The organism is Bradyrhizobium sp. AZCC 1577, assembly GCF_036924575.1.
Lineage (GTDB): Bacteria > Pseudomonadota > Alphaproteobacteria > Rhizobiales > Xanthobacteraceae > Bradyrhizobium.
Genome location: NZ_JAZHRQ010000001.1, coordinates 2911211 through 2968881, shown reverse-complemented (window position 1 = coordinate 2968881; position 57671 = coordinate 2911211). Strand labels below are relative to the sequence as shown.

Annotated in this window: 51 protein-coding genes and 6 pseudogenes (1 of these 57 cut by a window edge); 22 read left to right on the top strand and 35 right to left on the bottom strand. The window is 62.6% G+C overall.

What is annotated here, in order from left to right:
* Positions 1–3 precede the first annotated feature (3 nt).
* Complete coding sequence (locus V1278_RS13780; RefSeq protein WP_334381111.1) at positions 4–138, top strand: hypothetical protein; 135 nt, start codon at positions 4–6, stop codon at positions 136–138.
* 31 nt (positions 139–169) lie between these two features.
* Here V1278_RS13780 and V1278_RS13775 read toward each other — a convergent pair whose 3' ends face one another.
* From V1278_RS13775 to V1278_RS13755, 5 genes are all read right to left on the bottom strand, one after another.
* A complete protein-coding gene (locus V1278_RS13775; RefSeq protein WP_334381110.1) occupies positions 170–397 on the bottom strand; it encodes a hypothetical protein in 228 nt (75 codons plus the stop codon).
* An 11-nt stretch (positions 398–408) separates the two neighbouring features.
* Positions 409–1263 (bottom strand): carbohydrate ABC transporter permease, encoded by an 855-nt coding sequence (locus tag V1278_RS13770; RefSeq protein ID WP_334381109.1) that lies wholly within the window; start codon positions 1261–1263, stop codon positions 409–411.
* Entirely contained in the window at positions 1263–2198 is a 936-nt protein-coding gene (locus V1278_RS13765) for a carbohydrate ABC transporter permease (RefSeq protein ID WP_334381108.1), read from the bottom strand. The genes V1278_RS13770 and V1278_RS13765 overlap by 1 nt, the downstream gene beginning before the upstream one ends.
* Complete coding sequence (locus V1278_RS13760; protein WP_334381107.1) at positions 2195–3223, bottom strand: ABC transporter ATP-binding protein; 1029 nt, start codon at positions 3221–3223, stop codon at positions 2195–2197. Before V1278_RS13760 ends, V1278_RS13765 begins: the two co-directional genes overlap by 4 nt.
* A gap of 81 nt (positions 3224–3304) precedes the next feature.
* Positions 3305–4648, bottom strand: coding sequence for an ABC transporter substrate-binding protein (locus V1278_RS13755; protein WP_334364119.1), 1344 nt, complete (start codon positions 4646–4648; stop codon positions 3305–3307).
* Between the two features lie 855 nt (positions 4649–5503).
* On the opposite strand from V1278_RS13755, the gene V1278_RS13750 reads away from it, so the two are divergent.
* From V1278_RS13750 to V1278_RS13735, 4 genes are all read left to right on the top strand, one after another.
* The gene (locus V1278_RS13750; RefSeq protein ID WP_334381106.1) at positions 5504–7600 is read left to right on the top strand and encodes an ABC transporter ATP-binding protein; all 2097 of its coding nucleotides are present in this window, start codon (positions 5504–5506) and stop codon (positions 7598–7600) included.
* A gap of 88 nt (positions 7601–7688) precedes the next feature.
* A complete protein-coding gene (locus tag V1278_RS13745) occupies positions 7689–9302 on the top strand; it encodes an ABC transporter substrate-binding protein (protein WP_334381105.1) in 1614 nt (537 codons plus the stop codon).
* A gap of 83 nt (positions 9303–9385) precedes the next feature.
* The gene (locus V1278_RS13740) at positions 9386–10357 is read left to right on the top strand and encodes an ABC transporter permease (protein WP_334381104.1); all 972 of its coding nucleotides are present in this window, start codon (positions 9386–9388) and stop codon (positions 10355–10357) included.
* Positions 10358–10379: 22 nt separating this feature from the next.
* Positions 10380–11282, top strand: coding sequence for an ABC transporter permease (locus tag V1278_RS13735; RefSeq protein WP_334381103.1), 903 nt, complete (start codon positions 10380–10382; stop codon positions 11280–11282).
* A 176-nt stretch (positions 11283–11458) separates the two neighbouring features.
* Here V1278_RS13735 and V1278_RS13730 read toward each other — a convergent pair whose 3' ends face one another.
* The 10 genes and pseudogenes from V1278_RS13730 to V1278_RS13685 form a co-directional block, all read right to left on the bottom strand.
* Positions 11459–11884, bottom strand: a complete 426-nt coding sequence (locus V1278_RS13730) for a FixH family protein (protein ID WP_334364124.1) — start codon at positions 11882–11884, stop codon at positions 11459–11461.
* The gene (locus tag V1278_RS13725) at positions 11881–12810 is read right to left on the bottom strand and encodes a branched-chain amino acid ABC transporter permease (protein ID WP_334381102.1); all 930 of its coding nucleotides are present in this window, start codon (positions 12808–12810) and stop codon (positions 11881–11883) included. Before V1278_RS13725 ends, V1278_RS13730 begins: the two co-directional genes overlap by 4 nt.
* A gap of 3 nt (positions 12811–12813) precedes the next feature.
* Positions 12814–13704, bottom strand: coding sequence for a branched-chain amino acid ABC transporter permease (locus V1278_RS13720; RefSeq protein WP_334364126.1), 891 nt, complete (start codon positions 13702–13704; stop codon positions 12814–12816).
* A 19-nt stretch (positions 13705–13723) separates the two neighbouring features.
* Positions 13724–14444 (bottom strand): annotated as a pseudogene (locus tag V1278_RS13715) (ABC transporter ATP-binding protein).
* A gap of 9 nt (positions 14445–14453) precedes the next feature.
* On the bottom strand, positions 14454–15194 hold the full coding sequence (locus V1278_RS13710; RefSeq protein WP_334364128.1) for an ABC transporter ATP-binding protein: 741 nt from the start codon (positions 15192–15194) through the stop codon (positions 14454–14456).
* Positions 15187–16098 (bottom strand): branched-chain amino acid ABC transporter permease, encoded by a 912-nt coding sequence (locus tag V1278_RS13705; RefSeq protein ID WP_334381098.1) that lies wholly within the window; start codon positions 16096–16098, stop codon positions 15187–15189. The genes V1278_RS13710 and V1278_RS13705 overlap by 8 nt, the downstream gene beginning before the upstream one ends.
* Positions 16099–16109: 11 nt before the next feature.
* Positions 16110–17003 (bottom strand): branched-chain amino acid ABC transporter permease, encoded by an 894-nt coding sequence (locus V1278_RS13700; RefSeq protein WP_334381097.1) that lies wholly within the window; start codon positions 17001–17003, stop codon positions 16110–16112.
* A gap of 77 nt (positions 17004–17080) precedes the next feature.
* Complete coding sequence (locus V1278_RS13695) at positions 17081–18277, bottom strand: ABC transporter substrate-binding protein (protein WP_334381096.1); 1197 nt, start codon at positions 18275–18277, stop codon at positions 17081–17083.
* Positions 18278–18582: 305 nt separating this feature from the next.
* Positions 18583–19275, bottom strand: coding sequence for a nitroreductase (locus V1278_RS13690; protein WP_334384170.1), 693 nt, complete (start codon positions 19273–19275; stop codon positions 18583–18585).
* A gap of 51 nt (positions 19276–19326) precedes the next feature.
* Positions 19327–20997, bottom strand: coding sequence for an AMP-binding protein (locus V1278_RS13685; RefSeq protein ID WP_334381095.1), 1671 nt, complete (start codon positions 20995–20997; stop codon positions 19327–19329).
* A gap of 210 nt (positions 20998–21207) precedes the next feature.
* Here V1278_RS13685 and V1278_RS13680 point away from each other — a divergent pair, with 210 nt between their 5' ends.
* From V1278_RS13680 to V1278_RS13650, 7 genes are all read left to right on the top strand, one after another.
* The gene (locus tag V1278_RS13680; RefSeq protein WP_334381094.1) at positions 21208–21978 is read left to right on the top strand and encodes a TetR/AcrR family transcriptional regulator; all 771 of its coding nucleotides are present in this window, start codon (positions 21208–21210) and stop codon (positions 21976–21978) included.
* Between the two features lie 211 nt (positions 21979–22189).
* Positions 22190–23923 (top strand): acyl-CoA synthetase, encoded by a 1734-nt coding sequence (locus tag V1278_RS13675; protein ID WP_334381093.1) that lies wholly within the window; start codon positions 22190–22192, stop codon positions 23921–23923.
* A 147-nt stretch (positions 23924–24070) separates the two neighbouring features.
* Positions 24071–25345: an ABC transporter substrate-binding protein gene (locus V1278_RS13670; RefSeq protein ID WP_334381091.1), complete on the top strand. Its 1275-nt coding sequence runs from the start codon at positions 24071–24073 to the stop codon at positions 25343–25345.
* A gap of 45 nt (positions 25346–25390) precedes the next feature.
* Positions 25391–26287 (top strand): branched-chain amino acid ABC transporter permease, encoded by an 897-nt coding sequence (locus V1278_RS13665; RefSeq protein ID WP_334381090.1) that lies wholly within the window; start codon positions 25391–25393, stop codon positions 26285–26287.
* Positions 26284–27213 carry a branched-chain amino acid ABC transporter permease gene (locus V1278_RS13660; RefSeq protein WP_334381089.1) on the top strand — a complete coding sequence of 310 codons (930 nt, stop codon included), beginning with the start codon at positions 26284–26286 and terminating at the stop codon, positions 27211–27213. The genes V1278_RS13665 and V1278_RS13660 overlap by 4 nt, the downstream gene beginning before the upstream one ends.
* Complete coding sequence (locus tag V1278_RS13655) at positions 27210–27941, top strand: ABC transporter ATP-binding protein (RefSeq protein WP_334381088.1); 732 nt, start codon at positions 27210–27212, stop codon at positions 27939–27941. The genes V1278_RS13660 and V1278_RS13655 overlap by 4 nt, the downstream gene beginning before the upstream one ends.
* Entirely contained in the window at positions 27928–28575 is a 648-nt protein-coding gene (locus tag V1278_RS13650; RefSeq protein ID WP_334381087.1) for an ABC transporter ATP-binding protein, read from the top strand. Before V1278_RS13655 ends, V1278_RS13650 begins: the two co-directional genes overlap by 14 nt.
* Before the next feature lie 217 nt (positions 28576–28792).
* Here the strand turns inward: V1278_RS13650 and V1278_RS13645 are convergent, their stop codons facing one another.
* Entirely contained in the window at positions 28793–29260 is a 468-nt protein-coding gene (locus V1278_RS13645; RefSeq protein WP_334381086.1) for a metallophosphoesterase family protein, read from the bottom strand.
* A gap of 346 nt (positions 29261–29606) precedes the next feature.
* Here V1278_RS13645 and V1278_RS13640 point away from each other — a divergent pair, with 346 nt between their 5' ends.
* A complete protein-coding gene (locus tag V1278_RS13640; protein WP_334381085.1) occupies positions 29607–30467 on the top strand; it encodes an alpha/beta hydrolase in 861 nt (286 codons plus the stop codon).
* 7 nt (positions 30468–30474) lie between these two features.
* Here the strand turns inward: V1278_RS13640 and V1278_RS13635 are convergent, their stop codons facing one another.
* From V1278_RS13635 to V1278_RS13615, 5 genes and pseudogenes are all read right to left on the bottom strand, one after another.
* Entirely contained in the window at positions 30475–30846 is a 372-nt protein-coding gene (locus V1278_RS13635) for a Rieske (2Fe-2S) protein (protein WP_334381084.1), read from the bottom strand.
* On the bottom strand, positions 30836–31540 hold the full coding sequence (locus tag V1278_RS13630) for an ABC transporter ATP-binding protein (RefSeq protein ID WP_334381083.1): 705 nt from the start codon (positions 31538–31540) through the stop codon (positions 30836–30838). The genes V1278_RS13635 and V1278_RS13630 overlap by 11 nt, the downstream gene beginning before the upstream one ends.
* Positions 31533–32117, bottom strand: coding sequence for an AAA family ATPase (locus V1278_RS36945; RefSeq protein ID WP_442893766.1), 585 nt, complete (start codon positions 32115–32117; stop codon positions 31533–31535). The genes V1278_RS13630 and V1278_RS36945 overlap by 8 nt, the downstream gene beginning before the upstream one ends.
* A gap of 82 nt (positions 32118–32199) precedes the next feature.
* Positions 32200–32394 (bottom strand): annotated as a pseudogene (locus V1278_RS36940) (transporter substrate-binding domain-containing protein); the annotation flags it as partial.
* A gap of 127 nt (positions 32395–32521) precedes the next feature.
* Positions 32522–33505: an N-carbamoyl-D-amino-acid hydrolase gene (locus V1278_RS13615; RefSeq protein ID WP_334381082.1), complete on the bottom strand. Its 984-nt coding sequence runs from the start codon at positions 33503–33505 to the stop codon at positions 32522–32524.
* Positions 33506–33655: 150 nt separating this feature from the next.
* On the opposite strand from V1278_RS13615, the gene V1278_RS13610 reads away from it, so the two are divergent.
* The 6 genes and pseudogenes from V1278_RS13610 (at position 33656) to V1278_RS13585 (ending at position 40051) form a co-directional block, all read left to right on the top strand.
* Complete coding sequence (locus V1278_RS13610) at positions 33656–34555, top strand: LysR family transcriptional regulator (RefSeq protein ID WP_334364147.1); 900 nt, start codon at positions 33656–33658, stop codon at positions 34553–34555.
* A gap of 82 nt (positions 34556–34637) precedes the next feature.
* Positions 34638–35139: pseudogene (locus tag V1278_RS13605) on the top strand (nucleoside deaminase).
* 205 nt (positions 35140–35344) lie between these two features.
* A complete protein-coding gene (locus tag V1278_RS13600; protein WP_334381081.1) occupies positions 35345–36916 on the top strand; it encodes an ABC transporter ATP-binding protein in 1572 nt (523 codons plus the stop codon).
* Entirely contained in the window at positions 36900–37991 is a 1092-nt protein-coding gene (locus V1278_RS13595) for an ABC transporter permease (RefSeq protein WP_334381080.1), read from the top strand. The genes V1278_RS13600 and V1278_RS13595 overlap by 17 nt, the downstream gene beginning before the upstream one ends.
* Positions 37978–38895, top strand: coding sequence for an ABC transporter permease (locus V1278_RS13590; RefSeq protein ID WP_334381079.1), 918 nt, complete (start codon positions 37978–37980; stop codon positions 38893–38895). The genes V1278_RS13595 and V1278_RS13590 overlap by 14 nt, the downstream gene beginning before the upstream one ends.
* A 76-nt stretch (positions 38896–38971) precedes the next feature.
* Positions 38972–40051: a BMP family ABC transporter substrate-binding protein gene (locus tag V1278_RS13585; protein ID WP_334364152.1), complete on the top strand. Its 1080-nt coding sequence runs from the start codon at positions 38972–38974 to the stop codon at positions 40049–40051.
* A 49-nt stretch (positions 40052–40100) separates the two neighbouring features.
* Here the strand turns inward: V1278_RS13585 and V1278_RS13580 are convergent, their stop codons facing one another.
* Positions 40101–41450: an 8-oxoguanine deaminase gene (locus tag V1278_RS13580; RefSeq protein ID WP_334381078.1), complete on the bottom strand. Its 1350-nt coding sequence runs from the start codon at positions 41448–41450 to the stop codon at positions 40101–40103.
* 143 nt (positions 41451–41593) lie between these two features.
* Here V1278_RS13580 and V1278_RS13575 point away from each other — a divergent pair, with 143 nt between their 5' ends.
* The gene (locus V1278_RS13575; protein ID WP_334381077.1) at positions 41594–42415 is read left to right on the top strand and encodes an FAD binding domain-containing protein; all 822 of its coding nucleotides are present in this window, start codon (positions 41594–41596) and stop codon (positions 42413–42415) included.
* Positions 42412–45135 (top strand): molybdopterin-dependent oxidoreductase, encoded by a 2724-nt coding sequence (locus V1278_RS13570; RefSeq protein WP_334381076.1) that lies wholly within the window; start codon positions 42412–42414, stop codon positions 45133–45135. Before V1278_RS13575 ends, V1278_RS13570 begins: the two co-directional genes overlap by 4 nt.
* 143 nt (positions 45136–45278) lie before the next feature.
* Here the strand turns inward: V1278_RS13570 and V1278_RS13565 are convergent.
* The 9 genes and pseudogenes from V1278_RS13565 to V1278_RS13525 form a co-directional block, all read right to left on the bottom strand.
* Positions 45279–45625: pseudogene (locus V1278_RS13565) on the bottom strand (RidA family protein).
* On the bottom strand, positions 45622–46764 hold the full coding sequence (locus tag V1278_RS13560; RefSeq protein WP_334364157.1) for an NAD(P)/FAD-dependent oxidoreductase: 1143 nt from the start codon (positions 46762–46764) through the stop codon (positions 45622–45624). Before V1278_RS13560 ends, V1278_RS13565 begins: the two are co-directional and overlap by 4 nt.
* Positions 46761–48179, bottom strand: a complete 1419-nt coding sequence (locus V1278_RS13555) for an FAD-dependent oxidoreductase (RefSeq protein WP_334381075.1) — start codon at positions 48177–48179, stop codon at positions 46761–46763. The genes V1278_RS13560 and V1278_RS13555 overlap by 4 nt, the downstream gene beginning before the upstream one ends.
* Positions 48176–48472, bottom strand: coding sequence for a (2Fe-2S)-binding protein (locus V1278_RS13550; RefSeq protein WP_065749465.1), 297 nt, complete (start codon positions 48470–48472; stop codon positions 48176–48178). The genes V1278_RS13555 and V1278_RS13550 overlap by 4 nt, the downstream gene beginning before the upstream one ends.
* A 34-nt stretch (positions 48473–48506) precedes the next feature.
* A complete protein-coding gene (locus V1278_RS13545; protein WP_334381074.1) occupies positions 48507–49646 on the bottom strand; it encodes an NAD(P)/FAD-dependent oxidoreductase in 1140 nt (379 codons plus the stop codon).
* Positions 49647–49654: 8 nt separating this feature from the next.
* Positions 49655–50462 (bottom strand): annotated as a pseudogene (locus V1278_RS13540) (ABC transporter permease).
* Positions 50459–51367: an ABC transporter permease gene (locus tag V1278_RS13535; protein WP_334381073.1), complete on the bottom strand. Its 909-nt coding sequence runs from the start codon at positions 51365–51367 to the stop codon at positions 50459–50461. Before V1278_RS13535 ends, V1278_RS13540 begins: the two are co-directional and overlap by 4 nt.
* A complete protein-coding gene (locus tag V1278_RS13530) occupies positions 51364–52407 on the bottom strand; it encodes an ABC transporter ATP-binding protein (protein ID WP_334381072.1) in 1044 nt (347 codons plus the stop codon). Before V1278_RS13530 ends, V1278_RS13535 begins: the two co-directional genes overlap by 4 nt.
* A gap of 86 nt (positions 52408–52493) precedes the next feature.
* Complete coding sequence (locus V1278_RS13525; RefSeq protein WP_334381071.1) at positions 52494–53528, bottom strand: ABC transporter substrate-binding protein; 1035 nt, start codon at positions 53526–53528, stop codon at positions 52494–52496.
* A gap of 259 nt (positions 53529–53787) precedes the next feature.
* Here V1278_RS13525 and V1278_RS13520 point away from each other — a divergent pair, with 259 nt between their 5' ends.
* Positions 53788–54717: a LysR substrate-binding domain-containing protein gene (locus V1278_RS13520; RefSeq protein WP_334381070.1), complete on the top strand. Its 930-nt coding sequence runs from the start codon at positions 53788–53790 to the stop codon at positions 54715–54717.
* On the opposite strand, the pseudogene V1278_RS13515 reads toward V1278_RS13520, so the two are convergent.
* The 4 genes and pseudogenes from V1278_RS13515 to dinB form a co-directional block, all read right to left on the bottom strand.
* Positions 54698–54784: pseudogene (locus tag V1278_RS13515) on the bottom strand (ribose-5-phosphate isomerase); the annotation flags it as partial. The gene V1278_RS13520 and the pseudogene V1278_RS13515 overlap by 20 nt on opposite strands.
* 116 nt (positions 54785–54900) lie before the next feature.
* The gene (locus tag V1278_RS13510) at positions 54901–56076 is read right to left on the bottom strand and encodes a Gfo/Idh/MocA family protein (protein WP_334381069.1); all 1176 of its coding nucleotides are present in this window, start codon (positions 56074–56076) and stop codon (positions 54901–54903) included.
* A 13-nt stretch (positions 56077–56089) separates the two neighbouring features.
* Positions 56090–57145, bottom strand: a complete 1056-nt coding sequence (locus V1278_RS13505) for a sugar phosphate isomerase/epimerase family protein (protein ID WP_334381068.1) — start codon at positions 57143–57145, stop codon at positions 56090–56092.
* Positions 57146–57229: 84 nt separating this feature from the next.
* Positions 57230–57671 carry the 3' end of a DNA polymerase IV gene (gene dinB, locus V1278_RS13500; RefSeq protein WP_334381067.1) on the bottom strand. Its footprint extends 806 nt past the window's final position, so 442 of the gene's 1248 nt are visible here — the last part of the coding sequence; its start codon lies off the right edge, out of view — the gene reads right to left on this strand; it ends in the stop codon at positions 57230–57232.

Here is a 57671-nt window from a genome sequence, read left to right as displayed (position 1 = left end):
GGAATGGCCGCCCAAACTGGAACGAGGGGAAACTTCGACTCATCTTCGATGGTTAAACATTTGAATGATCAGGTGGCGTCTTTGCTGTCCTTCTCGCGCGGCCATCAAGCCATGCTGCCGATCGTGTTTTCAGATTGAGGACGGCGGTTCACGCTCGCGGGGCGGCGCGCTACGGTCTCGTAGCCTGCTGCTCCCGCAGTTCGTCCCGACGCGTGCGGTACTCCCGTTCCAGCGCCTCGATATGACCCAGGACATTCTCCAACGCCTCGCGCGCGGAGCCGTCCCGCACCTCGCCCAGCCATTGCGCGAATTCCGAGCGCAAGGTGAAAAGAAGTTCAAGGCAGCCATTCACTTCATGCAGTTCGCGTTCCTGATCCGACACGCTCGCGCCTGACATGTGCCACCACCCTATCTCACCGCCCCCACCGTAAAGCCGGCCACGAAGCGGTCGACGAAGAGATTGTAGATGATTGCGATGGGAACGCTTACGATCAAGCAGGCGCCCATCATCGAGCCCCAGAAATAGACGTCGCCGCGCACCAGGAAGGTCGGCACGCCGACGCTGACGGTGTAGCTCGATGCGGAGGTGATGAAGGTGACGCCGTAGACGAATTCCTGTGTCACCAGCGTGAACGCGAAGATAACCGCGGTCAGCACGCCCGCGAGCGAGATCGGCATCACCACCTTGAGGAACGCACCGAGCCGCGAAAGCCCGTCGATCATCGCCGCATCCTCAAGATCGCGTGGGATCGCCTTGAAGAATCCCATAAGCAGCCAGGTGCAAAACGGCACCGTGAAGCTCGGATAGACGAGTACCAAGGACCAAAGCGAATCCTGCAGGCCAAGCGTCGCGATGATGCGCGCGAACGGGATAAACAGGATGGTTGGCGGCACGAGATAGGTGAGGAAGATAGCGATGCCGAGCGTCTGCGCCCAGGGGCCGGTCATGCGCGCCAGCGCGTAGCCCGCCGGCACCGCCAGTACAAGCGTAATAAGAACGACCGCGATCCCCACCACGCCGGTATTGATCAGCCATTGCAGATACTGGGTGTCCTGAAACAGCACGGCGAGATGCTCGAGCGTCGGCGGCTCGTTGAACAGGAACGGGTTCTTGCTGACGTCGTGCAGATCGATCGTGGTCTTGAACGTCGTCATCAGCATCCAATAGAACGGAAATGCGAGGAACGTGATGAAGAAGACCAGGATGCTGGCATGGCCGCCGGCCCTGGCGATGCGCACTAGCTTGAAAGGGCGGCGCGTCATCACGTCACCTCCGAACGCCGCGCAAGCAACAGGAACACGATCGCCACCGCCATCAATACCGGGAACAGGAACAGCGACACCGCCGCACCTCCCGCAAGATCGCCGCCCTGGATGCCTGTGAAGAAGGCCCAGGTTGCGAGCACTTGGGTCTGGTCGTAGGGGCCGCCGCGGGTGAGCAAGAACACCACGATCATGTCGGTGAAGGTGAAGATGATCCCGAACAGCACGGCGACGAGCGTGATCGGCAGCAGCAGCGGGAATGTGATCTGCAAGGTGCGGCGCCAGAAACCGGCGCCGTCGACAGCGGCGGCGTCATGAATGTCCTGGGGAATCGAGGTGAGCCCTGCAAGCAGGATCACGGTGGCGAGCGGCACGATGCGCCAGATCTGCACAACGATGATCGAGGCCATGGCGAGATTGGGCTGGCCAAGCCAGATCGGCCAATCGTTCGGTCCGAGAATGCGCAAGGCCTGCCCGGTCCAGTTGATCACCGAATAGATCGAATCGTAGATCCATAACCAGCCGATTGCACCAAGCGAAATCGGAGCGACCCAAGGCAACAGGATAAGCAGGCGCACCAGCCACTTGCCGCGGAAATCGGCACACAGCGCCATCGCAAGGATATTGGCGAAAACAAGCACGAAGAATTGCGAGACGATCGTGAAGATGAGGGTGTTCTTGAGCGCAGTCCAGAACGTGTTGGATACCACCACACGGCGGAAATTCTCGAAGCCCACGAAGTTCATGCTGCGGCTGCCGACGGTGACATCGGAGACGCTGTAGAACAGCGAGAGAAAAAACGGAAAGCCGACCAGCAATACGATGTAGAGGATCGCTGGCGCGAGCATCAGCGGCCACAACAGGCGCTCGTTGTCGGCAAGCCGCGTGCGCCAGCCCGCTTTCGCAGTGAAGGCGTTAGCGGTTGCCGTCGTCATCGCCCGATCCCGTCGATGTGCCGGCCGCTGTTCCGGTCGAAGCGATGGATCTCGCGCCTGCGCACCACGAAATCGTACCACTCGCCTGCGACGACTTCGGCGCGGATGTTGTTCGGCATCTTCGAGATCACATGCGCCTCGGCCGTCCTGCCTTCGAGCACGCCGTAGACCAGCCGATCGGCGCCCAGATATTCGACGCGGGTGACGCGGAAGGGAAAGCCGATGCTGTCGTCCGAATTGCCTACCTCGCGCGGCAGAAACGCCTCCGGCCGAAAGCCGACATAGGAGGCGCCCTCCTCCACCAGATTCATCGGCGGCGAGCCGATGAAGGTGGCGACGAAGGTGTCCATCGGCTTGCCGTAAATCTCCTGCGGCGTGCCGATCTGGATCACCTTGCCCTGGTTAAGCACTGCAATGCGATCGCCGAGCCCCATCGCTTCGGCCTGATCATGGGTGACGTAAATGGTGGTGGTGGCGAGGTCGCGCTGGAACTGCTTGAGCTCGTCGCGGGCGGAATTCCGCAACTTGGCGTCGAGATTGGACAGAGGCTCGTCGAGCAGGAACACCACCGGTTCACGCACCACCGCGCGTGCGAGCGCCACGCGCTGACGTTCGCCGCCGGAGAGCTGGCGTGGCTTGCGATCGAGGAAGCGCTCGATTCCGAACATGCGCGCGGCCCATTCCACCTTCTTGCGGATCGCGTCCCTTTGCATGCCGATCGCGCGCAGCGGAAACGAGATGTTCTTCGCGACTGTGAGATGCGGATACAGCGCGTAGCTCTGGAACACCATCGCGACATTGCGCGCGCGCGGCGGCAAGTCAGTGACGACGCGGCCGTCGATGACGATGTCGCCCGCAGTCGGCTGTTCGAGTCCGGCGATGAGCCGCATCAACGTGGTCTTGCCGCAGCCGGAGGGGCCGAGCAGGACGAGGAATTCGCCTTCGCGCGCGAGGAGGTCGATGCCGTCGACCGCGCGCACCTCGTCGAAATGCTTCGATATGTGCCGTGCTTCGACCGTCGCCATGAATGCCTCTCGGCTCTCTCGCGTCGGCGTCAAACGGGGCCGGGCCGCCGCCGGGCCCCACCGATCACAATACGCGCGCGATCAGATCATCCCGCGCTCTTTCCACTTTGCCCAGATCGCTTTCATCTTGGTATCGAGCTTCTTCAAGGCGTCTTCGGGCGTCTCCGCGCCGGTCGCCGCCTCGGCGAAGGCGGTGTTGAGCAGCCAGGTCTGGTACGTGTCGGAAATGGGCGCAGTGGAGTAGCCGGGATAGCCAATGTTGGTCGCCCAATCGAGCACGTCCTCGAGCACCGCGTACTTGTCCGGCGGCACCGCCTTCTTATCGTTGGAGATGAGCTGCTTGAGATCTGGCACGGTCTGAGGGAAGCACGGGAAGTTGTAGAACTCGCTGGCCAGGAAGGCTTCCTTGAAGTTGGCAATGTAGTCGACCAGGAATTTCTGCGCGCCTGGGATATTCTCCGCGAACTTCCAGATCACGTAGCAGTCCATCACATGCTCGAGGCCCATGCGGCGCACAGGACCCTTGGCGGCCTTGGCAACGGCGATCTTCTCGTGAATCGCCATCTTCTGATTCTCTCCGGTGCGCGTCACCGAGATGGCGTTGAGCACCAGCGAGGAGCGGCCGGCGAGCATCTGCCGGTTGTTGGAGGAAGCATCCCAAGCCAGAACTTCTGGCGTCATGCAGTCCTCAAAGAGTCCCTTAACGAAGCGCAGGGCCTCCAGCGTGTTCTTGGAATTGATGGTGAGGTTGCCAGCCTCGTCCTGCTCATGCGCGCCGAATGAATACATGATCGCGCGCATGGCCACGCCGGTGTCGATCTCGGCGGAGAGACCGATGCCGACCGGAATACGGGTCTTCTCCTTGATCTTCTTGCCGCCGACACGAATGTCGTCCCAGGTGTCCGGCTTCATGCCAATGTCACCCCAGAGATCGGTGCGGTAGTTCACCGGGTCCGGCACGTAGCTGTCGGAGAAGGCGAAGTATCTCTTGGTCTTTGGGTTGTATGTGCTCTTGATGCCGAGTTCGATCGCCTTGCCATTCGCCTTTTCGCATTCAGCATAGACGTCGTTCATGGGTACAACCTGATCCTCGAACACCGAAGGCGGCATGAGGAGCATGAAGAGGTCGTGGCCCTTCTGGGCGGATACCTCTGCTGCGGCGCGCGACTCGAGAAGAGCAAGATTAATGTTGTCGACGATCACCTCGGTGTCGTTCTTCTTGCCCCATTCCTTGGTGTAGGTGTTGTTGAACCACCGGTCGTAACCGGGGACGAAGTGGCTCCATTGCAGGATTTTCAGTGTCTTGGCGGCCCGTGCAGGCGTGACATGGAAGAACGGGCCGATAGTTGCGGCGACGCCCGCGGCAGTCGCCGTCTTGATCGCATCGCGGCGCGATAGCCCACGATGAGGCTTCTGGCGTTCCATGGATGTCCTCCCTATCGGTACGTGAGCGGACTGCCGCTCGAGACCCCTTGGCTTGGGTCATTTTCATTCCGGCGCGTCCCTCGAACGGGACGGGCCTTCAGGCAGTGCCAACCGATAATTCCGGACTTGCTCAAATTAATTACGTGTTGAGGATGCTCCTTTCGCCGGTTGCTGACAAGCAACAGCCGACCGCAGACGCACCTGCTGCGGCGCCGCAAGACACGTCTCAAGACACGTCTATTGTCTCTGATGTGGGCCGCGCCAGACTGCCCTCCACCGTGTCACGCGCCCCGCCTCGACGATCACTGTCGATCCAGATGGCGTTGCCGGTTTTGGCCGGGCCATTCGGGAATTCATTCCCCGCTGGGAGATCCCGTTTTGGAAATCCTACATTGGGCCGCATCGAGATCGACGTCCACACCGTCCGCATTATCGGCGACAGATCACGGTGGAGCAGCATCGCTGGACCTGGACCAGCCAAGGCAACCACATCGATTCCTCGCGACTCCCTGATGTCGTCCAGGTAAGGGAGCCTGACCTAACGCTGACTGATGCCGTGAAAGGGGCTGGGTAGCTCTCTGTCCGGCGGGATGCCTGCGCCGTACCGTCGCGAACGTGCTCCCGATTGGGCCGATCGTTCGCAAGTGCAAACAGTGCCCGGTCGCGAACTCGCGGCACCAGTGGTCCACCAGCCGCGCTAATGCAGCCAAGACCTTAGTCTAAATTGTCGTGGGACCACACGATTAGATTTGACTTGCGGCCGAGAGATTCGAAGAATCAAGCTGCAAATTCAAAGCGGTCAGGTCAAACGGCCGAAAGGCCATCTGTGCATCGACGGATGACGAGAGGAGCGAGGTGTCCAGGCTTCTCGAGATAGACAATTTGCAAACCTACTTCTTCTCTGCGGCAGGTGTGGTCAAGGCCGTCGACGGTATCAGCGTCCACGTCGATCAGGGCGAGACGATCGCCGTCGTGGGCGAATCCGGATGCGGCAAGTCCGTCAGCGCGCTCTCGATCCTGCGGCTTGTCGCCGATCCTCCCGGCAGAATCATCGGTGGCAGTATTCGCTTCCAGAACAGGGACCTTCTCAAGCTGAGCGACGAGGAAATCCGCGAGGTCCGAGGCAAGGAAATTGCCATGGTGTTTCAGGAGCCGATGACCTCACTCAATCCGGTCCTGACGATCGGCCGGCAGCTCACCGAGACCATGGAGCAGCACCTCAACATGACCCACGATCAGGCGATCACGCGCGCGATCGAGTTGTTGGGCATGGTGGGGATATCGGATCCGGAGCGTCGCCTGAGGCAGTACCCGCACCACTTCAGCGGCGGTATGCGCCAACGCGTGATGATCGCCATGGCGTTGTGCTGCGAGCCCAAGCTCATCATCGCCGACGAACCGACAACTGCGCTCGACGTGACGGTTCAGGCACAGATTCTCGAGCTGATGAAGGATCTGACCCAGCGTCTGGGCGTGGCGCTGATCATCATCACCCATAATCTCGGTATCGTCGCGCGCTACGCTGACAGGGTCAATGTCATGTACGCGGGCAGGATCATCGAGAGCGGGACTGCACGCGACATCTTTCATCATCCCCATCATCCCTACACGCTGGCGCTGCTGCGTTCGGTGCCGCGCATGGATCGGCCGCGCCAGGCCCGGCTTGATCCGGTGGAAGGACAGCCGCCCGACCTTTCGCGCCTCGGCGCCGGCTGCTCGTTCCACCCGCGCTGCAGCTTTTGCCGTGGCGCGCTGCCCAAGCGAGTCGCCTCCGTTCGAGCGGATCGACGGCGGCGATCATCTCGCAGCATGTTGGGAGGCAGCCAAAGTAGCCGGATCGCTGACGAGGCCGTCATGACCCCCATGGAGTCAACCGGCGCGGTATGGCAGAGCGTCCAGGCGGCGGTACAGGTATCGACCGTCGTGGAAGACGTTGCGCTGGAGCATGGGCGACAATCCAAATGGCGCATCGACCTGGCGCCGGAACTGGTCACGATCCGCAACCTGAAGATGCACTTTCCGGTGACCGAGGGCGCTCTCTTCTCCAGAGAGATCGCGCACGTGAAGGCTGTCGATGGCATCAGCTTCACCATCCGCAAAGGTGAGACGCTCGGATTGGTCGGCGAGTCGGGTTGCGGCAAGACCACCACGGGCCGGTGCATCCTGCGGCTCGAGCATCCGACCGGAGGCGAGATCCTGTTCGACGGCAAGAATCTAGTCGACCTCGATCAGAGATCGATGCGGGCCTTGCGGCAGAAGATCCAGGTCATCTTTCAGGATCCTTACAGCTCCCTCAATCCGCGCATGAAGATCGGGGAGATCATTTCCGAGCCGATGAAGGTGCACCGGACCGAACCGACCAAGGCGGCGCGTGATGCGCGCGTCACGGAATTGCTCCGCCTGTGCGGCCTGGATCCCAGGTTTGCCGACCGCTACCCCCACGAGATGAGCGGCGGCCAGCGCCAGCGCGTCGGCATCGCACGCGCCCTTTCGGTTCGCCCGGAATTCATCGTCTGCGACGAGGCGATCTCGGCTTTGGACGTGTCGATTCAGGCGCAGATCGTCAATCTGCTGGAGGATCTGCGGGACCAGTTCGGACTGACCTATCTGTTCATCGCGCACGATCTCAGCATCGTTCGCCACCTCTGTCATCGCATCGCCGTCATGTATCTCGGCAAGATCGTCGAACTGGCGGATTGCGACGAGTTGTACGGCAATCCTCTGCATCCCTATACTCAGGCGCTTCTCGCGGCCGTGCCGGTGCCGGATCCTGACCTGGAGCGGATGCGCGCCCGCCGAATCGTAAAGGGCGAAGTGCCGAGCTCGATGAATCCGCCGAAGGGATGCGTGTTTCATCCGCGCTGCCCGCTTGCTATCGATAGCTGTGCGAAGAACGTCCCGGAGTTCAGAGAACTGCGGCCCGGCCACTGGGTAGCTTGTTCCGTAATCTGAAAGCCCTCGCAAGAAGGGGCGATCGGCCTGGGCAGAAGACCCGGCCCTTGAAGAACAGGAGGAATGTGTTCCAGAGGGAGGAAAGACTATGAACCCTTTAAAATATCTCAAAGCCGTGTCAATCGTGGGTGTCGGCGCGGCAGTTGCCCTCGGCTTCTCCGGGGTTCCAGCCCAGGCTGCACCGAAGCAGGGCGGGATTCTGAACTTTGTCGTGCCGGACGAGCCGCCGAGCTGGGACGGCCACCGCGAGACGACGTTCGCGCTGATCCATCCCTTTGCGCCGTTCTACAGTCTGCTCATCAAGGTCAACCCGGATAATCCGTCCTCATCGACGGACTTCGTCTGCGACCTATGCACGGAAATGCCGACCCCGACCGACGAGGGCAAGACCTACACGTTCAAGATCAAGCAGGGCGTGAAATTCCACGATGGTACGCTATTGACGGCGCACGACATCGTCGCGTCATTCAGAAAGATCATCTTCCCGCCGGAGGGCACGACCAGCGCGCGCGTCGCCTATTTCGTCATGGTCGAGAGCGTCAGCGCGGCGGACGACCACACCGTCGTGTTCAAGCTCAAGTATCCATCGGGCGCCTTCATCCCGGCGCTCGCGACGCCGTATAACTTCATCTACTCGAAGGCAAAGCTCGAAAAGGACCTTCGCTGGTACGAGACCAACGTCATGGGATCGGGACCATTCAAGTTCGTCGCAAGAGAGGCAGGCGCCTACGTGCGCGGCGAGCGCAACAAGGGCTACCACGTTCCCGGGCAGCCTTATCTCGACGGCTTCGAGGCGATCTTCTCCAACAAGCAGGCGGTGCAGGTGCAAGCGGTCCGCGGCGACCGGGCCGCAATCCAGTTCCGCGGCTTCCCGCCGAAAAGCCGTGACGACCTCGTCGCGGCGCTCGGCAACGAGATCACGGTGCAGGAGAGTGACTGGAACTGCGTGCTCCTGTTCACCCCCAATCACAAGAAAAAGCCATTCGATGATGCCCGCGTTCGCCGCGCGCTGACGCTGGCGGTCGACCGCTGGGGCGGATCCCAGAGCCTTTCACGCATCGCGATCGTCAAGGCTGTCGGTGGTGTCGTGTTCCCCGGTCACCCGCTGGCGGCAACGAAGGTGGAGCTCGAACAGATCCCGGGCTTTTGGCGGGACATCAACAAGTCGCGTGCCGAGGCCAAGCGGCTGCTGCAGGAGGCCGGTGTCCCGGACCTGAAGTTCGTGCTGTGGAATCGCGCCGTCGATCAGCCCTACACGATCGTGGGCACCTGGCTCATCGACCAGTGGCGGCAGATCGGCGTGACGGTCGAGCAGAAGATGGAGCCGACGGGCCCATTCTACGCGCGCCTCAGGTCGGCTGAGTTCGACGTGACGGTCGACTTCAACTGCCAGTCGGTCATCAATCCGCTGCTCGACGTCGGCAAGTTCCTGTCGGAGGACATCGGCAACGAAAGCTACGGCGCATACATCGATCGCGACCTCGACAAGATCTTCGAGGCGATGAACCGCACCTCCGACGAGACCGAGCAGCGCAATTTGATGCGGCAGTTCGAGAAGCGTGTGCTCGATGAGCAGGCACACTCGTTCGTCACGCTCTGGTGGAACCGGATCATCCCTCACCGGTCCTATGTGAAGGGCTGGAAGGTCAGTCCGAGCCACTACCTCAATCAGGATCTCGCGAACGTATGGCTCGACAAGTAGCCGTCCGGTAGGCGGCGGTTTCCCAGTCTTCTGCCTTGCCCGGGCAGTGATCGAGAAGTCCGCAAACGAGTGCGACAGGGATCATGTACCAGTACATCCTGAAGCGGCTCCTGTTGATGATTCCGACGCTGCTCGGCGCGGCGCTGCTCGTGTTCATCCTGCTACGGCTGGTACCGGGCGACGTCTGTGTGCTGCGCATGACAGGTGGGGCCGGGTACGTCGATCCCAAGGCGATCGATCTCTGCCGCAGCGAGCTCGGCCTTGATCGCTCCTATGCCGTGCAGTTCCTGACCTTCATCTGGGACTTCGTCCGGTTCGACTTCGGCAAGTCGATGTGGACCGGACGCCCGATTGTGGAGGAGGTCGGACTCCGCTTCGAGCTCTCGCTGCAGATCGCGATCATGGCCACGCTCACCGCCATCCTGCTCGCGATCCCGCTCGGCACGATCTCCGCGGTCAAGCAGAACACCTGGATCGACTACGTGGTTCGGGCCTTCAGTATCGCCGGGATCGCGATGCCTTCCTTCTGGCTTGGCGTCCTGATCATCCTCGGCTTGCTGATCACCACAAAGTCGGTGTTCGGAGCTCCCTGGATGCCACCGATCAAATATGTGCCGATCTGGGTCGACCCCTTGTACAACCTGAGCATGACCATCTTCCCGGCGCTCGCCACCGGCTACCGCTACTCCGCCGTTGCGACACGCATGACGCGCTCGGCGCTGCTCGAAGTGCTGCGCGAGGACTACGTCCGCACGGCCCGCGCCAAGGGACTCGTGCATCAGCTCATCATCCGCCGGCATGCGCTTGGAAACGCGCTTTTGCCGGTGGTCACGATCATCGGCATTGAATTCGCGTTCCTGATGGGCGGACTGGTGGTCACCGAGCAGGTGTTCAACCTCAACGGTCTCGGCAAGCTATTCGTCGCTTCCGTGACCAATCAAGATTACGCCATGACCCAGGCGCTGGTCATGCTGGTGGCGACGATCTTCGTCGTCACCAACTTCGTGGTGGATATCATCTACGCGTGGCTCGACCCGCGGATCCGGTACAAATGATGGCAGGAACCAGAGATCTTGCATGACTGTCGCGACCGACCTCGGAACAAGAATCGAGCTGACGGAAGAGCTCAAGCCACAGAGCAGGCTTGCGGCCATTGCCCGGTTCGCACGCCGCAATCCGCTCGGTGCCGCCGGCGCCGCAGTGATCGTCGTCATGGTGGTGGTTGCGGCGCTTGCCGACTTGATCGCCCCTTACAACCCGGTCGCCAACGCTTTCGACCGCATGCATGAGCCGCCGAGTCTCGAGAACTGGCTCGGCACGGACCAGTTCGGACGCGACGTGTTCTCGCGCATCGTCTACGGCGCGCGCACGGCCCTGCTGGTCGGATTTGCGTCGTCGTTCGTCGGCGCCACCTTCGGCCTGGTGCTCGGCGTCGCGAGCGCCTATTTCGGCGGCAAGATCGATCTGATCTTGCAGCGCATCATCGACATCTTCATGGCGTTCCCGCTGATCATCATGGCGCTCGCCGTGATCGCAATCTTCGGGACGGGTGCACAGAACGTGATCATCGCGATCACCATACCGTTCATTCCGCGCTGCGCCCGCGTCGTGCGTTCGAGTGCGCTGGCGATCCGCGAGCTCCCGTACATCGACGCTGCTCGCGCCAACGGATTTAGCCACAGCCGCATCATTCTGCGGCACATGGTTCCGAATGTCATGGCGCCGTTTCTTATCATGATCACCGCCTTCGTGGGGCAGGCAATCCTGCTTGAAGCATCGCTTTCCTATCTCGGTCTCGGCGTGCAGGAGCCGACGCCGGCCTGGGGCCTGATGCTTCAGGGCGGCGCCGAGGAATACGCCGAGAGCGCCCCTTGGATCGCTGTCTTCCCGGGGATCGCCATCAGTCTTGCGGTGTTCGGCTTCAGCCTCTTCGGTGATGCGCTGCGCGACGAGCTCGATCCCAGGCTGCGATCGCAGTAAAATAGGTGTTACGTCTCTGAGCCGCGCAGTGCGCGGCGACGCACCCAAACCCACTATCGGTGAGCGCTGTTTTGCTTTCGCCATGCAGCTTAATCACCGACGGGCCAGACTGTCGATCCTAACTTGCTAGTCTAGTGGACTGAAATCAGCTCAAAAGCCGTCAGCCGAGAGCGCCCTCAATGCCTGTGGCGGCCCGGGGACGGTTTGACGTCAGTGACTTCTGCCTCTTCGAAGCGCAACATCGCGATCACGCGGTCGCGCACGGCGCCGCGCAGATCGATCTGCACTGCCCAGTCGCCGTGCATCTCGAGCTTGAGGCGGGCCTGATAAGCGCCCTTCTCCGCCTGCTCGGTCGCTTTCACGGGGCGCACGTTGTGCATGCCGGGCATCGAGGGCATGTCCGCTCCAACGGATACGGTCAGCCCCGAGAGCGGTTCGCCGGAGCGCGCGTTCGCAAGCTTGATGGTGCAGTCGTACTCCAGCACCTGCCCGGCCGAGACGCAGGTCACGACGGCCTTGGCGCGCACCTGGCCGTGCGCGGCTTGCGGATAACCGGCCATCAGGGCCGCCACGGCAGCAAGCATGCAAACGATCGTTCTCATCGCGGTCCTCGTCCGGTTCGGGTCGATCCGGATAACGTGTTCCGGAACAATCGGCCAACTCCGTGCACCAGTCGCTCATCAAGCAGGCCGCGTGGACGAACGATCAGCAGCAACGCAACCAGACCGCCGAAAATGATCATGCGGTACCCCGCAAACAGTCGCACCGATTCGAGGAGCCCGACGTCGATGAAGACCCCGAGCAACGGCCCGAGCGCAGTGCCGAGCCCGCCGATCAGACCATAGGCAAGGGAATGCACCCCGAGCATGACATCGAAGGTTCGCGGCTCCACATAGGTGGTCAGATGGGCATAGAGGCCGCCGCCGATCGCGGCGAGCGCGCCGGCCATGCCAGCTGCGAGTACCTTGTAGCGGGCGACCGCAATCCCCTGCAGCGAGGCAAGCGTCGCATCCTCACCGATCATGCGGAAGATGACACCAAGCCGCGAGCGTTCGAGCAGCATGAAGCCTCCGAGCGTGATCGCCAGCACCGCATAGATCAGCATCATGAAATCGAAGGGTTCGATGTTGTGATCGAAGATATAGCGAATATTGCGAAAGCCCTCGGTGCCATTGGGCCCGACCGGTTCGCCGTCGATCTCAATCTGATAACGCACCAGCTCGAACAGGATTCGCACCATCTCGGCGAACGCAAGCGTCGCGATCGAGAACTGAAGTCCACGAAGCCGCAACGTCGGGACCCCGAGCGACACGGCGCAAGCTGCGCCCGCCGCTGCGCCCCAGGCAATGCCCAGCGGAAGCGGCCATCCCCACATCGCGGTAGCCACGCCGGCCGAATACGCGCCGATCGCAAAGAACGCCTGCTGGCCGAAGGAGATTTCGCCGGTGAGCAGCAGCAGATAGGCCGACAGCGCGACGAACGAGATGACGCCGATGTTGGACAATACGCTGACCAGATAGTCGTCCATCGGTCACACCCTGTGCGACAACTCGACGTCGGCCGTGCGGCCGAGCAGGCCGCCCGGACGCGCCACAAGGAAAGCGAACAGCACGAAATAGGCAAACAAATCGCGCACCTGCGGCCCGAACAGCCAGTGGCTGTGCACCTCGACGACGCCGAGCAGCAGTCCGCCGAGCAGCGCGCCGGGTATCGATCCGAGGCCGCCGATCATCATCGCGATCAGGCCCTTGAGAGTTGCCCACATGCCGAACATCGGCGTCACCTGCTGATCCACCGCCAGCACCAGAAAGCCGGCCACGCCGCCGATGGCTGATGCCGCGGCGAACGCCAGCATGACCGAGCGCTTGACGTCGACGCCGACAAGGTTCGCCGCAATCGGGTTGGCGATCACCGCGCGCAGGCCAAGGCCGAAGCGCGTGCGATAGAGCGCGAGCTGCACGACAGCGGCGAGCAGGAGCGCGCCCGCCAGCATGATCAGGTGGTCGGGGCGAACGAGCAATGGACCGATCTCGAGCGCGAGACCGGTCGCAAGCGGCGGAAACGGGTAGGTGTGACGCGGCAGGACCAGAACCGCCGCCTGCTCCAGTTGCATCCAGATCGCAAAACTCGACACCATCGAGGCGATCCCGGCACCGGCCTTCATCGGTGCGAAGCAGAGCCGCTCCACGTAGATGCCGGAGATCACCGCTCCGGCGACAACGCCGGCGGCGACCACGAGCAGCCCGGCGCCAAAGTCCAGATAGAGCACGGTACCGAAATAGGCGCCGATCATGACGGTGGGCCCGTAGGACAGGTTGAGACGCCGCATGACGCCGAAGATAACGGTGAAGCCGAGCGCGAGCAGCCCGTATGACGAGCCGATCATCACGCCGTCGATCGTATTCTGGATGAAATCGATCATCGGCTCCTGACCTGCCGGCTCATCCGGCGGCGCGGCGGGTACCGAGATAAGCCCGCTGGATCACCTCGTCCTCCGCCAGCTGACCGGGCGTGCCCCGGAAGGTGACTCGGCCCTGCTCCATCAGGAAAAACTGGTGCGCCACCTTCAGGGCCATGTGCGCATTCTGCTCCACCAGAAGAATGGTGGTGCCATCGCGATTGAGCGAGGCGACAATGTCGAAGATCTCCGCCACGATAAGGGGCGCGAGGCCGAGCGACGGCTCGTCCATCAACAGCACACGCGGGCGCGACATCAATGCGCGAGCAACCGCCAGCATCTGCTGTTCGCCGCCGGACAGCGTGCCAGCAGCCTGTTCCCTCCGCTCCTTCAGTCTCGGAAAGCGTACGTACATGCGTTCGATATCGGCGGCGATCTCGCTCTTGTCCCTGCGCTGGTATGCCCCCGCCAGCAGGTTCTCGCGCACCGACATCTCCGGGAAGACCAGCCGGTTCTCCGGCACCAGCGCGACACCGCGCGAGACAATTTTCGCGGGCGACAGACCGACCAGTTCGGTGCCTTCGAGCTTGATCGAGCCGCGGCGGGGCCTGAGAATTCCGGCGATGGTCATCATCAAGGTCGTCTTGCCGGCGCCGTTCGGTCCGAGCAGGCAGGTGATCTTCCCGCCCTCGGCCTGCAGCGACACGCCCTTTGAGCGCTTCGATCTTACCGTAAGTCGTGACCAGGTCCGACACGTTCAGCATGATTTCACCTCACCGCGTGCCGAGATAGGCTTCGCGCACGGCCGCATCGTCTTGCACGGCAGCCGGCGTCCCCTCGGCGATCTTGCGGCCGAAGTTCAGAACGGCGATCCGGTCGGCGACCGACATGACCAGCTCGACGTGATGCTCGATCAACAGGACCGTGAACCCGTCATCGCGCATCTTGCGGATGCGGGCATCGAGCTGATCCACCTCCTCGGCATTCATGCCCGCCGCCGGCTCGTCGAGCAGCAGCAGGCTGGGCCTGGCGGAAATGGCGCGGGCAAATTCCAGCCGCCGCTGCTCGCCAAAGGAAAGATTGGCGGCGAGTTCGTGGCGCTTGTGCGCAAGGTCGAAGAATTCGAGCGTTCGCTCGATTTCCGCCTGCACGCCTGCGGAGCCGCCGAACCAGCGCTTGAAGAACATTTCCTGGCGCTGCAGGCGGGAATTCTGCGCGACCCAGAGGTTCTGCCAGACCGACAGTTGCCCGAATAGCCGGATATTCTGAAAGGTTCGTGCAATGCCAAGGCTCACCCGCGCATGGGACGGCAGGTCCGAGATATCGTCGCCGTTGAAGAGAATCCGGCCCGAGGTCAATGGAAGCAGGCCGGAGACCAGGTTGACGATCGTGCTCTTGCCGGAGCCGTTCGGTCCGATCAGGCCCAGGATCTCACCGCGCTTCACGGTCAGATCGATTCCGTCCACCGCGTGGACGCCGCCGAAGTATTTGGCGATGCCCTGAAGGTCAAGCACCGGAGCCCTCCTTCCCTGCGAACAGCATCCGTTTCAGGGAGGCGACGCCGCCTGCGTCGAGAAAGCCGCGCGGCCGCAGGTTCATTGCCAGCACGATCAGCGCGCCGAACAGCAGATTGCGCCAATCGCCGAGAAAGCGCAGGCCCTCGATCAGGAAGCCCTGGATGAAGATGACGGCAAGCAGCGTGCCGAACACGTTCGAAAGCCCGCCGAGGATCGGATAGGCGATGGCGAATGTCGCGAGAATAACGCCGAACTGCACATGCTCGATATGCGTCGTATAGTGCGCGAAGATGCCGCCGCCGATTCCGGCGATGACGCCGCCGATGGTCATGGCTAATACCTTCACCGCCGTGACGTTGATGCCGGAGCTGTGCGCCGCTACCTCGTCTTCGCCGACCGCGCGCATCACGGCGCCGGCGCGCGATTGATCGAGCCACCATAGGCATGCCATCACGATCGCTACCATCAGCCAGATAAACATGAGGACGTCGAAGGTGGACCAGCCATGCTCCGGGAAGTAGCGGATCTGGCGAAAACCTTCGGCGCCGTGCGGACCGATCTTCAGCTCGCCCGCCTGGATCTGGTAGGTGAAATTAAAGAAGAACAGACGCACGGCCTCGCCGAAGGCGAGCGTGGCGACCACCAGCATCAATCCTTTCACGCGCAGCGCCGGGAAGCCGACGGCGCAGGCGGTCAGGCCGGAGACAACGGCGGAAACGCCGAGCGCGGCAAACAGATGCCACTTGAAGATGACGGTGAGGATCGCCGCAACATAGGCGCCGACGGCGAAGAAGGCCGCCTGTGCCAGGCTCACCTGGCCGGTGAGCAGGACGCAATAGGCCGAGAGCCCCAGCAGCGTATGGACGCCGATGACCTGCGCAAGACCGAGATAGAAATCCATGCCTGCCTCTCTCAGTCGCGCCCGGGCGCCCTGGCGAAGATGCCTCCCGGCCGGAACACGAGGAAGGCGAACAAAAGCATCATAATGTAGAGGTCCCGTTCGGTCACACCGCGCAGGAACTGGAACAGGCTCTCCAGCCCGCCCACGATCAGACCGGCGATGATCGCCCCAGGTATGCTGCCGAGGCCGCCGATCACGGTGACAATCAGGCCCTTGACCGTGAGCGGCTGAGCCAACAGCGGCGAGAGCATGCCGATCGCCGCGCCGCTCATGGCGCCGGCAATGCCGCCCAGCATGCCGGTGACCACGAAGGTCAGGACGTTCACTTGCAAGATGCTGATGCCGCAGAGCTGCGAGGCGATCGGCTGCTGCGAGACGGCGCGCGTGGCGATGCCCAGCCTGGTCCGATAAAGCAGCAGCAGGAACAGCACCATGCAGGCGCAACCAAGCACGAAGACGAACATCAGGTCGCCGCGCAGCATGAACGGGCCGAGCCGGATGACCACGTCCGAGTACAGCGCCGGATAGGCCAGCGGCACGCCTTGAGTCGTGTGCACGATAATCTCGTCAATCAGCAACAACAGGCCGACAGTCGACATCAAGGTGGCCAGCGGATTGGCCACGGGGATGAACTTGAAGCCGATGAAATAGACGAGCGCGCCGATCACCCCGCCGCACAGCGCCGCGGCCATGAAGACGATGATGGCCGGCGCGGCGGTGAAGCCGCCGAGAAGCAACAGGCTTCCGTAGGCAGCGCCGATCGACGCTGCGGCATAGGAAAGGTTGATCTTGTGCATCACACCGAAGATGAGCGTGAAACCAATTCCAAGCAGCGCGTAGGTGGAGCCGAACAGCAACCCGTCGGCGACGGACTGCACGGCATCGATCAGATCAAGCAGGTCCACTGCGGCGCCCCCACACTACAGGGTCAAGGTTGACAGGAGGCGGCGGGCCGGTCGGCCCGCCGCCTCATTGACAGCGATCACGACGAAGGCTTGTGGAGGACTTGCCAGCTCCCGTCCTTCGCATGCACGTATAGGTATGGCTTGATCGCTTCGCGGTCGTTGGTGCGTCCGACGCTGCCGAGCAACCCTTTTGTTTCCTTCAACGCGGCCAGCCCCTGACGCATCTTGGTACGGTCGGCCTGCACGGTATCGGGCTTCGCCATGATCTTCTGGCTTTCGATCACGTCCTTTAGGATGAACATGATCTCGTAGGCCGCCGCGCTGTGCAGATCCATGCTGCCGCCTTGCTTGGAAACATTCTCCGCCGCGGCTTTCGCCTCCGGGGTGACGGGTGCAAAACTGGTCGGAATGATGATGCCCTCCGCCTGCTTGGCGCAACCCTGCAGCGTCTCGATACTGGAGGAACTGGTCAGGCCGATCAGGAGTTTCGGCTTCACGCCTTGGCGGTCCATCTCGCGCAGCACCCCGCAAGTTGTGAACGGGTGGGCGGAAATGGCGACGATCTCCGGATTGGTACGGCGCATTTCGCGTACCTGCGTCGAGAAGTTCGTGTCATTCAGCAGCCATTCGCCGGTCCCGAGCAGCTGGAAGCCGTTCTCCTCGGCCTGCTTCTTCATGACGCCGTAGGTGGCATTCGAATGCGCAAAGTCCTTTTCGACGCCGCCATAGATCGTCTTCAGATTGGGGTGCTCCCGCTTCAGCCATGCGAACAGCGATTTGTACATTTCGAGCTCGCTCGGGACGTTGCGAAACGCCCACTCGGAAATCGCAGCGAGGCCGCCCTTGGCAGCGACGTCGGCGAACACGGGAAATTGCAGCCCGCTGTCGGAGGTATCGCCCACCTTCTTCTGCAGAATGCCGAAAAGCGACTCGGCAACGTTCGAGCAGGTCGGTCCGACTGCCACAAAGGCATCCGACGAAGCGATGCGGCGGATGACGGAGATCCCCTCTTCGGCATTGCAGCGGTCATCGAGGAATTCGACCGAAAGCTTCGCTTTCGCGCCGTCGCCCAGGGTGACGCCGCCCGCCTTGTTGATCTCCTCGGCGGCCGCCTTCATGGCCGCCTCGCTGTTGACGCCGAACACGCGGACGACGCCGGATTTGGCGCCGAAGCCGGTGATCTTGACTGTACGCTCCTGCGCTAAAGCGCCGCCCGAAAGACCGGTCATCGTGCCGGCAAGCAGCGCGGCCGCCGCAACATTGACAATTCTCATGGTGCCTCCTCCTGCTGAAAAGCGGGCGGTTTTCCGCCTCCTTGTGGTTGAGAATTTGCAAAGTCGGTCCCGCGTCGCACCCCCTGTGCTTGACCGTCCGCGGACACTGGTGAGCCTGAGGAATGTCACGCCCGTTTGCAAGTCCCTTGTCTTCCAGCCCAGGCTTATGCCGTGCCGCAGCAATCGAATGGCAGGCGAGCCGGCGGCCATCCAACACGACGGGCCGGCCTGTTCGGTGGCTCCCGTTCTTGAAGCGCTGTCCAAGCTGCGCGTACTTCGTCGCGAGATTACAGATTGCTGTCGCATCATCTGAAATGGAATGTGGCGAACTCGTCCGGTGCCGCACGTTCGCTTACAAGCGAATTTTCCGGAGCTTGCGGATCGGCAAATCCAAGCGCCATGCCCGAGAGAATGACCTGATCGCCCGGAATCGAAAGTTCGTCATGCACGATCGAACCGTATTCGCACCACGACTGCTTCGGACAGGTTTCGAGGCCGTGCGCCCTCGCGAGGATCATGACGTTCTGCATGAACATTCCACAATCGAGCCAGGAGCCGAGGAGAAGAAAGCGGTCCATGGCAAAGAACAATCCGACGGGGGCGCCGAAGAATTCGAAATTCCTCAGCATCACGCGTTTGCGGCCCTCCCGGTCATCCCGCGTCAAGCCATGCAGCCTATAGAGATCAAACCCGATGCGCCGCCGGCGGGATAGATAGGGCTCCTTTAGCGGCGACGGCATATAGGCATACTCGTCGGAACGAGCACCGACATGTACTGCTGCGAGAACGCTCCGGGAAAGCCGATCGCGAGCGGCCTCCATTGCAACGTAGACTTTCCAGGGCTGGATGTTGGTACCGGACGGGGAGCGCGCCGCATCAGCCAGGATCGTTCGTACCGTCTCCAGGGGCACCGGCGTCGGGAGAAAGTTGCGCACAGACCGACGTCCGGCGACAGCTTCTCTCACCGTCAACTGTCGACGTTGACCCGCATCCCGCATCGCACTGATACTCTCGGTGTTCAGGTGCATGGCGTTCTTCATTACTTCGGATCAGCGCCGCTTCATTGCCACAAGCTCGTCACGCCGCTTCTGCCTCAACACGAAGCGCTGCACCTTGCCGCTCGGCGTCTTTGGCAGCAACTCGACGAAGTGGATGTTTCGCGGATAGGCATGCGCCGCGTAGCCGACCTTCACCCACTGCTGAAGATCTTGAACGATGTCCGTCGAGGGCTTCACGTCCGAGCGAAGAACCACGAATGCTTCGAGAACCTCGCCGCGAATATCGTCCGGCACCGCAATCACGGCGCACTCGCGTACCACAGGGTGAGTGGCCAACACGGATTCGACCTCAAAGGGGCCAATCCGATACCCGGCCATGATGATCACGTCATCGTCCCGCGACGAGAAGTGAAAATAGCCGCCCTCATCCTTCCAGCCGACGTCGCCGGTCAAATACCAGCGCCCTGCCCCGGCAAACTTTTCGGCGCTTTTTTCCGGATCGTTCAGATATCCCGTGAACCAGGCCAGAGGGCTTCGCGGCACTTCAACGGCAACCCTGCCAAGCTCTCCATCCGGAGCGGGAGCATCCTCATGCTGCTGCAAAACGAGAACTGCCCAACCCGGCATGGGCATTCCCATTGACCCGTCCTTGAGCGGTCTCTTCAAAGCGGGATGGTGGTGGTTGTTGATGAGCATGCCAGCCTCGGTCTGTCCGTAATGGTCATGAACGGGCACACCCAACGCACCGACAGCCCACTCGTTGACCTCTGGCGTAAGCGGTTCTCCCGCGCTCGAAGCACAGCGGAGTTGCAGGGTGCGTGGCGCGGCGACTGGGGTGGCGCGCAACGATCGATAGACGGTCGGAGCTGCAGCAAAGTTCGTTACTTTGTAGCGAGACAGAACTTCGTATGTAGCTTCAGCGTCGAATCCGCCTTGCAGAAGGAGGCTCGGGATGCCCGTCGTGAACGAGGCAAGCACGCCGAAGTACAAGCCGTAGGCCCAGCCTGGATCGGCGGCGCACCAGAAAAAGTCGTCGGAGCGCAGGCCGAGCCCGAACTCGGCGTAAGCCTGAAAGCCGGCGAGCGCCTTGATCGGCACCACCACGCCCTTAGGACGACCGGTCGTACCCGACGTATAGATGTGGATGAGCGGCGCATCGCCGCCGAGAGAGGCGGCTGGCCATCCGGGGGGCTTGGCGGCAAGGAGTTCTGCGAAACGGAGCGCAGCGGGCGGAACGAGGTGCTCTGGAGCCGTGGTAATGATCTGCCATGATGCATCAGCGGGAATTTCGGCGCTGGGCGCCAGTTTGGCCTGTTGGTTCTCATCGCACACGACGACTTTCGCGGCACTCCCCGCCAATCGCAGCGCAATGGCAGAAGGCGCAAAAGCCGTAAACAACGGCACGTGAACAGCTCCGAGGCGCCAGATCGCCATAAGCGTTACGAGATACTCGATGCTCTTCCCCATCAACGTGGCCACCCGATCGCCGGGACATACACCGAGATCTGCCAATCCTGAGGCCAGACGCTCAGAAGCGGTGCGCAGGTCGCCGTAGGTGAGGTCCGCAGTGTCCAAGTCGGCGCCCACCACGCGATAGGCGAGAGCGCTCGGGGGGTGGCGATCACAAAGAAGGTAGGCTGCGCTCGCGCGCTCGTCGCTGTAGCGCGAAACGAGCTCGCGAACGCGGTCGAATAGATCCTGGCTTTGCGTTGTCGTTGGCAACGATGCCTCCCCTGAGCGCGCCCTTACACACAATCTCGATGGCGACTGCCGCGGCTTAGGGTCGGGTAACGGACGGTGAGAATTTGCATTCTACCAGTATTATCGTTTCCGTCACCTAATGTTCTAGTTACACGGCGACCACTATTGATTTCATATTTTCATCAAAACTAGAATTGTAATTCTACCATGTCAAGTGGCAAGATGCGTCACTTGCTGCGGATTGCCAAATTCGGTCTTCGAAATGGGAAATTGCGACTCGGGCTCGAACAAGCCAATGATTCTGCGCGTAATCATCGTGTGCCTGATGGAGAAGTGATGGCTCGCACTCGCCCAATCAAGCAGGCCGACAGCGCTCGTTTGCGTGCGCCGTCGCCCGAAAGGCGCGCTGCCATCCTTCGGGCTGCCCGCAACCTAGTGGCCGACGTTGGCTTCCGCGACGCGCAAATGGCTGCGGTGGCCGAAGCAGCCGGTATCGCGCTTGGAACGCTGTACCGTTACTTCTCCTCGAAAGCAGAGCTGATGATCGAGGTGGTGGGCTATGTTTCCCAGCGCGAGGTTGACGCGGCGGCGGGCGTGGCCATGGGCGATGGAAGCGCTGCCGAGCGGCTCGCCTTGTCTGCCTGGACGTTTGCAAGTCGTGCCTTGCGGGGTCGCAAACTTGCCCATGCCCTGGTGGCTGAGCCGGTGGAGCCCGAGATCGAAGCGGCGCGTCTCAAGTATCGAAAGAAGCTCGCGAGAGTCTTCGAAACGGTTATCGAGCAGGGCATCCGGGACAAGGATTTTCCCTTGCAGGACGTTCATGCCGCAGCATCGTGCATCGTCGGTTCCTTGTTTGAAGGATTGGTCGGTCCACTTGCCTCAGACAACCTCACAACCGATCGCGAGCGGCACGACCACGCTGTCGCCATAGTGGGCTTCTGCTTGAGGGGCGTGGCAGGACGAAACGAGACCTTCACGCCACCTCTGCGTGAGGTAGTGTAGCCAGGGCGATGCCGGCAGCATCTGGATCGGCATCATCAACGGCTTGCTCAAGCTGGTCCGCCTTGCCAAGACGCCGCCAGCGATCAACAATGACGCCTTGCCGGCAATGGGGACGCGGTTTGGTATATGCTCGGCGCCCTTGTCTAAGAACCGGATCGGACGGCGCGCGCCGACGCTTCGCCACAGCTCGGGCGCCGCGGGAGGAGCAGCGATGGTACGATCACCGCAAGGCAAGCGTGCGGCACGGCCGAAGCGAACGATCCCCAGGCCCACACGCAGGACGCGTGCGGCGAAGTCCAATCGACGGTCGCACGACGGGGCCGGCAACGGCGTGTTTTCTGGTCTCGGCCGCAGCGAAGCAAACTTCGCCCCGCTCACGCCCGTTTCGTTCCTGCCGCGCTCGGCCGAGATCTATCCGGATCGGGTCGCGGTAATCCACGGCGAGCGGCGGTACAGCTATCGCCAGTTCTATGAGCGCGCCCGTCGCCTCGCATCGGCGCTTGCGGGCGCCGGTGTCAAGCGCGGCGATACCGTCTCGGTCATGCTGCCGAACGTACCGGCGATGCTCGAGGCGCATTATGGCGTGCCGATGCTCGGCGCGGTGCTGAACGCCATCAACACCCGTCTCGAGGCCGCAACGATCGCCTATATTCTCCAGCATGCCGAGGCGAAGGTATTGATCACCGACCGCGAGTTCGCGGCGCAGGTTGGTCCTGCGCTTGCGACGCTGAAAAAGCGACCGCTGGTGATCGACGTTGACGACGAGCTCTATACCGGGCCCGGCGAGCGGCTCGGCAAGGTCGAATACGAGGCGTTCATCGCCACGGGCGATCCGAACTTCGCCTGGAGTGCGCCGGCCGACGAGAGCAGTGCGATCGCGCTCAATTACACGTCCGGCACCACCGGCAACCCGAAGGGCGTCGTCTATCATCACCGCGGCACTTTCCTCGAGTCTGTCGGCAACATCATGGCTTGGCCGATGCCTCCGAAGCCGGTCTATCTCTGGACGCTGCCGATGTTCCACTGCAACGGCTGGTGTTTTCCTTGGTCGGTGGTGGCGATGAGCGGCACGCATGTGTGCCTGCGCAAGGTCGATCCGGCGCTGATCTTCCCGATGATCGTCGAGAACGGCGTAACGCACATGTGTGGCGCGCCGACGGTGCTGACGATGCTGACGTCGGCGCCGGCCGAGCAACTTCGCCGATTCAACCATGTGGTGGAAATCCAGACCGGCGGTTCGCCGCCGCCGGCCAAGGTGATCGAAGCGATGGAGCAACTCGGCTTCCGCGTCACGCACATCTACGGCATGACAGAGCTGCAGGGTCCTTCGACCTATTGCGCGCCGCAGGATGACTGGTCGGTGCTGCCGCTCGCAGAACGCGCCGGCTTCGTCGCGCGCCAGGGCGTCCGCTATCCCGTGGTCGAAGGGCAGATGGTGGCCGATGCCAGGACGCTGAAGCCGGTGCCCCGCGACGGCCGGTCGATCGGCGAGATCATGGTTCGCGGCAACACGGTGATGCTCGGCTACCTGAAGGAGCCGAAGGCGACGTTCGACGCCTTCCGCGGCGGCTGGATGCACACCGGCGACCTCGCGGTCGAGCATCCGAACGGCTACGTGGAGATCAAGGATCGCGCGAAGGACATCATCATCTCGGGCGGCGAAAACATCTCCAGCGTCGAAGTCGAGATCGCACTCTACAAGCACCCGGCGGTGCAGCTCGCCGCCGTCGTCGCGCGGCCGGATTCGAAATGGGGCGAGACGCCCTGCGCCTTCGTGCAGCTCAAGCCAGGCACTCAGGCGACCGAGGACGAGATCATCGCCTTCTGCCGCGACAGGCTCGCGCACTTCAAGGCGCCGAAGTCGGTGGTGTTCGGGCCGCTGCCGACGACTGCAACCGGCAAGGTGCAGAAATTCACGCTGCGGGAGCGCGCGCGAAGCCTATAAGAAGTAGTGGAGGACATGGTCCTTCCACACGCCAAGGTCTTCTGGCCCCGGATCGGGGCAGCAACTCAGATGAGATAGCGCAGCCTTACAAGGGACCGTCAGGTCCAGGGTCCAATCAGACCGACAACGAGGAGGAGGAGGAAACAAATGCGACCATTATCGAGCTTCGGGTTGCGCGCGGCCCTGGCCGCGTTCGTCTTTCTGCTGGCGGCGCCGGCTTCGCTGGCGCAACAGCCCATCAAGGTCGGCATCGTGACATTCCTGTCCGGTCCGGCCGCTGGTCCGTTCGGGATTCCCGCCCGCAACGCGGCCGAGCTGACGGCCGAGTTGCTCAACGCAGGCACCGTACCCGCACCCTATACCCAAAAGGGCTTCGGCGGAACGCCGATCGAGCTCGTCATCATCGACGAGGCGGGTGGCCCGCAGAAGCAGGTGGCCGAGTATCGCAATCTCGTGCCAAGAGTCGACATCGTGATCGGCTATATCTCGAGCGGCGATTGCCTTGCGATTGCGCCCGTTGCCGAGGAGCAGAAGAAGCTCACCGTCCTGTTCGACTGCGGCACGCCGCGCATCTTCGAGGACGCAAGCTACAAACATGTATTCCGCACCGGTCCGACCGGCACGATGGATAACGTGTCCGTTGCGCTTTATCTGGTGGAGCGCACCCCCAACGTAAAGTCGATTGCAGGCCTCAATCAGAACTATGCCTGGGGTCAGGACTCCTGGGCGGACTTCGAGAACGCCATGAAGACCCTCAAGCCTGGCATCGAGGTGAAGACCTCGCAGATGCCGAAGCTTTTTGCGGGTCAGTTCGGCGCCGAAATCACCACGCTTCTCGGTAGTGGGGCGGAGGTGATCCATTCCAGCATGTGGGGCGGCGATCTTGAGGGCCTCGTGCTGCAGGGCGCACCGCGTGGCCTGTTCGAGAAGCACAAGGTGGTCCTGTCAGCCGGCGAACCGGCCATCAACAGGCTGGGCACGCGGATTCCGGACGGAACCATTCTGGGGGCGCGTGGTCCGTTCGGACCGTTCGCACCGGACACTGATCTCGCGCGCTGGCTGAAGACCACCTACCAGGACCGCTACCACGTTCCGCCGAACTATGCGTCCTTCAAGATGACGCAGGCAATCCTCGGCGTGAAGGCGGCCTACGAGAAGGCCAAGGGCAGCGGCAATGGGGCACCCGACCAGGACAAGATCATCGCTGCGCTCGAGAACCTGACCTTCGAAGGCCCCGGTGGGCCGGTGAAGATGGCGCTCGGCAAGGGCCACCAGGCGATCATGGATGCCGCTGTCGGCACGACCAAGGTCGAGGGCGGTGAGCTCAAGATCGTGGATGTCGCACGCTATTCCGCGGACAAGGTGAATCCACCCGACGGCGTGAAAAGCGAAGCCTGGATCAAGTCTGGCCTCAAGAAATAGCAATCAGGGACGGCAGCTCTGCAGGCTGCCGCCGCTTCGCTTCCAATGAGCACCATCCTGCCTGTTGCCTTCGACGGCATCGCCTACGCATCCTGGCTGTTCCTGATCTCAGCCGGGCTGACGCTGATCTATGGCGTCATGCGCATCCTCAACGTGGCCCACGGCAGCCTCTACGCCCTGGGCGCCTATGCGGCCTGCTCGCTTGCCGGCGCATGGCTCGGTGGTGGACTGCCGGCGGCCGGCAGCTTCGCCATGCTGCTGCTCGCGGCCGTCCTCGTCGGCTCCCTCGTCGGTCCGCTGATCGAGCGTGGCCTGCTGCAGTGGATGTACGGAAAGGACGAGGTGGTGCTGGTCCTGATCACCTATGCTGTCTTCCTGATCATGGAGGACGTGATCAAGCTGGTGTGGGGCGTGGACTCGCTGCTGCTGCCCGAGCCCTACGCGTTGCCCGGAAATTTTCAGCTCGGCGGCCTGCCTTACCCCGTCTACAACGTACTGCTGATCGCATTGGCGCTGGCGACCGGGCTCGCCGTTGCCTGGGCGCTCTATCGCACACGCCAGGGCAAGGTGCTGCTCGCCGTCATCCACGACCGTGAGATGAGCATGGCCATGGGCATCAACGTGAGCCGGGTCTATCTCGCCACCTTCGCCATCGGTGCGACGCTGGCGGCGCTCGGCGGAGCATTCACAGCGCCGACGATAGCCGTGACGCCCGGCATCGGCGTGGAGGTGATCGTGCTCGCCTTCGCGGTGGTGGTGATCGGCGGTCTCGGCAGTCTCGGCGGAGCGGCGCTCGGCGCGCTTCTGGTCGGCCTCGTCCGCTCGGCCACGGTGCACTACTGGCCGGAGGCCGAGCTGTTCTCGATCTACACGGTGATGGCCATGGTGCTCATTGCGCGCCCGAAGGGACTGTTCGCGGCGCAGGAGGCGCGCAAGATATGAAGGCTGCAATCGTCGCAATCGCTTCTCTCGTCGCGCTGACAGCGTTGGCTCTGCTCTCGCCGCAATGGCTGGTGTTCATGGCCATGCTGGCGCTCGCCAAAGGCGTGGTGGTGCTTGGGCTTCTTGTGCTGATGCGCACCGGGCTCGTGTCGTTTGGGCAGGGGCTGTACTTCGGTATCGGCGCCTATGCGGCTGCGCTGCTCTCGCATCATCTGCATGTTGCCGATGCGGCCGTGATGCTGCTCGCAGGCGCCGCTACCGCTGGGTTGGTAGCCGCTCTGCTGGGACTGCTGCTCGCTGGGTATCGCGACATCTTCTTTGCCATGCTGTCGCTGGCATTTTCGATGATCCTGTACGGCGTGCTGGTGAAGAGCGCCGCGCTCGGCAGCACGGACGGGTTCAACCTGCATGCGCGCACATTCTTCGGAGTTGCCTTGGCGCCCGGCGTGGAGCGGCGGGTGTTTCTCATTGCCGGCGCGGTCTGTGCAGTGGTTGTGGCGCTATTGGTGCACAGGCTGCTGGGCGGACACTGGGGACGGTTGGCCACCGGCGTGCGCGACAACGAGCTGCGGGTGGCCTATCTCGGCGCCTCGCCCTACCGCGTGGTGTACGTCAACTACCTGATCGCGGGTGCCATGGCGGGCCTGGGCGGCGCCCTCGCGGCACTCGCGGTCGGCCATGTCGATCCCGAGATGACGTATTGGACGACCTCAGGCGAGTTCGTGTTCATCGCCATCCTGGGCGGCATCCAGAGCATTCTGGCACCGTTCATGGCGGCCACCATCTTCGAGGCTCTGCGCACGATCGCCAGCCAGTACGCGCCCAACGTGTGGCAGATGTCGCTCGGCCTTGCCATGCTGGCCATCATCATGTTCCTGCCGGCCGGCCTATGGACGCTCGCCGAGCGGCGGCGGAGGTCCGCATGAGTGCGGTGCTGACTGCAGAAGGGTTGCAGAAGAGCTTCGGCGCCGTGCGGGCGGCAGCCGATATCAGCCTGACGTTCGATCCCGACACCGTCGTCAGCCTGATCGGTGCCAACGGCGCCGGCAAGACGACCTTTCTCAATATGGTGACTGGCTACCTCAGGCCCGACAGCGGGCAAATCCTGTTCGGCGAACGCGACATCGTGGGCCTCAGCCCGCGCCAGATCACCAAGCTCGGCATCTCACGCTCATTTCAGATACCGCAGCTCTTCAATTCGCTGAGCGTCCGCGAGAATCTGCTGGTCGCCGAGAGTATCGCCGCGACTGACAATCCGCAGGCTGCGACCGATGAGGCGCTGGCGCGGTTCGAGCTCGCTCCCTATGCTGCGCAAAAGGCCGGCCTGTTGCCCGAAGGAATCCGCAAGCTGCTCGACGTTTCCATGGCGCTGTCCAGCCGCTCCAAGCTGCTCCTGCTCGACGAGCCGACGAGCGGCGTCTCCGCCGACGAGAAGTTCGCCATCATGGACGTCGTGATGAGCGCGGCGCATGTCGCCGGGGTGACGGTGATCTTCGTCGAACACGATATGGACATCGTGGCGCGATTTGCGGGGCGCGTGGTGGCGTTCTACGACGGCAGCATCATCGCGGACGGATCGCCCGACACCGTGCTGCGCGCAGAGAACGTGCGCCGCTACGTGATCGGCGAGGAGATACCCCATGCTGCGGCTTGAGGGTGTCTCCGTGTCAATCGGGGCGGTGGCGATTCTGCGCGACGTCGATCTCGAGGTCAGCGCAGGGGAATTCGCCGGCCTGATCGGGCGCAATGGCGCAGGAAAGACCACCCTGTTGCGCACCATCATGGGGCTGCAGGCGCCAGCGTCCGGACGGCTCGACTTCGAGAGCCGGGAGCTGGCGAACTTGCCAACCTACCGTCGCGCAGGGCTCGGCATCGGCTACATGCCGGAGGACCGGCGGCTTGTGCCGGATCTGTCGGCGGAGGAGAATATCCTGCTGCCTGCCTGGGCCGCGGACGCGGACGACGCAAAGGTGCAACTCGCGCAAATCTACAACACCATCCCGGAGCTGACGACCTTGCGCGCGCGCAAGGCCTTGCAGCTCTCGGGCGGCCAGCAGAAGCTGGTGGCCTTGGGTCGGGCGATGATGGCGGGGCGCAAGCTTCTCTTGCTCGATGAGCCGTTCGAGGGCGTGGCGCCGGTGCTGGCCCGGCGTCTGGCCGAGGTGATCGCGGGGCTGCGCAAATCCGGATTGTCGGTGATCCTCGCCGAATCCAGCATGACGCACGCGCATGGCCTGCTCGATCGCGTGTTCACCATTGACCGCGGATCGGTAGGCGTGAGGAGTTGAAGAGGAACGCGCATGCCGGCAATGCGAGCGGCGCCACAGCCATCGATCGCCGCCGCACGCGACGGCGCATGGGGAGATCAACTCCCCGGCAGTCGACTCGTGCGGGCGCGGTCGAAAAACTCCAGCGAAATCAACTGGGTCTAGCCGATCTGGTCCAGTCCGGTTTGGAATATCCTAGAGAGGACACTGCTCCGTGCTCCGTCGAGCCTCGTCCACATCACTCGGCGCGGCTAAGATCGTGAATGACCGGTCGAAGGTCGCTTGCGGTTAGCTCCAAAGTAGCCAGTGTGATAGGCAGCTTGAAACGCCGTGGCCCGGCGCTTCCAGGATTCAGATAAAGCACACCGTCAATCGTTTGGACCAGCGGTCGGTGCGAGTGGCCGGAAACGACCACGTCAACTCCGCAAACTGCTGGATCGATCTGCAGTTGCTGAAGGTCGTGCACAATATAGAAGGACCGCTCCCCGAGCCGTACCACCTGAGTGTCGGGATAAAGTTTCGCCCAGTCGCTGGTATCGATGTTTCCTCTAATCGCAGTGACAGGCGCAATCCGACGGAGTTTGACGAGAACGTCCACGCGACCAATATCGCCAGCGTGGATGATATGCGCCACCCCGGCAAGCTCTTGCTCCGCCTCGGGCCGCAGGAGCCCGTGGGTGTCCGAGATGATTCCAATTCTCAGCACTGCGCAGTATCCCTCCATGCGCGCCCGAACGGCGTGCATTGGCCGTCGCAAGATTTTTCTTGATCTCCCGGTGCGCACGTCGTGCACACGCTACCTTCTAACCAATTGAAAAACCTAAACCCTCCCTCCAATCCATCATGGACGCGACGGAGAATTTCCAGTCTAAATCATTCATCTCATGAAGCAATATCCGGGCCCTCTACCAGCACCCAAGATGTAGTCAGCGTGCAATCGCGCTTCTTCGGGTCCTTGTCTTCATCTTGCCGAACCGGCGCTATTTTTCTCGCGTTCATCGGCTGCTGATCTAAAGTGGTTACGAAGTCGTTTTCCAGAGGAGCAACTCGCGGTGACTAACATCTTGGCAACGAAAGACTGGCCTATCGATCCCCGGTCGAACTGGGCTGCGCTTTCCCAAGCCGAACGCGACGCTGCCTATGACAACAATGCGGCGGTAAAGAACAGCGCAGCGCTGATCGCCGAAAGAAACCAGATGTCCGAAACGCTGCGCGCCAGCCGCAAGTCCTTTCTTGATGTGCCCTATGGTGACCGCGAAAGGACAAAGATCGATCTTTATCCGACCACCGACAAGACAGCACCCTGCCTGGTTTTCTTGCATGGCGGTTACTGGCAGCGCAATTCGCGCGAAGTCTTTGCCATGCTGGTCGAAGGCGTCGCAGCCCATGGCTGGTCGGTTGCCATTCCCGGATATTCGCTGGCGCCCGACGTTTCGTTGACGGACATCGTAGCGGAGATATCCCAGTCGCTCGATTGGTTGGCCAAAAACGGAGAGGCGCACGACATCTCCGGGCCCGTCGTGCTTTCGGGCTGGTCGGCTGGCGCCCATCTCGTCGCAATGGCACTTGATCACCCGCGCGTCGCCGCAGGATTCGCGATTTCCGGTGTGTACGATCTTGGGCCCATCCGCGATACCGGCCTTAACAATGCGCTGAAGCTAACCAGCGCGGAAGTCGCGGCATTATCGCCGCTTCGCCTGCCCGCCGTCCACAAGCGCCTCGACATCGCCTATGGGACGGCCGAACTACCGGCGCTGATTTTCGATTCAATCAAGCTTCATGAAATGCGCATCGCCGCTGGCGGGCCGGGCAAGCTCTTCCCGATCGAAGGCGCGGACCATTTCAGCATCCTCGCAGAACTGCGACGCCCCGACGGCGCGCTTGTCGATATCGCCCGCAAGCTCGTCCTATAGCCCTTGCCTAGATTATTGGCGTCTTGATCGCGCCTGCGTCCATCCAGACCTGGTCGTCCCTGATCTGGACCGGGTATACCCGCAACGGCCGGCTCGGCCAGCCGTAGGAAATCCGGCCATTACGGAGATCGAACGAAGCCGCGTGACGGGGACAGAACAAGCGCCCTCCCGACAAGTGTCCGAGACTGAGGTCGGCCTGTTCGTGCGGACACATCCGTTCGCAGGCGACCGCGCGTCCTTCGCTCCAGACCGGGATCAAATCGACGCCGGTCACGCGGACACAGACGATCGTTTCCGAAATCAGCCGGCCGAACCCGCAGACTGGCATCCATTGCCCGTCGCCTGACAATGCCGCCGTTTCGGGCCGTTCATCCGCCAAGATAGGCCTTTCGCACGTGCTCGTTCTCGATCATATCGGCGCCAGGTCCGGACAGAACGACGCGGCCGCCTTCCAGCAGGTAGGCGTGGTCGCACATCTCGAGCGCCGCAAACGCGTTCTGCTCCACCAGCAGGACCGTCGTTCCGGCATCGCGGATGCCGCGGATGATCGCAAAAGTCCGCTCGACGATGTTGGGCGCGAGCCCAAGGGAAGGCTCGTCGAACATGATCAGGCGTGGACGTGACATCAGCGCCCGGCCGATCGCCAGCATCTGCTGCTCCCCGCCTGACAAGGTGCCGGCGGCTTGTCGCTTGCGGTCGGCCAGGCGCGGAAATTCGGCATAGATCCGATCGCGGTCCGCCGCGATTTCGGCAGCACTGTTGCGCAGATAGGCCCCCATGTCGAGATTTTCCTCGACCGTCATGTGCGGAAATACCCGCCGTCCTTCCGGACAATGCGCGATCCCGCTCGCCACCACGCGCGGCGGCTTGGCGCCCGCGATGTCCTTGCCCTCGAACAGAATCGAACCCGAGCGCGGCGCAACGAGCCCGGAGATCGCACGCAGCGTGGTGCTCTTGCCGGCGCCGTTGGCGCCGATCAGGGCGACGAGTTGACCGGCCTTGACCTCCAGCGAAATGCCTCGCAGCGCGGTGACCCCGCCATAGCCGCACACCATGTCGAGAATCTCAAGCACGTGTCGCTCCCTGCCCGAGATAGGCCTCGATGACGGCCGGATCGTTCCGGATCACGTCCGGCGGACCTTCGGCGATGATACGGCCGTAGTTCAGCACCACGATTCTATCAGAGACGCTCATCACCATCGGCATATCGTGCTCGACCAGCAGGATGGTGGCGCCGTGATCCCTGATACTGCGGACCAACTGCACGAATGTATCGGTTTCCGAGGCATTCATGCCGGAGACCGGCTCATCGAGCAGCAGCATCGAGGGCTCGGCGGCCAGCGCCAACGCCACGCCGACAAGCCGCTGCTCGCCATAAGACAGCGACCCTGCCCTGATAGCCGATAGCGAACGGTTCTCCGACGACGCGGTATTTTCCCGGTTCCTGTCGCTGGGCGTAGGGCAGCGTCTCGCTGCCCTGCACGGCGGCATCGATGCGACCTTGCTTGAGCTGGTTGCGGACATCGATGCTGTTTTCGCCCGGAACATATTGCACGGCGGGGTTTCCGCTGGCTTCGCAGTTCTGCTTGCTCCACTTCTCGATCTCGATCGGGAAACTGGTGCTTCGCGTCGTTCCGACCTTCTTGCCACAGAGATCGATGGCTGACTTCACCGCGCTGTCAGCCAGAACGAAGAACTGCGGGCCTGTAGTCAGGTAGTCGACGAAATCAGCCGTCTCGCGGCGTGAACTCCGATCCGAAATGCCGCTGATGATGAAATCGGCGCGCTTGGTCTGTAACGAGGGGATCAGTTCGGCGAACGGCGTTTCGCTCCATATGATCTTCACATTCAGCCGTTTCGCGAGCTCGTTGGCGAGATCGATGTCGAGCCCAACGAACTGGTTGGTCGAGGGATCGCGATACTCCATCGGCGCGTAGGTCGAATTGACCGTGAGCCGCAATGGGCCGCCTGCTTGATCGCATCAGGCAGTTCGACGGCGTTCGCCGTCGCAACAGCAGTCAGCGCAGCAAGACCGGCGGAGCTCGAGATGCGTTTCATATCAGCTCCCTCGTTGGCGCCGCGACCGGCTGCCTGACGTCCGGCTCGACGACACCGGCGCGCTCCGTGATGACAGCATATTGCTCCGGCCGCCGATGGGCGGCGAAATTGAACATCTTGTCCTTGCCTTGGCGGCAGAGATCGAGGTCGAGGTCGGCGACAAGAACTTCATCCGCGAGCGTCTGCGCTTCGGCGACTATTCGGCCATCAGGGTCCACGATGCAGGAGCCGCCGATCAGTCCGGAGCCGTCCTCGTCGCCCGCCTTGGCGACCGCGATTGCCCAGGTCGCGTTCATGTAGGCATTGGCTTGAGTTACGAGCGTCGAATGAAAGGTGCGAAGCACAGCGTCTTCCGTAACCCCGCCGTTTGGATCGTAAGCCGCAGAATTGTAGCCGACGCAGACCAGTTCGACGCCCTGCAGGCCCAGAACCCGCCATGCTTCCGGCCAGCGGCGATCGTTACAGATCATCATGCCCACGATGGCGTGGCACCAGCCGGGTCCCGCCCGAAAAGCGGGAAATCCCAAATTGCCATATTCAAAATATCGCTTTTCAAGCTGCTGGTAGCGCGCGCCGGCACGCACCTCGACCGAGCCGGGCAAGTGCACCTTGCGATAGCGACCGAGAACTTCGCCGTCGCTGTCGACGAGGATCGAACAGTTGTACCGCCGCCCTTCCGAAGTCAGTTCGGCGTAACCGACATAGAAGCCGACACCAAGCGTCCGCGCGCGATCGAACAACGGCTGCACCGCCGGATTCGGCATGCCGTGCTCGTAATATTGATCGAGCGCCCCGCCCTCGATTAGCCATCGCGGGAAGAAAGTCGTGAATGCCAACTCGGGAAACACCACCAGCTTCGCGCCAAGCGCGGCAGCCTGATCGAGGAGCTTTAACATCCGATCGAGCGTGCGCTCTCGCGTATCAGCCTTTTGCGTCGGCCCCATCTGAGCGGCGGCGGCGCGAAGAACACGGACCAACATTGCCTCCAATCTATGCGGATTGCTGCCTCATTAGGCGGATGATCTCAACCGAACTGCGCGCAACAACGCACGCTATTACGCAAACACACGACGCCAATGGCAATCACTCGTGCTATGATATTTTCGCCCAGACTATAATCGGCAGTTATTATGAACTTGCGCCAACTCGAGATCCTGCGTGCAGTCATTCGCCACCGGACGACAGTCGCGGCAGCGGATGATCTGGCATTGTCGCAGCCGGCGATCAGCAACGCGCTGAAAGCCATGGAAGCGCAAGCGGGGTTCGCGTTGTTCGAGCGTGTCAACAACCGCCTGTTCCCAACCACCGAGGCGATGGCGCTGTACAAGGAAAGCGAGGCGATCTTCGCGCTGCATGCAAAACTCGAGAACCGCGTGCGTGACTTAAGGGAGTCTCGCTCGGGGCATCTCTCGATCGTGGCGACGCCGCCCGTCGCCTACAGCATCATTCCACCCGCTATGTCAGGATTCCTGCACCGTCGCCCGCAGACGCGGATGTTCTTCGATGTCCGGCGCTACGAAGGAATCATCGAGGGCGTGCTGAGCAGGGTTGCGGAACTGGGCTTCGCCCTCGGTCTGTCGCCCCACCCGGGCATTGCGCACGAGGTGGTTCACTCGGGCGAAATGGTCTGCGTCTTGCCACCGAAACATCCGCTTGCCGAACGGCCGGTCATTTCCGCCGCCGACCTCGTCGGCTTACCCTTCATCGGGCTGGAGCGCGGCACGCGTTTGGGCGAAGCCGTGCGCGAGAGTTTCGCGCAAGCCGGCGCACCGTTTCAGCCGACCGTCGAGGTGCGATACTGCAACACGGCCTGCGTGCTCGCGGTCGCCGGGGTGGGCGCTGCGGTCGTCGACCCGTTTTCGCCGAGCCAAGGCGGCAGCCACGATCTCATCGTCCGGCCTTTTGCGCCCAAAACACACGCGGTGGCCTACATGCTATGGTCGGAAGCAGAACCGCTATCACGTCTGGCCAAGGCATTTCTGGACGAAGTCCGGCAGGCGAGCCTGCTTTTGGGCCGGGAAGGTTCCTGACTGTGTCCACGAGGTCCGCGCCAGCGAAGCCGACCTCACTGAAATCGGGCGGCATATGGCCGGACATTGATGGTGAGGCCCCATGGTCGATGTTTCAACGCTGAGTCCCCCGGAACTCGATGAGCATTTCCTGCGGCTGTCATTCGCGGTTGCCCGCCGCGCCATCAGCCACGGCAACCACCCCTTCGGGGCGGTTCTGGTCGATCAGGGCCGTAACGTCCTGATCGAGACCGAGAATGGTTACATGCCGTCGCATGACGGCACCGCGCATGCCGAACGGCTACTGGCAACGCAGGCCTGTACCACAGTCGCGCCTGATATCCTGGGCAACGCCCACGCTCTACTCGTCGGCCGAACCTTGCGCGATGTGCGCTGGCGCGATCTACTGGGCAGGCATCGGCCGCGTCGTCTACGGCTTGAGCGAACTTCGGCTGCGCCGTCTGACAGGCAACCACCCGGAAAATCCGACCCTCGATCTTCCCTGCCGTGAAGTATTCGGCAGCGGCCAGCGCGCGACCGAGGTGGTTGGGCCATTGCTGGAAGACGAGGCCGCCGCGGTGCATGACGGCGTCTGGGACAAGTAGCCGCGCTCGGGCAGCAATTCTGCAACATGTGGATCGGCGCTATCGCTGGGAGCGCGACGGGCGTCTGCTCCCGCGAAGCAATCCGGAATCGCGCGTCGCCCGTTTGCCGAAGAGTTATGCCGGGGCTGACGCGTTTTCCCCACTTACGCGCGGGTCCAAACTAGCCCAATATCGAGGCATCCTTTCCTCTTATGCGTGACGACGAATGCAGGACTCTACGACTGACTCGCAGCACACCGACGCTAAACCTCTGCTTCAGGCAGTTGGTTTGACCAAGCGCTACGGTGACTTCCCGGCGAACGACCGAATCGACATCGATATCTGGCCGCAACAGATCCACGCCCTGCTCGGCGAGAACGGCGCGGGAAAATCCACCCTGGTGAAGATCATCTACGGATTGATCCGGCCGACCGGTGGCGAAATGCGCTGGCAAGGCGAGGCCATGGTTCTCTCCGGACCATCGGAAGCGCGCGTGCGCGGCATCGGCATGGTGTTCCAGCATTTCTCGCTGTTCGACAATCTCACCGTCGCCGAAAATGTTGCGTTGGGTCTCGACGGCAGGGAATCCTTCAAGGACATGTCGGCGCGCCTTGAGGAAGTATCCCGTGTTTACGGGCTTCCGCTCGATCCCAAGCGCGAGGTCTGGCAATTGTCGGTTGGCGAGCGTCAGCGCATCGAAATCGTTCGAGCACTGATGCAGTATCCGAAATTCCTGATCCTCGATGAGCCGACCGCGGTACTGACTCCGCAGGAGGCCGACCAGCTCTTCACTGTGCTCGAGCGCCTCAAAGCCGAGGGCCGCGCCATCCTCTACATCAGCCACAAGCTCGAAGAGGTGAAGCGGCTATGCGACACCGCCACGATCCTGCGCGGCGGCAAGAAGATCTCGACCTGCAATCCCAGGATGGAAACCGCGGCTTCGCTCGCCCGCATGATGGTTGGCGGCGAGATCAAGGAAGTGAAGCCGGCTGCCAACCGCAAGATCACGGTGCCGCGCCTCGTGGTCAACGACCTCAGCCTCGAGCCCGACGATCCGCACGGCATCCAGCTCCAGCACATCTCCTTCGAACTCAAAGGTGGTGAAATCCTGGGCATCGCCGGCGTCGCCGGCAATGGTCAGGACGAGCTTTTCGCCGCCCTGTCAGGGGAACGGCTGGCGCAGGACCCCGGCACAGTTGTGATCGACGGAACTGCCGCCGGTCACCTTTCGATCACGCGGCGGCGCCGGCTCGGCGCGGCGTTCGTGCCCGAAGAGCGGCTCGGTCATGGCACAGCGCCACGCATGAAATTGTCCGAGAATGCATTGCTGACCGGGCATGCCGCGAGCAACATGGTTCATCATGGTTTTGTGAAAACCGCCGCAATGCTCCGAACCGTTGATCGCACCACTGAGGCCTTCGACGTGCGCAAGGCCAAGCGCGATCCGGAAGCTGCCACTCTCTCGGGCGGCAATTTGCAAAAATTCATCGTCGGCCGGGAAATCCTGCGTAATCCTGCCGTGCTCGTCGTGAATCAACCGACCTGGGGCGTCGACGCGGGCGCCACCGCCGTAATTCGGCAGGCGCTGCTCGACCTCGCCGCCAGCGGCGCCGCCGTTCTGGTCACGAGCCAGGACCTCGACGAACTCGCCGAAATCACCGACCGCATCGCCGTGATGTTCCATGGCCGTTTGTCGGAGCCGGTGGCCACCCACGATGCCAGCCGCGAGGAACTCGGCTTGTTGATGGGCGGAAGCAGTATCGAGCAAAAGGACGCGGCGCATGCAACTGGTGCTTGAAAAGCGCGCCGAACGATCAAACACGATCGCGCTGGTTTCGCCGTTGATCGCCATTGGCCTCACGCTCGCGACCATGAGCATCCTCTTTGCGATCCTTGGAAAGAATCCGATCTCCGCGCTCGGCGTTTACTTCATCGATCCGCTCACGGACGGATATTCGCTGCAAGAGATCGCGGTGAAGGCGACTCCGCTGGTGATGATCGCGATCGGCCTCTCACTCTGCTATCTCGCCAATGCCTGGAACATCGGCGCCGAAGGCCAATTCCTGATCGGCGCCGTCGCCGGAAGCTGGCTTGCGGTGAAGACGCACGGCACCGACGCCGGCCATTGGGTGCTGCCGGCGATGCTCCTGCTCGGCGCAGCAGGCGGCGCGCTTTATGCGCTGATCCCGGCGATCTGCAAGGTCAGGTTCGGCGCCAGCGAGATCCTGACCAGCCTGATGCTGGTTTATGTCGCCGACCTCCTTCTCGATTATCTCGTGCGCGGTCCGTGGCGGGATCCCGCTGGCTTCAACTTTCCAACCACCGCCGAATTCGATCCGGTCGCGACGGTGCCGGTCCTGATTGAGGGCGGCCGCCTGCACCTCGGCGCGGTCATCGCGCTCATTGTCGTGGCGGCCGGCATGGTGCTGCTCGGGAAAACCATCAAGGGCTTCGAAATCCGCGTCATCGGCGCCGCCCCGCGCGCCGCGCGTTTCGGCGGTTTCAAGTCCAACCAGTTGGTCCTTCTGACCTTCGCGATGTCAGGCGCGCTGGCAGGTTTGGCCGGAATTATCGAGGTGGCCGGTCCAGTCGGAAATCTCCGGCCCGGCATCTCGCCCGGCTACGGCTTCACCGCGATCATCGTCGCGTTTCTGGGGCGACTGAACCCAGTTGGAATACTAATTGCAGGCCTTTTCCTCGCACTCACCTTCATTGGCGGCGAGCAGGCCCAGATCGCAATGAAAATCCCGCTTGACGTAACCAAGGTATTTCAGGGGATTCTGCTGTTCTACGTGCTCGCCTGCGACTCCCTCATTCTGTATCGGTTCCGATTGATTTTGCCTGCGCCAAAGGTGTCCCGTGGGGCTGCTTGAAGCAATCATCCTTGCCGTGCTCGCGGCATCGACGCCGCTGCTGATCGCCGCCACCGGCGAACTGGTGACGGAGCGGGCCGGCGTCCTCAATCTCGGCGTTGAGGGCATGATGATCGTGGGAGCGGCGTGCGGGTTCGGCGGCGCCTGGCTCACCGGCTCAACCATGATTGGCGCCCTTTGCGGGATCGCCGCCGGCACGTTGCTCTCGCTGATCTTCGCGATGATGGCGTTGGGCCTGGCGGTCAACCAGGTGGCGACGGGTCTCGCGCTGACGATCCTTGGCGTCGGGCTGTCCGGCCTGATTGGCGCCCGTTTCGTCGGCGAACGGATAACGACGGCTCCGCATCTTCACATCCCGGGCCTCACCGACATTCCACTGGTCGGGCGGATTCTGTTCGGCGAGGACGCATTCGTCTATTTCTCACTGGCGCTGGTTGTCGGCGTCTGGCTGTTCCTGTACCGGACGCGGGCCGGATTGGTACTGCGGGCCGTCGGCGACAATCATGTTTCGGCGCATGCGCTGGGATATCCGGTGCTTCGGATACGGATGCTGGCCGTTATGTTCGGCGGCGCATGCGCGGGGCTGGCTGGCGCGTATCTTCCCCTCGCCTACACGCCGTTCTTCATCCCGGGCATGACGGCCGGCCGCGGCTGGATAGCGCTCGCGTTGGTCGTGTTTTCGTCATGGCGACCGGCCCGTCTCATGATCGGCGCGTACCTGTTCGGCGCCGTCACCATCCTGCAGCTTCACGCGCAGGGCTGGGGTGTCGGCATTCCATCGCAATTCATGTCGGCATTGCCGTATCTGGCGACGATCATCGTCCTGGTTCTGATTTCGCGGGCGCGAACCGGGGGCTCGACTGCACCCGCCTCCCTGGGCACGATTTTCGTGCCCGACCGATAGACATATCCGAAGCGCGCGCGACGGGGCGTGCGCGCTTCGGGAGTAACTGGCCACCCCTTACTAACCGGAGAAACCCATGAGAAAAATTCTCATCGCGACCACGGCGGTAATGCTCGCCGCCAGCGCAAGCATGGTCGGTGCTTCCGCCGCCGAGAAGCTCAAAGTCGGCTTCATCTATCTCGGTCCGGTCGGCGATCTAGGCTGGACCTACCAGCACGATTTGGGCCGCCTGGCCATGGTCAAGGAATTCGGCGACAAGGTCGAAACGACCTATCTGGAAAATGTCAGCGAGGGCCCGGACTCGGAACGTTCGATCGAGCAGCTGGCGCGCGCCGGCAACAAGCTGATCTTCACCACGTCATTCGGTTACATGGACCCGACGCTGAAGGTCGCCAGGAAATATCCCAACGTGCATTTCGAGCACGCGACCGGCTACAAGCGCGACAAGAACGTGTCGACCTATTCCGGCCGGTTCTATGAGGGCCGCTATATCCAGGGCATCATCGCCGCCAAGATGTCGAAGGCCGGCGTGCTCGGCTACATCGCTTCGTTCCCGATCCCGGAGGTCATCTCGGGCATCAACGCCACGATGCTGGGCGCGCAAACGATCAACCCCAACATCAAGGTCAAGATCATCTGGGCGAACACCTGGTTCGATCCCGGCAAGGAAGCCGACGCGGCCAAGGCGCTGCTGGATCAGGGCGCCGACATCGTCATGCAGCACACCGACAGCCCGGCACCGATGCAGATCGCGTCGGAACGCGGCAAGCTGGCGTTCGGCCAGGATTCCGAGATGATCAAGTTCGGACCGAAGTCGCAGCTCACCTCGATCATGAACAATTGGGGACCCTATTATATCGCGCGGGTCAGGGCCGAACTCGACGGCACCTGGAAGTCGGAAGACTACTGGGGCGGCCTGAAGACGAAAATGGTCGTTATGGCGCCCTACACCAACATGCCTGACGACGTGAAGAAGCTCGCGATGGAAACCGAAGCCGCTATCACGGAAGGCAAGCTGCACGCTTTCAAGTGTCCGGTGATCGCACAGGACGGCAAGGAGGTGGAGTGCAAAGGCGGCACTCACCTCGATGACGGCCAGATCCTGGGCATGAACTTCTACGTGAAGGGCATCGACGACAAGATTCCCGGCAAGTAAGGCAGGAAAGCCGGCAGACAGAAGGGCCCGGCGGCGCAACGCCGGTCCCTCATCCCGCGTGCATCGCGCGCGCCGCGGCGCTGTGGCGACGGATCAGATCGGGCACATCAAGTCCCGGGACGGTGCCGTCGACCACCACCCAGTTTCCGCCGACCATGACCCGATCGGCGCGATGCGCGCCGCAGAGAACCAGCGCGGCCAAGGGATCGCCATGGCCGGAGAAGCGCAATTCATCGAGCTTGAACAGCGCGAGATCGGCGGCTTTCCCAACTGCGATCTCGCCGAGCTCGGGACGGCCGACGCAGGCCGCCGATCCCTTGGTGGCCCAGCGCAACGCGTCCTTGTGGCTGACGCGCTCGACGCCGTAGCGCGCCCGCTGCAGCAGGAACGCGGCGCGGACTTCCTGCATCAGGTTGGACTCGTCATTCGATGCCGAACCGTCGACGCCGAGGCCAATCGAAACCCCCGCCTCCTCCATCTCGCAGACCGGACAACAGCCGGATGCCAGGATCTGATTGCTGCAGGCGCAATGGCTGATGGCCGCCTTAGCCAGACCCAGCCGTTTCATCTCGTCCGGATTGAAGAAGATGCCGTGCGCCAGCCAAGTCCGCGCACTGAGCCAGCCACATTGCTCGAGATAGTCCAGCGGACGGCAGCCATGCATCTGCTCGCAGAATTTGTTCTCGTCCTCGGTTTCGGCGAGATGCGTATGCAGGCGAACGTCGAACCTGTCCGCCAGTGCCGCGGTTGCACGCATCAATGAGGTCGTTACCGAGAACGGCGAGCATGGCGCCAGCGCGATCTGCACCATCGCATCCTCGCCGCGCTGGTGATGCTTTGTCACCACGCGTTCACTGTCGGCCAAAATTGTATCTTCGTCCTGCACTACGCTGTCCGGCGGCAGGCCGCCGTCCCGCTGCGACCGGTTCATCGAGCCGCGCGTCAGCAGCACGCGGATGCCCAACCGCCGGGCGGCGGCGACTTCGATATCGATGGCGTCCTCGAGCCCGGCCGGAAAGACGTAATGATGATCGGTGGTGGTGGTGCATCCCGACAGCAGCAATTCGGACATCGCCACGGTGGCGCCGAGGTGAAGGAATTCCGGTGTCAGCCGCGCCCAGACCGGATATAGCGCCTGCAACCAGGGGAACAGTCCGCGATTGAGCGCCGCCGGCAGCGCCCGGGTCAACGTCTGGTAAAAATGATGATGGGTATTGATCAGGCCCGGCAGCACGACGTGCGCGCCCGCGTCAAAAGCGGAAATATTGGTCGTTGCCGGTTCCCGGCCGCGCGGCACCAACTCGACGATCCTGCCGCCGCGAACCACAATGCCGCGTTCGGCGCCCTCGGCCAGAATGGCGAGAGGGTCCCTGATCCAGCTCGCCCGCGCTTGGTCCATGATCCCACCCTCTTCCAACGGAGCGCCTTAGCAAACGCCCGCTTCTACACTGCAAAGTCCGTCCCAATGGCATTGGCAATTGGCGCTGGTCTTGCAAGACTTCATAATCGGAGATGCATCCTCTTGAAAGCGTTAGCGTATCCATGGACCTGAACACCATTACCGCGGTTGCGCATCCTAAGAGGCGGGATCAATTGCCCGTTTGGACGGCAGGCGACGCTTGGCTTGCGGGCGGAACCTGGCTGTTCTCCGAACCGCAGGCCCATCTGCGCCGGCTGATCGATCTCACCGACCTAAAATGGCCGGCGCTGACCGTCAGCGAGGCCGGGCTGTCGATCTCGGCGACCTGCACAGTCGCACAGCTCGATGCGTTGGCCTGCCCACCGGAGTGGGTCGCCTCACCCCTCGTCAGCCAATGCTGCCGGGCGTTTGTCGCCTCCTTCAAGATCTGGAAGACTGCGACTGTCGGCGGCAATATCTGCATGTCGCTGCCGGCGGGGCCCATGATCGCGCTGACATCGGCGCTCGACGGCGTCTGCACGATCTGGCTGGCTGACGGTGGCGAACGCAGGATTGCGGTGGCCGATTTCGTCACCGGCGACGGGCGCAATTTGCTCGGGCCCGGCGATCTGCTGCGACAGATCGATATCCCGCTCGCGGCGTTGAGGCGGCGTTCGGCACTTCGCCAGATATCGCTGACGCCGGTTGGCCGGTCGGCGGCGTTGCTGATCGGCAGTGTCAGCAACGAGGGCGCGTTGGCGCTGACGGTCACGGCGTCCACCGCCAGACCCGTCCCGCTTTCCTTTGACCGGATTCCGACAGCGGAAGAGCTGCGCAACAAGATCCTGCAACGCATCCCCGACGACCTCTACCATGCCGACGTTCACGGCAAGCCCGAGTGGCGCAAGCACATGACCCTGCGGCTAGCCGAAGAGATCCGCCGCGAATTGCAGGCATTGCCATGAGTTTCGAGATCAATGGCAAGTCGTTCTCGCAATCCCCGCGGCTCGGACAGTGTCTGCGGACGTTCTTGCGCGAGCTCGGTCATTTCGGCGTCAAGAAGGGCTGCGATGCCGGCGACTGCGGCGCCTGCACCGTGCTGCTCGACGGCGAGCCCGTGCATAGCTGCCTGATCCCAGCCTTCCGTGCCGATGGCCATGCAATCACGACCATCGAGGGCCTTGCGCCGGAAGGTCACGTTCATCCCATGCAGCAAGCATTTCTCGACGCGCAGGGCTTTCAGTGCGGGTTCTGCACCGCGGGCATGATCCTGACCTGCGCATCGCTAAACCAGGCGCAGCGTCAGGATCTCGGTGCTTCGCTGAAAGGAAACATCTGCCGCTGCACCGGCTATCGGCCGATCGAGGATGCGCTCAACGGTAAGATCAATATCGAAGACGCCGCCGCAGGTCACGCATTTGGCCGCAGCCTTCCCGCGCCCGCCGGCCCGCAGATCGTACGCGGCGCGGCGCGCTATACCTTCGACACGCAGATTGAAGGCCTGCTGCACATCAAGATGCTCCGCTCGCCACATCCGCACGCGAAAATCATCTCGATCGACGCGAGCGCGGCGCTCTCCATCCCCGGCGTCCATACGGTGCTGACCTTCGAGGACGCTCCGGATCGCCTGTTCTCTACCGCGCGGCACGAGTGGGACTGGATGGACCCGGACGATACCCGCGTGCTCGACAATGTCGTCCGCTTCATCGGCCAGAAGGTCGCGGCTGTCATCGCCGACACCGAGACCGCCGCCGAGGAAGGATGTCGGCGCTTGAGGGTCGCCTATGAGATCCTGCCCGCGGTAGTCGATCCCGTTGCGGCGATTGCGCCGGGTGCGCCGGTGCTCCATGGCGACAAGACAGCAGAGCATCGCGTCACCAACGCCCAACGCAATATCGTTGCGGAAACCCATGGAGAATTCGGCGATGTCGCCAAAGCGCTGGCAGAGGCGGCGGTCACTTACGAAGGCACGTTTACCACCCAGCGGGTCCAGCACGCCGCGCTCGAAACCCACGGCGGCCTTGCCTGGATCGATGCCGATGGTGTCCTCACCGTTCGCTCGAGCACGCAGGTGCCGTTCCTGACGCGGCGCACGCTGGCGGACCTCTTCAATCTGCCGTCCGACAAGGTCCGGGTGTTTTGCGAACGCGTCGGCGGAGGCTTTGGCGGCAAGCAGGAAATGTTCGTCGAGGACATTCTGGCGCTGGCTGCGCTCAAGACCGGACGGCCGGTCAAGTTCGAACTCACCCGCGAGGAACAGTTCACCTCGACTTCGACGCGCCATCCGATGCGCGTCACCGTCAAAGCGGGCGCCGACAAGGACGGCAAGCTGACGGCGCTGCAGCTCGACGTGCTTTCCAACACCGGGGCTTATGGCAATCATGCCGGCCCGGTGCTGTTTCATTCCGTCGCTGAGTCGCTGGGCGTCTATAACTGCCCGAACAAGAAGGTCGACGCCGTCGCCGCCTATACCAATACGGTTCCCTCCGGCGCTTTCCGTGGTTACGGCTTGCCGCAGGCTTTGATTGCGGTGGAAGCCGCGATCGACGAACTGGCAAAACAGCTCGGCATCAGTCCTTTCGACATGCGCCGTCGCAATGTGGTCAAACCCGGAGATCCCATGCTGTCGCCGCCGGGCTCGAAATATCACGATGTGATGTATGGCTCTTACGGCCTTGACCAATGCCTTGACCTGGTCGAGCGCGCGATGGCCGCGGAAACGCCGAAACCTGTGCTTCCCGCCGAATGGCTGACCGGTGATGGCATTGCGCTGACCATGATCGATACCGTGCCACCAGCCGGCCATTTCGCCGACTCGACAATGTCGCTGCGCGCAGACGGCGGCTTTGACCTCACGGTCGGAACAGCGGAATTCGGCAACGGCACCTCGACCGTGCATTTGCAGATCGCGGCCACTGCGTTGGCGACGACGCTCGAGCGTATTCACCTCCGACAATCCGACACCGCCCATGGCGGCCACGACACCGGCGCATACGGCAGCGCCGGTACCTTCGTCGCTGGGCGCGCCACGCAGGCGGCGGCCGAGGCGCTGGCCGACCAGCTGAAGAACTTCGCAGCATCCCTGATCGGCGAAAAGGCGGATGCGTGTTCGCTCGACGGTGACGCGACAGTCTGCGCTGGCCGCCGCACGTCCTACGCCGAGATAGCCGCTTCAGCCCAGGCGCTCGGCAAGACCTTCACAGCAGTCGGCAGCTCGGCGGGCACACCGCGGTCGGTCACCTTCAATGTCCAAGGCTTCCGTGTCGCAGTAAATAAAGCCACCGGAGAGATCAAAATTCTGAAAAGTGTGCATGCCGCCGATGCCGGCAGCGTCGCCAACCCGATGCAGTGCCGCGGACAGATCGAAGGCGGCGTCGCGCAATCGCTTGGGGCGACGCTTTATGAGGAAATGGTAATCGACGAAGGCGGCCGCGTCGTTAATCCCAGGTTCCGCGATTACCACTTGCCGTCCTTTGCCGACATTCCCCGCACCGAAGTGCTGTTTGCGGACACGTCGGACGCGCTGGGACCAATGGGCGCGAAATCGATGAGCGAAAGCCCCTACAATCCGGTGGCAGCCGCACTCGGTAACGCCATTGCCAACGCCACCGGCATTCGCTTTGTCGACGTTCCGTTAAAGCCCGACCGGCTGCATCCGCTCCTGTACGAGAAGTATGGAAGCTAGCCCTCTATCCCGGTCCTACCGTGCATTCGACGATCGGCCACGATCAGTACCGGGAAGTTTGAGCTAGCTACGGCAAGCCACGTCTAACGTGTGAGATACCTTGCCGATGGGAATGAAATGCTCCTAATACACGCGCGCTGGTCTTAACTCTTTAGGGCGGTGACCACCACTTCAATCAAGGCACCGCCGCCGAGATCGGCCACACCTACTGTTGCTCGCGCCGGCAGTTGTCGGCGAAGAACTCGGTCCAGGCCGCGTCCATTTCCTTTTTCTTCGACAGATCCGTCACGAAGATCGAGGCACTTACAATGCGGGACGAGTCCGTTCCTGCTTCCTTCAAGTAGCCAGCAATCTTGCCAAGGATGTTGCGGGTCTGCTCGCCCATTGAGGCGCTGGTGTCGTCGGCGATTGTCCCGCCGACGAACACAAAACCGTTGGCCTCGATGGCGCGATGCATGATTGGCGTGCGGATGTTGCGGATGATGCTCATAATGTCTCATCTTCGTTTGCGGGATTGAAGGAAAAGAAACGGTCGATGCCCAGTTCGCTGATCCGGGTCTGGGTGCCGCCGTTGACAATCAGCTCGGCCATGACAGCGCCGGCGCCGGGGCCGAGTTGGAAGCCATGCAGCGAGAAACCGAACTGGTGGTAGAGCCCCGTGTGGCGCACGCTCGGACCCAGAACAGGCAGATCGTCGCGCGTCCTTGCCTCGATGCCGGCCCAGGCGCGAACGATCGATGCGCTCCGCATGGCTGGAAAGAGATCGAAGACGGTGCCGGCACTGACCGCAAGACTGCGCCAGTCCAGTACGGTCTCGTTTCGATCCTGGTCCGCCGCTGCCAAATGGCCGCCGCCGATCAGGACTGTGCCGTTGGCAAACTGCTTGAAGGAGAGTTTGCGTCCGCGCAGGATCACCACCGGATCGATGAAATGCGGCACGCGCGAGGTGATCATCAGCATCGGCGCCACGGTCTCCACCGGCACCGGCTCGCCAAGTGCCGCGGCAATACGGCCGGCCCACGCCCCGGCGGCGTTGACGAGCACCGGCGCCGCATAGGTGTCGGTGCCGACATCAACCCGCCACAGGCCGTCCTGCTTTCGGATATTGGTCGCCGCTACTCCTTCGCGGACGGTTGCACCCTGAGCTGCCGCCTTGCGGCGGAAGACAGTGGTGGTGCGCGCGGGTTCGGCCGCGCCGTCGCGCCGGGACACGACGCCGCCAGGGCAGGTTTCGGCAACGGCCGGCACCAGCCGTCGCAGCTCCGGCCGATCGATAAGTTCCTCGTGGGTGAAGCCGAGCGCGTTCAGCTCGGCGACGCGCGCGCGGCAAGCATCGAATTCGGCGTCGTTCTCGGCGACCAACACCTGGCCGTGGCTTTCGAATCCGCAGCTATCATCAACCAGCTCGCCGATCCCCTCCCATATGCCCATGGAACGGATCGAGAGCGGAATTTCGGCGACATGCCTTGCGAGCTGACGGACGCCGCCGGCATTCACCCCCGAGGCGTGGCGGCCAGCATAGTCCTTCTCGATCAGCACCGGCTTCATCCCGGCGAGACTCAGGTGAAGTGCAGTCGAACATCCGTGGATGCCGCCGCCGACGACGATAGCATCCACAAGCCTGGTCATCCCCGCACCACGGCGTTCACGTCGGCCTCTGTCTTCGCCACGGCCGCCAATTCCGACAGCGTGATCGGCTTTACGGGTGCACGCAGCCGATAGTAGCCGATCTCCTGCGGACTCTTGCCGCGGGCCTCGGCCATGAGTTCGGTGACCGTGAGCCCGCAGAGCCGCCCCTGACACGGGCCCATGCCGGTGCGGCGATAGGCCTTGAGCTGATTTGGACCCGTCGCGCCGATTGCGACGGCGTCGAGAATGTCGTTGGCAGTGACTTCCTCGCAGCGGCAGACGATCGTGTCGCCCGAAGGAATACGGAACTGCCGCGCGGGCCTGAACAACGTGTCGAGAAAGACGCGCCCGCGCTCGGCGCGAGCCAGATTAGTCCTGAGCGTAGCCATGGGTGCGAGCTTTGCCGCCTCCTCGGGCGCCAGAGTTTGAACTGCGGCTCTTGCTGCGATACGGCCCCGGAAGACGGCAGCTTCCATGCCAGCGATCCCGGCGCCGTCACCGGCGATGGCGATGCCCTCGACCGACGTGTTACCTTTGTCGTCGAGCACCGGCGACCAGCAGAGCTGCCCGTCATCCCAGCGATGCTCGATTCCGGCTGCCATGGCGAGATTGACGTTGGGTACCACGCCTTGATGCAGCAAAAGCAACCCGGCGGGAATCGTTTCACGTCGGTCGCCTGCCGCATAGGTGACGGTTGCAAGCTGGCCATCCCCCTCAGCAGAAAGTTCATTGACGCCGGTCACGACGCGCACTTTCGCCCGCACTTCCCTCATCATCGCTAGTCCCTTCGCGAAATAGGGTGAGGTCATGAAGGCGAAGGCATGGGGCAGCGCGGCGAGATAGTTCCGGCGCTCGGTTGTATCGAGGATGCGGTCGATGCGGCCGCCAAGGCGCAGGATCTGCGCCGCGAGCAGCCAAAGCAATGGTCCCTGCCCGGCAATAACCGTGCGCCCGTCAGGCACGAGACCTGAAGACTTCAGCATCGTCTGCGCGGCGCCGGCAGTCATCACCCCCGGGAGCGTCCAGCCCGGAATGGGATACGGCCGCTCCAGCGCGCCCGTCGCCAGGATCACGCGACCCGCCTTTATGAAGGCCGACGCGCCGCCCACGGAGACACCGACTTCGAGGTTGCGGTCAAGGCTCCAGACGGTCGCGCGATGGATGATTTCGGCACCGCTCGACTGCACCGCCTGGACGAGGTCCGCGCCCGCCCAATAGTCTGCGCCCAGTTGCTCGCGCTCCACTACTGGAGTCGATAAGATAGCGCGCCAGACCTGGCCGCCGGGACCGGGGTTCTCATCAAGCAGCAGGGTCGACAGGCCGGCCTCTGCTGCGAACACGGTGGCGGCGAGACCAGCAGGCCCGGCCCCGATCACCACGATGTCGTAGCTATCGCGCTTGGGGGTCGCTCTCATCGCCCGATCTCCCGCTTGCCTTTCTGGATTTCAATCTGCATCCCCTCGGCGACCGGCACTAGGCAGCCTTGGCGGTTGCCCACGCCATCGATCGTGACGAGGCAGTCGAAGCACACGCCCATCATGCAATAGGGTAGCCGCGGCGCGCCGCTGACCGCGGTAGCGCGGCGGGCGTCGCGGCCGGAGGCAAGCAGCGCTGCGGACACCGTGTCGCCCTCTCGCGCCTCGACTGCGGTCCCGTCGACGAAGATCTGCAGGGGTCTTCTGGTGTCCTGATCGGATCGCTTGAACATTGATGTCTCCTGGCCCCTTCGAGCCATGTCGATTTCAGTAATAGCCACTGCCGGTCGCAGCGCGGTCTTCGACGAAGCGCCGGGCCGAGAAGGCGCCGACGAGTTCCGCGTCGAGCGCATCCTCGGCGACCATCCGGGCAATCTCGAACGCGTGATTGGACGCGAGCGTTACGCCGGAATGGCAACAGGCGACGAAAGCGCCCGGCTGGCTCTCCGACTGGTCGTAGATCGGGAAACCGTCCTGCGGCATCACGCGGATACCGGACCAACTCCGCACCACGTTGAGGCGGGCGAGGTGAGGAAACATGCGCTGCGCGCGATCCGCCATGACAGCACTGACGGAATGGTTCAGCACGCGGTCGTCGAGTTGCTCTTCCTTGCTGTCCCCGATCATCACCGTCCCCTCGTCGGTCTGGCGGATCGTAGTCAGCGGATGCGGGAGGAACGGCACTGTGCGCTCGGTGACCACGATCTGACCACGGGTCGGGCCCATCGGCGCTGACAGCCCGACCATCGGCGCCAGTGTCTGGTTGGCGTTGCCGGCGGCGAGCACGACTTTCGCTGCACGGATATCGCCCTGCGGCGTCGACAGGTGGAATTCGCCGCCGGCGCGGGTTATCGCTGCAACCGGTCGCTCGGGAAGATAATCGACACCAAACAGCTTTAGGCCGGTATGGAAAGCGCGGAAGGTGCGCAGCGAATTCACGTGCCCGTCAAGCGGACAGAAACTGCCGCCGGAGACTTCGGGGCCGACGAGAGGCAGCATCTTTTTCACTTCGGACGCCGACAGCATCTCCATCCGGTAATCGGCCGCCCCCACCTGGTTATGCATGCGCGTGACGAGTTGAGCGCGCTGCTCGAATTCGTGCTCACCGAGCGTTAGGTGAAAGCCACCATTCTGCTGCAGGGCAACGTCGAGACCGGTCTGCTCCTTCAATTCAGCGGCAAGCGCTGGCCATGTCTCGGAGGCGCGGACGGTCCAGCCGGTGTAGGCCGGCATGCCGAGGCCTTTGCTCTGCACCCAGATGAGCGCGAAATTGGCCCGCGAGGCACGCTTGGCGATATCGCCCTCGTCGAGAACGGCGACCTTCTTGCCGAGCCGGCCAAGACCCCAAGAGATGGCGGAACCGAGCAGACCGCCGCCGACGACAGCGACGTCGTAATCCTTTGACATGGCTTCTCCTATCGCCCTGCGTCGCTCTTGCCGGCGAGCACGCGATCGAGTCCGTAGAAGCGGTCGAGCAGCACCAGAGCTGTCATGGTGATTGCGATGACGCTGGCGGAGACGGAGGTCACCAGCGGATCGATGTTGTCCTGGATGTAAAGGAACATGCGGACCGGCAGCGTCTCGGTGCCGGGCGTGGCAAGGAAGACGGTCATGGTCAGATCATCGAAGGACTGGATGAAGGCGAGCGCCCCAGCCGCTGACGACGCCAGGGAGGATCAAGGGCAGAGTCACGCGGCGGAACAGTGTCCAATCGTCCGCGCCGAGCGAGAGCGCCGCCATCTCGACCGAGCGGTCCATGCCGGTCGCCGCAGCCAGCGTCAGCCGGAGCGCGAACGGAAACACCACCAAGACATGGGCAATGATGAGCGCCGCGAAACTGCCGCCGATGCCGATCGACGTGAAGAAGCGGAGGAAGGCGATGCCGAGCACGACATGGGGAATCATCAGCGGTGAAAGGAATAGCGCCGCGAGCGCATCGCGGCCGAGGAAGCGGTAGCGGGCGATGGCGAGCGCCGCCGGCACCGCGAAGAGGAGCGCCACGAACGACGACAGCGCGCCGAGTCCGAGGCTCACCCAGAAGGCGTGAACAAATTCGGGATAGCTGGCGATCGCCCTGAACCAGCGCAGCGAGAAGCCGTTGGTTGGCAGCGACAGGAAGCCATCGGGCGTAAAGGCAACGAGGCAGACCACCACGATCGGCGCCAGCATGAAGACGACGAATACCGTGTGGAACACAAGAGAGATCGGGCCATTTGTCCTCATCGGAATACCTCGGCGTAGCGCCGTTCGATCAGCGCGTTGCTACCGACGACGATCAGCACGAGCGCCATGAGGAGCAGCACGGCGACTGCCGCCCCGAGCGGCCAGTTCAGCGTATTGAGAAACTCGTCATACGCCAGCGTCGCCGCGACCTTGAGCCGACGTCCGCCGATGATCGCCGGCGTGGCAAAGGCACTGGCCGACAGCGAGAACACGATAATCGCCCCCGACAACACGCCGGGCATGATCTGCGGCAGGACGATGCGGCGGATGATGGTGAGCGGGCTGGCGCCAAGCGACAACGCGGCGTTTTCGATTTGCGGATCGAGGCGCTGCAATGCGGCCCAGACCGACAACACCATGAACGGCATCATCACATGGGCAAGCGCCACGACCATGCCGGTCTCGGTGAACATGAAGGGTAGTGGCGAGCCGATCAGCCCGAGCGACATCAAGAACTTGTTGACGAGGCCGTTGTTGCCGCCGAACAGAAGCGCCCACCCGAGCGTGCGTGCGACCACTGAGATCAATAGCGGGCCGAGGATGACGAGCAGAAAGAAGCTCTTCCAACGTCCGCTCATGCGGTTGAGGATATAGGCTTCCGGCGCGCCGAACACGGCGGTGATCAGCGTCGCGAGCAGCGCGACGCGGAAGGTGCGCCAGAACATCTCGGCATAGTAGGGATCGGTTGCGATCTCGTGCCAGTTTTTCAAGATGAAAACCGGCTCAATGCCCTTGTATTGGCCCCAATCATGGAACGAGAGCATCACGGTCATCGCGAGCGGGATCACAAGGATGCCGATGAACAGCATCAGCGCGGGCGCGGTCAGCGCCCAAGGGGCGCGCGCGGCGCGTTCATCGGTCGATGGTCCTGTGGTCAAGACAGACGTGTCGGGAGCCGTGCTCATTTGGCGCCTCCGGCGGTGCGCAGGCTCATGTCTTCCGGCCGCCAGGCAAGCCGGACGGCCTCGCCCTCGGCGGGTTGCGGTTGACCGTCATTCTGGCGGATCACAATCGCAGGACCAGATTCGGTCTCGCACTGGAACAGCCAGTGATTGCCCTGGAAGATGCGGGTGATGATCTTCGCTGCGAGCCCCGTGTCGCCGAAGCCAATTCGCTCGGGGCGAATGCTGACCGTCACCGAGCCGGCGACACCAGCGGGCGCGGGCGCGCTCCAGGAGCCGGCAACCAGCCGCGCCGGAGCGGCGGTCCGGTCGATCGTCGCAGCGAAATCGTTGGTCTTGCCAAGGAACTGAGACACGAAGGCCGACACGGGCCGCTCATAGGTCTCCTGCGGCGTGCCGATCTGCTCGATGCGGCCCTGGCTCATCACCACAATACGATCGGAGAGCGACATCGCCTCGATCTGGTCGTGGGTGACGAGGATCGTGGTGGTGCCCAGGTTGCGCTGGATCTGGCGCAATTCGATCTGCATCTCCTCGCGCAGCTTGGCGTCGAGATTCGACAGCGGCTCGTCGAGGAGCAACACGCTCGGCCGGATCACCAGCGCGCGGGCGAGCGCCACGCGCTGCTGCTGGCCACCCGACATGCGTCGCGGATAACGATCCTCGAAGCCGGCGAGCCCGACCATCGCGAGGGCGGTGCGGACTCGCTCGCTGCGATCAGCCTTCGGCACGCGCCGCATCTCGAGTCCAAAAGATACGTTCTCTGCCGCGGTCATGTGCGGAAACAGCGCGTAGCTCTGAAATACGATGCCGAGGCCACGCTTGGCCGGATGGACTGCGGTGAGGTCGCGGCCCTCGAGCCGGATCGCGCCGCGCGAGGGATCCAGGAAGCCTGCGATCATCTGCAGCGTGGTGGTCTTTCCGCAGCCCGATGGACCGAGGAGGGAGATGAACTCGCCCTTGCCCACGGCAAGACTGAAGTCGTCCACAACGGTCTGCGGGCCGAACTGCTTCGCGACACGGTCGAGCTCGAGAAAGGACATGGATTCGGATCCTGGTGTGGCCGACGCCGATACGCGGTCAGTGGCGTTCTCGGCTGCTGAAGCGAAATCCCGTCGGCCCGCCTGGTTCAGCGCTCAACCTCGCGATTCCACCGCTTGGTCCATTCCTCGCGTTTCTCGTTGATAATGGTCCAGTCGGGCGTATAGAGCTTCGCCGCGCGCTCGCCGATCGGCGCCATTTTGCCGAGCTCCGGCGGAACGACCAGAGACTTCAGCACCGGGCCGTAGCCGTAGTCCTTCAACAGGACGAGCTGCAGTTTCGGGTCGAGAAGTGTCTTGACGAACGTCGCGGCGAGCGGTGAAGCGTTGGGCTTGGCGACCGGACACGCACTTGCGAGGAGCGTGGCGGCGCCTTCCTTGGGATACACGAAGTCGACAGGAAAGCCGGTGTTCGCGAAACTTTGGACCCGGCCTGTGCCCCACACGGCCAACACGGCTTGGCCTGACTGGAACAGCTCGGTCATCTTGCCTGGCGAGGGCTCGTAGGCCAGCACATTCGGATTGATGTCATTCTTGAAGATCTTGAACCCCGCGTCGACGTTGGCTTCGCTGCCGCCGTTCATCCTGGCGAGCATCAGGAGAGCTTCCAGGCCATAGGTGTTGTTGATCGGCGGAATGACCAGTTGCTTCTGGTATTTCGGATCTTTGAGGTCGTTCCAGGAGGTAGGCGGCGCCCAGCCCTTCTCGGCGAAGATCTTGGTGTTGTACATCAAACCGGTCGCGACCAGCCCAATGGCAACCGCTTGGTCATCCTTGAAGCGGGCGGCATCATAGAGATCGGCGGGTAGGCCTTCGATCTTGCTGCAGAAGCCAAGCTGAATCGCCTGATACATCGGACCGTCATCGACGATGGCCACGTCGATCTGTTGGTTGCCCTTCTGGGCCTGCAATTTGGCAAGCGTATCCGTCGAGTTGCCGGCAACGTATTCGACCTTCACGCCGTGGGCCTGCTCAAAGGCAGGGACCACGGCGTCCCGGATCGTTTTTTCGAAGGAGCCGCCGTATCCGGCGACATACAGCGTCTTCTGCTGCGCCGAAACCGAAGACGGGACCGAGGCCAGGGCCGCGATGCTGACCGCTGTCAAAAGGCCGAGATGCTTCATGTGGACGAGCTCCGAATTGCGTGGTTGCGACGTGACGTACCGACGACCTGACATCTGGCTCGCATTCTGACTGGCATCCTCCCCGAGACGGATGTGCCCGTTCGTCGGGATCGACGGACCGCCTCGCCTCGGATTGCCCGACCCTGCTCAAAAAATGAGCCGTCTCGAGTCTTGCTGAAAAAGATCGCAATCCCCGCTTTCGCCGTCCAATTAATAATGGCACCATCTTCATACTGGAATGTTATGAATGGAGCGGGGGATGGCGCGCATCAACTCGCGGCAGGTCGAGGCCTTCCGAGCGACAATGCTGACGGGCAGCGTCACGGACGCGGCGGCGCTCATGGCTGTGACGCAGCCGGCGGTGAGCCGCCTCTTGCGCGACTTCCAGGCGCTACTCAAAATGAAGCTGTTCGAAAAGCGTGGCATCGGACTTGTGCCAACGGCAGCCGCCACGGCACTCTACATGGAAGTCGAGCGTTCCTTCGTTGGTCTCGAACGGATCACTGCAGCAGCCGAAGAAATCCGCAGCCGCCGAACCGGCACGCTTCGGATCGCCGCCTTGCCGGCGTTGTCCAACGGCTACCTGCCAAGACTCGCCGGGCGGTTTCTGAGGGAGCGGCCGAACCTCAACTTGGCGTTCTTTGGCGTGATCTCACCGATTGTGGTCGACTGGGTATTGAACAACCAATGCGACATCGGCTTCGCAGAGGTACCTATCGCCCATGTGGGCCTGTCGATCGTGCGGTTGCCAGCGCCCCCTCGCGTTGCAGTTCTGCCCGAAGGACACCGACTCGCGGCCAAGGCGATGCTGGAGCCGCGCGATTTCGAGGGCGAGACCTTCGTGTCGCTGACGACCGGGTCGACAGGCCGGCATCTGATCGACCAGGCCTTCAATCGCGACGATGTCCGCCGTGTCCTTCGGGTCGAAACCAGCCTGTCTGAGATCATGTGCGGGTTGGTGTCATCCGGAGTTGGCGTGGCGATCTGCGATCCATTCACGGCGCGAGAATTCGAAAGCCGCGGCGTCATCGCGCGCCGCTTCACGCCGCGGATCGATTTCGAGTTCGCTGCTGTTTTTCCGCCGCAGCGCAGCCCCTCGCCAGTCGCGTTGGATCTGGTGGAGGCCATGCGGCAGGCGCTCGACGACATTGACGGGCCCATGTCCGGCCTCAGCCCTGTTCATCCATGACGCGAAGCTTTTCGACTCGCCGACGGAAATCCTCGTCCGTTGAGAATTCGGCCGACAGGTACGACGCCTTCGTTCAACCACGCATGTCGGCCGGCAGCTCGATCCCGTGGAATTTCTTGTAGATACGTCGAGTTTGCCGTTCTTGACGTTCAGCCAAAATCAGCATGGCAGCCACGTCGGCATTTACGTGATCCGAACCCAGGCGCCATTGCTTGCGGATGAGTTCACCGCAGCTTCGATGAACTTCACGCCGGCGAGGCCATCCGCGACAGTCGGGAAAATCACCGCCGGATCGGGTGGTTTGCCGGCCTGTGCTGCGCGGATAGCGCGCGCTGCCTCAGTATAGATTGTTGCGAATCCCTCAAGGTAACCCTCGGGATGCCCCGATGGCACGCGGGTGAGACGGCCCGCCTCGACCAAGGCGCCGGCACCGCCGCGGGTCAGGAGTTGCTTGGGCTGCCCATAGCGGGTGAACCAGAGATGGTTCGGATTTTCCTGTACCCATTCGAGTCCGCCCTTGGTCCCATAGACGCGCAGCGTCAGGCCGTTCTCATTGCCGACCGCGACCTGGCTTGCCCAAAGCATACCTCTGGCACCTCCCTTCCACTTGAGGAGGATCTGGACGTCGTCATCGAGACGCCGGCCGTCGACGAAGGTCGAGAGCTGAGCGAGCAGTTCGTCGAGCTCAAGTCCAGTGACGAAGCAGGCGAGATTGTAGGCGTGGGTGCCGATGTCGCCGATGCACCCGCCAGCCCCGGATCGGGTCGGGTCCGTGCGCCACGCGGCCTGCTTATGGCCGCTTGCCTCTAATCGCTCCGTCAGCCAATCCTGCAGATATTCTGCCTGGACGAGCCGGATCTCGCCGAGATCGCCGTTCGCAACCATGGCGCGGGCCTGTCGGACCATTGGATAGCCCGTGTAGTTGTGGGTCACGACGAAGACCTTGCCCGTCTTCCTGACCAGCGCCACCAGTTCCTCGGCCTCGGCGACGGTCGTCGTCAGCGGTTTGTCGCAGATGACGTGGATGCCGGCTTCAAGGAAGGCCCTGGCAACCGGGCTGTGCATGTGGTTGGGGGTCACGATCGAGACCACCTCGATGCCGTCCGGGCGCGCGGCTTCCGCCTTCGCCATCTCTTCGAAAGAGCCATAGGCGCGGTCGTTGGCGATACCGAGCTCCTTCGCCGAGGCCTTGGCTCGGACCGGATCCGACGCCAACGCGCCGGCTGTCAACTCGAACCGGTCGTCGATACGCGCGGCAATGCGGTGGACGGCGCCAATGAAAGATGCCTGGCCGCCGCCAACCATGCCTAGCCGAATACGACCATGGCTGCCAGTTTCGCTGTTTACCTCAATCGCCATTCTTCTTCCTCGCTCAGGAGATGCCGAGCATCTTGCGGTTCATCTGGTCGTCGGCGCCGGAGCCTGCGAAATCGTCGAAGGCCTTCTCCGTGACCCGAATGATATGTCTTTTGATAAATTCGGCGCCCTCGCGCGCGCCTTGCTCAGGATGCTTCAGCGCGCATTCCCATTCCATCACCGCCCAGCCGCCGTAATCGTACTGCGTGAGCTTCGAGAAGATCGCGCCGAAATCTACTTGGCCATCGCCCAGTGAGCGGAAGCGGCCAGCTCGATCGACCCAACTCTGGAACCCGCCATAGACACCCTGGCGGCCCGTCGGGTTGAACTCCGCGTCCTTGACGTGGAAGGCCTTGATGCGTTGGTGATAGATATCGATGTAGTCGAGATAGTTGAGCTGCTGTAGCAGGAAGTGCGACGGGTCGTAGAGCAGGTTCGCGCGCGTGTGGCCATTCACCCGCTCGAGAAACATCTCATAGGAGACGCCGTCGTGCAGGTCCTCGCCTGGATGGATCTCATAAGCGACATCAATGCCGTGCTCCTCCGCATAATCAAGGATCGGCCGCCAGCGCCTGGCGAGCTCGTCAAAGGCGGCCTCGACGAGGCCGGCCGGACGCTGCGGCCAGGGATAGACATAGGGCCAGGCCAATGCGCCGGAGAAGGTCGCGTGCGCCGTGAGCCCGAGGCGCCCTGAGGCGCGGATTGCGCGCTTGACCTGGGCAACGGCCCACTCGGTGCGCGCCTTGGGATTGCCGCGCACCTCCGGCACGGCGAAGCCGTCGAATGCTGCGTCATAGGCCGGATGAACGGCGACGAGCTGGCCCTGCAGATGCGTCGAGAGTTCGGTGATGGAAAGGCCGTGACCGGCTGCGATCCCCTTCACCTCATCGGCATAGTCCTGGGACTCTGAGGCCTTGTTGAGGTCGAAGAGTCGTCCATCCCAGCTCGGGATCTGAATTCCCTCGTAGCCGAGCGAGGCGGCCCATCCGCAGATAGATTCGAAGGAGTTGAACGGCGCCGCGTCGGCAGTGAACTGAGCGAGGAATATCGCCGGTCCCTTGATTATCTTCATCAAGTGCTTCCTTCTCCTCTGGACGCCGCAGCAGCGCGTGCCCGCTGAGCCCGATATCCCACCGTAGCTCGTGATCGGCGATGGTTACAGGTCCTTCTCGGCGAGCTTGCGAAACTCGTCGGGCACGGAACGAGAAATACCCAGCGCCGTCGAACCGTATCCGATAGCATCCCGTCCGAAGCGATCGCGGATCTTGTCAACGGCGCAGTCAGCCGCCCAACGTGCCATGCCCATTTTGGTGCCGGGGCGGCGCGCTTCATTTCGAAGTCCAAACGGGAGTTCCAGCTCCAGATCCCAGTGCGCCTCAAGATGCGAAACGGAGATCGCCACCAGAGAGATGGTCTTCTCGTCCGGATGATCTGCAAGGATTGCGCGCACCAGTTCCTCTGCAAGCTCCGCGAGGATCATGGTCGCGGAAATTGGTGCATCGAGCGTTACCGAGCGCGTGACCGAGCTCAGGTCGGCGAAGCGAACGCGGACCGTCACAGTTCGACCAGGCATGGACTTCGCCCGGAGCCGCGTTGCA

Bases quoted from the DNA above. Each gene is read 5' to 3' on its own strand.
- V1278_RS13780 (WP_334381111.1), top strand. From the start codon at position 4: ATGGCCGCCCAAACTGGAACGAGGGGAAACTTCGACTCATCTTCGATG.
- V1278_RS13775 (WP_334381110.1), bottom strand. From the start codon at position 397: ATGTCAGGCGCGAGCGTGTCGGATCAGGAACGCGAACTGCATGAAGTG.
- V1278_RS13770 (WP_334381109.1), bottom strand. From the start codon at position 1,263: ATGACGCGCCGCCCTTTCAAGCTAGTGCGCATCGCCAGGGCCGGCGGC.
- V1278_RS13765 (WP_334381108.1), bottom strand. From the start codon at position 2,198: ATGACGACGGCAACCGCTAACGCCTTCACTGCGAAAGCGGGCTGGCGC.
- V1278_RS13760 (WP_334381107.1), bottom strand. From the start codon at position 3,223: ATGGCGACGGTCGAAGCACGGCACATATCGAAGCATTTCGACGAGGTG.
- V1278_RS13755 (WP_334364119.1), bottom strand. From the start codon at position 4,648: ATGGAACGCCAGAAGCCTCATCGTGGGCTATCGCGCCGCGATGCGATC.
- V1278_RS13745 (WP_334381105.1), top strand. From the start codon at position 7,689: ATGAACCCTTTAAAATATCTCAAAGCCGTGTCAATCGTGGGTGTCGGC.
- V1278_RS13740 (WP_334381104.1), top strand. From the start codon at position 9,386: ATGTACCAGTACATCCTGAAGCGGCTCCTGTTGATGATTCCGACGCTG.
- V1278_RS13735 (WP_334381103.1), top strand. From the start codon at position 10,380: ATGACTGTCGCGACCGACCTCGGAACAAGAATCGAGCTGACGGAAGAG.
- V1278_RS13730 (WP_334364124.1), bottom strand. From the start codon at position 11,884: ATGAGAACGATCGTTTGCATGCTTGCTGCCGTGGCGGCCCTGATGGCC.
- V1278_RS13725 (WP_334381102.1), bottom strand. From the start codon at position 12,810: ATGGACGACTATCTGGTCAGCGTATTGTCCAACATCGGCGTCATCTCG.
- V1278_RS13720 (WP_334364126.1), bottom strand. From the start codon at position 13,704: ATGATCGATTTCATCCAGAATACGATCGACGGCGTGATGATCGGCTCG.
- V1278_RS13705 (WP_334381098.1), bottom strand. From the start codon at position 16,098: ATGGATTTCTATCTCGGTCTTGCGCAGGTCATCGGCGTCCATACGCTG.
- V1278_RS13695 (WP_334381096.1), bottom strand. From the start codon at position 18,277: ATGAGAATTGTCAATGTTGCGGCGGCCGCGCTGCTTGCCGGCACGATG.
- V1278_RS13690 (WP_334384170.1), bottom strand. From the start codon at position 19,275: ATGCGGGATGCGGGTCAACGTCGACAGTTGACGGTGAGAGAAGCTGTC.
- V1278_RS13675 (WP_334381093.1), top strand. From the start codon at position 22,190: ATGGTACGATCACCGCAAGGCAAGCGTGCGGCACGGCCGAAGCGAACG.
- V1278_RS13670 (WP_334381091.1), top strand. From the start codon at position 24,071: ATGCGACCATTATCGAGCTTCGGGTTGCGCGCGGCCCTGGCCGCGTTC.
- V1278_RS13665 (WP_334381090.1), top strand. From the start codon at position 25,391: ATGAGCACCATCCTGCCTGTTGCCTTCGACGGCATCGCCTACGCATCC.
- V1278_RS13660 (WP_334381089.1), top strand. From the start codon at position 26,284: ATGAAGGCTGCAATCGTCGCAATCGCTTCTCTCGTCGCGCTGACAGCG.
- V1278_RS13655 (WP_334381088.1), top strand. From the start codon at position 27,210: ATGAGTGCGGTGCTGACTGCAGAAGGGTTGCAGAAGAGCTTCGGCGCC.
- V1278_RS13650 (WP_334381087.1), top strand. From the start codon at position 27,928: ATGCTGCGGCTTGAGGGTGTCTCCGTGTCAATCGGGGCGGTGGCGATT.
- V1278_RS13615 (WP_334381082.1), bottom strand. From the start codon at position 33,505: ATGTTGGTCCGTGTTCTTCGCGCCGCCGCCGCTCAGATGGGGCCGACG.
- V1278_RS13610 (WP_334364147.1), top strand. From the start codon at position 33,656: ATGAACTTGCGCCAACTCGAGATCCTGCGTGCAGTCATTCGCCACCGG.
- V1278_RS13600 (WP_334381081.1), top strand. From the start codon at position 35,345: ATGCAGGACTCTACGACTGACTCGCAGCACACCGACGCTAAACCTCTG.
- V1278_RS13595 (WP_334381080.1), top strand. From the start codon at position 36,900: ATGCAACTGGTGCTTGAAAAGCGCGCCGAACGATCAAACACGATCGCG.
- V1278_RS13585 (WP_334364152.1), top strand. From the start codon at position 38,972: ATGAGAAAAATTCTCATCGCGACCACGGCGGTAATGCTCGCCGCCAGC.
- V1278_RS13580 (WP_334381078.1), bottom strand. From the start codon at position 41,450: ATGGACCAAGCGCGGGCGAGCTGGATCAGGGACCCTCTCGCCATTCTG.
- V1278_RS13575 (WP_334381077.1), top strand. From the start codon at position 41,594: ATGGACCTGAACACCATTACCGCGGTTGCGCATCCTAAGAGGCGGGAT.
- V1278_RS13570 (WP_334381076.1), top strand. From the start codon at position 42,412: ATGAGTTTCGAGATCAATGGCAAGTCGTTCTCGCAATCCCCGCGGCTC.
- V1278_RS13560 (WP_334364157.1), bottom strand. From the start codon at position 46,764: ATGACCAGGCTTGTGGATGCTATCGTCGTCGGCGGCGGCATCCACGGA.
- V1278_RS13555 (WP_334381075.1), bottom strand. From the start codon at position 48,179: ATGAGAGCGACCCCCAAGCGCGATAGCTACGACATCGTGGTGATCGGG.
- V1278_RS13550 (WP_065749465.1), bottom strand. From the start codon at position 48,472: ATGTTCAAGCGATCCGATCAGGACACCAGAAGACCCCTGCAGATCTTC.
- V1278_RS13545 (WP_334381074.1), bottom strand. From the start codon at position 49,646: ATGTCAAAGGATTACGACGTCGCTGTCGTCGGCGGCGGTCTGCTCGGT.
- V1278_RS13535 (WP_334381073.1), bottom strand. From the start codon at position 51,367: ATGAGCACGGCTCCCGACACGTCTGTCTTGACCACAGGACCATCGACC.
- V1278_RS13530 (WP_334381072.1), bottom strand. From the start codon at position 52,407: ATGTCCTTTCTCGAGCTCGACCGTGTCGCGAAGCAGTTCGGCCCGCAG.
- V1278_RS13525 (WP_334381071.1), bottom strand. From the start codon at position 53,528: ATGAAGCATCTCGGCCTTTTGACAGCGGTCAGCATCGCGGCCCTGGCC.
- V1278_RS13520 (WP_334381070.1), top strand. From the start codon at position 53,788: ATGGCGCGCATCAACTCGCGGCAGGTCGAGGCCTTCCGAGCGACAATG.
- V1278_RS13510 (WP_334381069.1), bottom strand. From the start codon at position 56,076: ATGGCGATTGAGGTAAACAGCGAAACTGGCAGCCATGGTCGTATTCGG.
- V1278_RS13505 (WP_334381068.1), bottom strand. From the start codon at position 57,145: ATGAAGATAATCAAGGGACCGGCGATATTCCTCGCTCAGTTCACTGCC.